Origin of the sequence: Edaphosphingomonas fennica (genome assembly GCF_003034225.1) — a bacterium.
Taxonomy (GTDB): Bacteria; Pseudomonadota; Alphaproteobacteria; order Sphingomonadales; family Sphingomonadaceae; genus Sphingomonas_E; species Sphingomonas_E fennica.
Genome location: NZ_PHHF01000071.1, coordinates 1 through 56,873 on the forward strand (window position 1 = coordinate 1; position 56,873 = coordinate 56,873).

Annotated in this window: 49 protein-coding genes and 2 tRNA genes (1 of these 51 running past the window's edge); 17 read left to right on the forward strand and 34 right to left on the reverse strand. The window is 69.1% G+C overall.

Annotated features, from left to right (window positions below):
- Window positions 1-649: 649 nt before the first annotated feature.
- The 3 genes from CV103_RS16630 to moaA all read right to left on the reverse strand — a co-directional run bounded on the left by CV103_RS16630 (window position 650) and on the right by moaA (window position 2,623).
- A tRNA-Asn gene (locus tag CV103_RS16630) sits at window positions 650-724 on the reverse strand.
- Window positions 725-812: 88 nt separating this feature from the next.
- Window positions 813-1,589: an NAD kinase gene (locus tag CV103_RS16635; protein ID WP_015458165.1), complete on the reverse strand. Its 777-nt coding sequence runs from the start codon at window positions 1,587-1,589 to the stop codon at window positions 813-815.
- Window positions 1,586-2,623: a GTP 3',8-cyclase MoaA gene (gene moaA / locus CV103_RS16640; protein WP_107395597.1), complete on the reverse strand. Its 1,038-nt coding sequence runs from the start codon at window positions 2,621-2,623 to the stop codon at window positions 1,586-1,588. The genes CV103_RS16635 and moaA overlap by 4 nt, the downstream gene beginning before the upstream one ends.
- A 145-nt stretch (window positions 2,624-2,768) precedes the next feature.
- On the opposite strand from moaA, the gene CV103_RS16645 reads away from it, so the two are divergent.
- Window positions 2,769-4,571 carry a putative bifunctional diguanylate cyclase/phosphodiesterase gene (locus CV103_RS16645; RefSeq protein WP_425443892.1) on the forward strand — a complete coding sequence of 601 codons (1,803 nt, stop codon included), beginning with the start codon at window positions 2,769-2,771 and terminating at the stop codon, window positions 4,569-4,571.
- A gap of 87 nt (window positions 4,572-4,658) precedes the next feature.
- The gene (locus CV103_RS16650; protein WP_107395598.1) at window positions 4,659-5,345 is read left to right on the forward strand and encodes a hypothetical protein; all 687 of its coding nucleotides are present in this window, start codon (window positions 4,659-4,661) and stop codon (window positions 5,343-5,345) included.
- Window positions 5,346-5,567: 222 nt separating this feature from the next.
- Here CV103_RS16650 and recN read toward each other — a convergent pair whose 3' ends face one another.
- The 7 genes from recN to CV103_RS16685 all read right to left on the reverse strand — a co-directional run bounded on the left by recN (window position 5,568) and on the right by CV103_RS16685 (window position 12,132).
- The gene (recN, locus tag CV103_RS16655) at window positions 5,568-7,229 is read right to left on the reverse strand and encodes a DNA repair protein RecN (protein ID WP_107395599.1); all 1,662 of its coding nucleotides are present in this window, start codon (window positions 7,227-7,229) and stop codon (window positions 5,568-5,570) included.
- A gap of 39 nt (window positions 7,230-7,268) precedes the next feature.
- A complete protein-coding gene (locus CV103_RS16660; protein ID WP_015458160.1) occupies window positions 7,269-8,045 on the reverse strand; it encodes an outer membrane protein assembly factor BamD in 777 nt (258 codons plus the stop codon).
- 124 nt (window positions 8,046-8,169) lie between these two features.
- Entirely contained in the window at window positions 8,170-8,556 is a 387-nt protein-coding gene (locus tag CV103_RS16665) for an Mth938-like domain-containing protein (RefSeq protein ID WP_015458159.1), read from the reverse strand.
- A 25-nt stretch (window positions 8,557-8,581) separates the two neighbouring features.
- Window positions 8,582-9,562, reverse strand: a complete 981-nt coding sequence (secF, locus tag CV103_RS16670) for a protein translocase subunit SecF (RefSeq protein ID WP_107395600.1) — start codon at window positions 9,560-9,562, stop codon at window positions 8,582-8,584.
- Between the two features lie 15 nt (window positions 9,563-9,577).
- A complete protein-coding gene (gene secD / locus CV103_RS16675; RefSeq protein ID WP_015458157.1) occupies window positions 9,578-11,176 on the reverse strand; it encodes a protein translocase subunit SecD in 1,599 nt (532 codons plus the stop codon).
- 8 nt (window positions 11,177-11,184) lie between these two features.
- On the reverse strand, window positions 11,185-11,523 hold the full coding sequence (gene yajC / locus CV103_RS16680; RefSeq protein ID WP_015458156.1) for a preprotein translocase subunit YajC: 339 nt from the start codon (window positions 11,521-11,523) through the stop codon (window positions 11,185-11,187).
- 126 nt (window positions 11,524-11,649) lie between these two features.
- A complete protein-coding gene (locus CV103_RS16685) occupies window positions 11,650-12,132 on the reverse strand; it encodes a PaaI family thioesterase (protein ID WP_107395601.1) in 483 nt (160 codons plus the stop codon).
- A 143-nt stretch (window positions 12,133-12,275) separates the two neighbouring features.
- On the opposite strand from CV103_RS16685, the gene CV103_RS16690 reads away from it, so the two are divergent.
- The 4 genes from CV103_RS16690 (at window position 12,276) to CV103_RS16705 (ending at window position 19,327) form a co-directional block, all read left to right on the forward strand.
- A tRNA-Pro gene (locus tag CV103_RS16690) sits at window positions 12,276-12,352 on the forward strand.
- 142 nt (window positions 12,353-12,494) lie between these two features.
- A complete protein-coding gene (locus CV103_RS16695; RefSeq protein WP_107395602.1) occupies window positions 12,495-14,582 on the forward strand; it encodes an autotransporter assembly complex protein TamA in 2,088 nt (695 codons plus the stop codon).
- Window positions 14,579-18,775 carry a translocation/assembly module TamB domain-containing protein gene (locus CV103_RS16700; protein ID WP_107395603.1) on the forward strand — a complete coding sequence of 1,399 codons (4,197 nt, stop codon included), beginning with the start codon at window positions 14,579-14,581 and terminating at the stop codon, window positions 18,773-18,775. Before CV103_RS16695 ends, CV103_RS16700 begins: the two co-directional genes overlap by 4 nt.
- A 72-nt stretch (window positions 18,776-18,847) precedes the next feature.
- Window positions 18,848-19,327, forward strand: a complete 480-nt coding sequence (locus tag CV103_RS16705; protein ID WP_015458152.1) for a hypothetical protein — start codon at window positions 18,848-18,850, stop codon at window positions 19,325-19,327.
- On the opposite strand, the gene CV103_RS16710 is transcribed toward CV103_RS16705, so the two are convergent.
- The 11 genes from CV103_RS16710 to crcB form a co-directional block, all read right to left on the reverse strand.
- Window positions 19,308-20,564 (reverse strand): multidrug effflux MFS transporter, encoded by a 1,257-nt coding sequence (locus CV103_RS16710; protein ID WP_425443894.1) that lies wholly within the window; start codon window positions 20,562-20,564, stop codon window positions 19,308-19,310. The genes CV103_RS16705 and CV103_RS16710 overlap by 20 nt on opposite strands.
- Before the next feature lie 150 nt (window positions 20,565-20,714).
- A complete protein-coding gene (locus CV103_RS16715; RefSeq protein WP_107395605.1) occupies window positions 20,715-22,097 on the reverse strand; it encodes an oligosaccharide flippase family protein in 1,383 nt (460 codons plus the stop codon).
- Window positions 22,098-22,142: 45 nt separating this feature from the next.
- Window positions 22,143-23,327 (reverse strand): glycosyltransferase, encoded by a 1,185-nt coding sequence (locus tag CV103_RS16720; RefSeq protein WP_107395606.1) that lies wholly within the window; start codon window positions 23,325-23,327, stop codon window positions 22,143-22,145.
- Window positions 23,327-23,905, reverse strand: coding sequence for a nucleotide exchange factor GrpE (grpE, locus tag CV103_RS16725; protein WP_015458148.1), 579 nt, complete (start codon window positions 23,903-23,905; stop codon window positions 23,327-23,329). Before grpE ends, CV103_RS16720 begins: the two co-directional genes overlap by 1 nt.
- Window positions 23,902-24,942, reverse strand: a complete 1,041-nt coding sequence (hrcA, locus tag CV103_RS16730; protein WP_107395607.1) for a heat-inducible transcriptional repressor HrcA — start codon at window positions 24,940-24,942, stop codon at window positions 23,902-23,904. Before hrcA ends, grpE begins: the two co-directional genes overlap by 4 nt.
- A gap of 393 nt (window positions 24,943-25,335) precedes the next feature.
- Window positions 25,336-25,776 carry a hypothetical protein gene (locus tag CV103_RS16735; protein WP_107395608.1) on the reverse strand — a complete coding sequence of 147 codons (441 nt, stop codon included), beginning with the start codon at window positions 25,774-25,776 and terminating at the stop codon, window positions 25,336-25,338.
- 105 nt (window positions 25,777-25,881) lie between these two features.
- The gene (locus tag CV103_RS16740; RefSeq protein ID WP_107395641.1) at window positions 25,882-26,574 is read right to left on the reverse strand and encodes an ATP12 family chaperone protein; all 693 of its coding nucleotides are present in this window, start codon (window positions 26,572-26,574) and stop codon (window positions 25,882-25,884) included.
- A complete protein-coding gene (locus tag CV103_RS16745) occupies window positions 26,571-26,801 on the reverse strand; it encodes a hypothetical protein (protein ID WP_015458144.1) in 231 nt (76 codons plus the stop codon). Before CV103_RS16745 ends, CV103_RS16740 begins: the two co-directional genes overlap by 4 nt.
- The gene (locus CV103_RS16750; protein WP_107395609.1) at window positions 26,798-27,457 is read right to left on the reverse strand and encodes an HAD-IA family hydrolase; all 660 of its coding nucleotides are present in this window, start codon (window positions 27,455-27,457) and stop codon (window positions 26,798-26,800) included. Before CV103_RS16750 ends, CV103_RS16745 begins: the two co-directional genes overlap by 4 nt.
- Complete coding sequence (locus CV103_RS16755) at window positions 27,454-28,563, reverse strand: RluA family pseudouridine synthase (protein ID WP_107395610.1); 1,110 nt, start codon at window positions 28,561-28,563, stop codon at window positions 27,454-27,456. Before CV103_RS16755 ends, CV103_RS16750 begins: the two co-directional genes overlap by 4 nt.
- The gene (gene crcB, locus CV103_RS16760) at window positions 28,560-28,940 is read right to left on the reverse strand and encodes a fluoride efflux transporter CrcB (protein WP_107395611.1); all 381 of its coding nucleotides are present in this window, start codon (window positions 28,938-28,940) and stop codon (window positions 28,560-28,562) included. Before crcB ends, CV103_RS16755 begins: the two co-directional genes overlap by 4 nt.
- A 183-nt stretch (window positions 28,941-29,123) precedes the next feature.
- On the opposite strand from crcB, the gene CV103_RS16765 reads away from it, so the two are divergent.
- On the forward strand, window positions 29,124-30,047 hold the full coding sequence (locus CV103_RS16765; RefSeq protein WP_015458140.1) for a LysR family transcriptional regulator: 924 nt from the start codon (window positions 29,124-29,126) through the stop codon (window positions 30,045-30,047).
- A gap of 21 nt (window positions 30,048-30,068) precedes the next feature.
- On the opposite strand, the gene pyrF is transcribed toward CV103_RS16765, so the two are convergent.
- The 3 genes from pyrF to CV103_RS16780 all read right to left on the reverse strand — a co-directional run bounded on the left by pyrF (window position 30,069) and on the right by CV103_RS16780 (window position 33,457).
- Window positions 30,069-30,743: an orotidine-5'-phosphate decarboxylase gene (gene pyrF / locus CV103_RS16770; RefSeq protein WP_015458139.1), complete on the reverse strand. Its 675-nt coding sequence runs from the start codon at window positions 30,741-30,743 to the stop codon at window positions 30,069-30,071.
- Window positions 30,740-31,087, reverse strand: coding sequence for a lipopolysaccharide assembly protein LapA domain-containing protein (locus tag CV103_RS16775; RefSeq protein WP_015458138.1), 348 nt, complete (start codon window positions 31,085-31,087; stop codon window positions 30,740-30,742). Before CV103_RS16775 ends, pyrF begins: the two co-directional genes overlap by 4 nt.
- 66 nt (window positions 31,088-31,153) lie before the next feature.
- Window positions 31,154-33,457 carry a patatin-like protein gene (locus CV103_RS16780; protein WP_107395612.1) on the reverse strand — a complete coding sequence of 768 codons (2,304 nt, stop codon included), beginning with the start codon at window positions 33,455-33,457 and terminating at the stop codon, window positions 31,154-31,156.
- Between the two features lie 111 nt (window positions 33,458-33,568).
- Between CV103_RS16780 and tgt the strand changes: the two genes are divergently transcribed.
- The 6 genes from tgt (at window position 33,569) to CV103_RS16810 (ending at window position 41,664) form a co-directional block, all read left to right on the forward strand.
- Entirely contained in the window at window positions 33,569-34,699 is a 1,131-nt protein-coding gene (tgt, locus tag CV103_RS16785) for a tRNA guanosine(34) transglycosylase Tgt (protein ID WP_107395613.1), read from the forward strand.
- Entirely contained in the window at window positions 34,696-35,223 is a 528-nt protein-coding gene (locus CV103_RS16790; protein ID WP_107395614.1) for a GNAT family N-acetyltransferase, read from the forward strand. Before tgt ends, CV103_RS16790 begins: the two co-directional genes overlap by 4 nt.
- Window positions 35,224-35,315: 92 nt before the next feature.
- Window positions 35,316-36,155 carry an ImuA family protein gene (locus tag CV103_RS16795; protein ID WP_107395615.1) on the forward strand — a complete coding sequence of 280 codons (840 nt, stop codon included), beginning with the start codon at window positions 35,316-35,318 and terminating at the stop codon, window positions 36,153-36,155.
- Entirely contained in the window at window positions 36,046-37,614 is a 1,569-nt protein-coding gene (locus tag CV103_RS16800; RefSeq protein ID WP_211314419.1) for a Y-family DNA polymerase, read from the forward strand. The genes CV103_RS16795 and CV103_RS16800 overlap by 110 nt, the downstream gene beginning before the upstream one ends.
- Window positions 37,611-40,937, forward strand: a complete 3,327-nt coding sequence (locus CV103_RS16805; RefSeq protein WP_107395616.1) for an error-prone DNA polymerase — start codon at window positions 37,611-37,613, stop codon at window positions 40,935-40,937. Before CV103_RS16800 ends, CV103_RS16805 begins: the two co-directional genes overlap by 4 nt.
- A gap of 91 nt (window positions 40,938-41,028) precedes the next feature.
- Window positions 41,029-41,664, forward strand: a complete 636-nt coding sequence (locus CV103_RS16810; RefSeq protein WP_107395617.1) for a YbhB/YbcL family Raf kinase inhibitor-like protein — start codon at window positions 41,029-41,031, stop codon at window positions 41,662-41,664.
- A 28-nt stretch (window positions 41,665-41,692) separates the two neighbouring features.
- On the opposite strand, the gene CV103_RS16815 is transcribed toward CV103_RS16810, so the two are convergent.
- From CV103_RS16815 to CV103_RS16825, 3 genes are all read right to left on the reverse strand, one after another.
- Window positions 41,693-42,385 carry a hotdog fold domain-containing protein gene (locus CV103_RS16815; RefSeq protein WP_107395618.1) on the reverse strand — a complete coding sequence of 231 codons (693 nt, stop codon included), beginning with the start codon at window positions 42,383-42,385 and terminating at the stop codon, window positions 41,693-41,695.
- An 89-nt stretch (window positions 42,386-42,474) separates the two neighbouring features.
- Window positions 42,475-43,317 (reverse strand): PhzF family phenazine biosynthesis protein, encoded by an 843-nt coding sequence (locus tag CV103_RS16820; protein ID WP_107395619.1) that lies wholly within the window; start codon window positions 43,315-43,317, stop codon window positions 42,475-42,477.
- On the reverse strand, window positions 43,296-44,192 hold the full coding sequence (locus CV103_RS16825) for a DMT family transporter (protein WP_107395643.1): 897 nt from the start codon (window positions 44,190-44,192) through the stop codon (window positions 43,296-43,298). The genes CV103_RS16820 and CV103_RS16825 overlap by 22 nt, the downstream gene beginning before the upstream one ends.
- A gap of 108 nt (window positions 44,193-44,300) precedes the next feature.
- Here CV103_RS16825 and CV103_RS16830 point away from each other — a divergent pair, with 108 nt between their 5' ends.
- Entirely contained in the window at window positions 44,301-45,704 is a 1,404-nt protein-coding gene (locus tag CV103_RS16830) for an aminotransferase-like domain-containing protein (protein ID WP_107395620.1), read from the forward strand.
- Window positions 45,705-45,709: 5 nt separating this feature from the next.
- Here the strand turns inward: CV103_RS16830 and CV103_RS16835 are convergent, their stop codons facing one another.
- Window positions 45,710-47,236, reverse strand: coding sequence for a hypothetical protein (locus tag CV103_RS16835; protein ID WP_146163448.1), 1,527 nt, complete (start codon window positions 47,234-47,236; stop codon window positions 45,710-45,712).
- A 560-nt stretch (window positions 47,237-47,796) separates the two neighbouring features.
- Between CV103_RS16835 and CV103_RS16840 the strand changes: the two genes are divergently transcribed.
- The 3 genes from CV103_RS16840 (at window position 47,797) to CV103_RS16850 (ending at window position 50,620) form a co-directional block, all read left to right on the forward strand.
- On the forward strand, window positions 47,797-48,714 hold the full coding sequence (locus tag CV103_RS16840) for a flagellin (RefSeq protein ID WP_107395622.1): 918 nt from the start codon (window positions 47,797-47,799) through the stop codon (window positions 48,712-48,714).
- Window positions 48,715-48,977: 263 nt separating this feature from the next.
- On the forward strand, window positions 48,978-49,868 hold the full coding sequence (locus tag CV103_RS16845; protein ID WP_015458122.1) for a flagellin: 891 nt from the start codon (window positions 48,978-48,980) through the stop codon (window positions 49,866-49,868).
- Window positions 49,869-50,215: 347 nt separating this feature from the next.
- Window positions 50,216-50,620: a hypothetical protein gene (locus CV103_RS16850; RefSeq protein ID WP_015458121.1), complete on the forward strand. Its 405-nt coding sequence runs from the start codon at window positions 50,216-50,218 to the stop codon at window positions 50,618-50,620.
- Between the two features lie 98 nt (window positions 50,621-50,718).
- Here CV103_RS16850 and CV103_RS16855 read toward each other — a convergent pair whose 3' ends face one another.
- From CV103_RS16855 to fliF, 6 genes are all read right to left on the reverse strand, one after another.
- Window positions 50,719-51,381: a flagellar hook assembly protein FlgD gene (locus CV103_RS16855; protein ID WP_015458120.1), complete on the reverse strand. Its 663-nt coding sequence runs from the start codon at window positions 51,379-51,381 to the stop codon at window positions 50,719-50,721.
- Window positions 51,382-51,395: 14 nt separating this feature from the next.
- The gene (locus tag CV103_RS16860; protein ID WP_107395623.1) at window positions 51,396-52,754 is read right to left on the reverse strand and encodes a flagellar hook-length control protein FliK; all 1,359 of its coding nucleotides are present in this window, start codon (window positions 52,752-52,754) and stop codon (window positions 51,396-51,398) included.
- 88 nt (window positions 52,755-52,842) lie between these two features.
- On the reverse strand, window positions 52,843-54,927 hold the full coding sequence (gene flhA, locus CV103_RS16865; RefSeq protein WP_107395624.1) for a flagellar biosynthesis protein FlhA: 2,085 nt from the start codon (window positions 54,925-54,927) through the stop codon (window positions 52,843-52,845).
- A 28-nt stretch (window positions 54,928-54,955) separates the two neighbouring features.
- Window positions 54,956-55,384 (reverse strand): helix-turn-helix domain-containing protein, encoded by a 429-nt coding sequence (locus CV103_RS23105; protein ID WP_015458117.1) that lies wholly within the window; start codon window positions 55,382-55,384, stop codon window positions 54,956-54,958.
- Window positions 55,384-55,767, reverse strand: a complete 384-nt coding sequence (fliN, locus tag CV103_RS16875) for a flagellar motor switch protein FliN (protein ID WP_015458116.1) — start codon at window positions 55,765-55,767, stop codon at window positions 55,384-55,386. Before fliN ends, CV103_RS23105 begins: the two co-directional genes overlap by 1 nt.
- Window positions 55,764-56,873, reverse strand: the 3' portion of a protein-coding gene (fliF, locus tag CV103_RS16880) for a flagellar basal-body MS-ring/collar protein FliF (protein WP_187294038.1). It continues 492 nt past the right edge of the window; 1,110 of the gene's 1,602 nt are visible here — the last part of the coding sequence; its start codon lies off the right edge, out of view; its stop codon occupies window positions 55,764-55,766. Before fliF ends, fliN begins: the two co-directional genes overlap by 4 nt.

Below are 56,873 nucleotides of genomic sequence, written 5' to 3' on the forward strand. Positions count from 1 at the left end.
TACGATCAGACCAGACAACCGATCCTACCGGCCATCATAGTCGCCGCTCAACCGGCCATCGTAGTTGTCGCCGCGCAGACGCACCATTCCGATGAATGAGCTGGACGAGATGGTTGTGGGCCATCTTGAGGAGCGGCTGTTGGCGCCCGATCGGCTGGAGGAACTACTCTCCGGTCTCCTGAAACGCCGGGAGGAGCATACGGAGCGTCTGCGAGGGCGGGTCGCCGAACTGAGGAAGCAGGCGGCAGATGCCGAAGCCAAGCTCACGAGGCTTTATGAGGCAATCGAGAACGGTCTCGCTGACCTAGACGACTGCAACCTGAAGGGACGAATTGTCGAGCTGAAGCGGATGCGCGATGCAGCTAGGGCAGACGCGGACCGGGCGGAAAGCCGTGCGGACGATAAGGGCAAACGGCTGACCCCCGAGCTTTTGCGCCGATTTGGGATCGAAGCGCGCAAGAAGATCCGGGCGCGTGACGGCGGTTTCCGTCGAAGCCACGTCCAGGCGCTGGTCCAGCGTATCGAGGTGGGAACAGACGAAATCAGGATTATGGGTTCGAAGCCAAGGCTCCTCCAGACGCTCGTGGCGTCCGGAGGAGGCTATGGAGTGGAAACGGCGACGCAGGGCGTTCGCAGTTTCGTTCCGAAATGGCTCCCCGGGCCTGATTCGAACAGGCGGCCGTCCGATTAACAGTCGGATGCTCTACCGCTGAGCTACCGGGGATCACCATTCGTCCCGACCAAGGCGTCGAGGCGAGGCGCGCCTATAGCAGCGGCTTGTCGCGGGTTGCAAGCCCCTCTTTTCCGCTTTTTCAGACGGCGAACTGTTCCATGGTGATGCGGTCGTCCAGCGCATGTTCGGGGTCGAACAGCAGGGTGAGCGAGCTGGCCCGGTCGATCGCGACGGATACCGTCGCCACGTCGCGCACCTCGCGCTGGTCGGCCACCGCGCTCACCGGCCGTTTCACCGGATCGAGCACGCGGAACTTGATTCGCGTGCGTTCGGGCAGGATGGCGCCGCGCCAGCGGCGGGGGCGGAAGGGGCTGATCGGGGTCAGCGCGATCATCGCCGAATCGAGCGGCAGGATCGGCCCCTGCGCGGAGAGGTTGTAGGCGGTGGAGCCGGCCGGCGTGGAGGCGAGCACGCCGTCGCACACCAGCTCGGGCAGCACGACGCGGTCGTTCACCAGCACTTCCAGCTTCGCCGTCTGCCGGGTTTCGCGCAGCAGCGACACCTCGTTGATCGCGGGATAGGATACGGTCTCGCCGTCCACCGTCTCCGCATCCATGCGCAGCGGCGTCACCGTAAAGGTCTTGGCGCGCCCGATCCGGTTTTCCAGAAGATCGGGGCTCCATTCGTTCATCAGGAAGCCCACCGTGCCCAGGTTCATGCCGAACACGGGCAGGATGCGCCGCCTGTCCAGCATGGCGTGCAGCGTCTGGAGGAGGAAGCCGTCCCCGCCCAGCGCCACCACCAGCGTCGCTTCCTCGATCGGCACCCATTCATAACGGTCGCGCAGCACCACCGCGGCCGCCTGCGCGGCTTCGGTGGGGGAGGGGACCAGCGCCAGCCTGTGCTCGGTCGTCATCCGCCGGTGACGCTCATATGGCGCGCCACGGCGGGCGCCACCCCGCGCCGGTCGATATGGAAATCATGATGTTCGGGTTTCCTCGTCATCGCTTCGTCCAGCAGGGCGTCCAGCGCCGCCGGGCCGCCCGCGCGCAGCGCGCCGCGCAGGTCGACGCGCGCATCCTGGCCCAGGCAGAGGTAGAGCATCCCGCCGACGGTGATCCGCACCCGGTTGCAGCCGGCGCAGAAATTCTCGGTCAGGGGCGTGATGAAGCCGACCCGCGCGCCCAGCTCCTCCACGCGATAATAGCGCGCCGGGCCGCCGGTGCGGTCGATCAGCGGGGTCAGGGTGAAGCGGGCGGCCATCGCCTCGCGCACCCCGGTCAGGGGCAGGTAGCGATCGGTGCGATCCTCCTCGATCCACCCCAGCGGCATCGTCTCGATCAGGGTCAGGTCGTGCCCCTCCGCCGCGCACCAGCGCAGCATGGGCTCGATCTCGTCCTCGTTGAGGCCCTTCAGCGCCACCATGTTGATCTTCACGCCCAGGCCGGCGGCCGTGGCGGCGATGATGCCGTCCAGCACCTTCTCCACCTCGCCCCGCCGGGTGATGTGGCGGAAGGTGGCGGGATCGCGGCTGTCCAGGCTCACGTTCACGCGGCGGATGCCGGCATCGAACAGGGTCTGGGCGTTGCGGGCCAGGTTGGTGCCGTTGGTGGTAAGGGTCAGTTCGTCCAGCCCGCCGGTGGCGAGATGGCGGCCGATCATCCGCGCCAGATCGGGCACGCCGCGCCGCACCAGCGGTTCGCCGCCGGTCAGCCTTATCCGGCGGACGCCGCGCGCGACGAAGGCATCGGCGATCGCGGCGATCTCCTCCAGCGAAAGGATCTCCGATCGCGGGCTGAAGGCCATCGCCTCGGGCATGCAATAGCGGCAGCGCAGGTCGCAGCGATCGGTGACCGAAATGCGCAAATAGGTGATTCGGCGCCCGAATCCGTCGATCAGGGCTTTAGCCGGGGCGATTCCGGCGGCACCCGTCTGCGCCATGCTGGTCATGGGGGTGAAGCTAGGGCCGGGGCGGGCCAGGGGCAAGCCCGGCGGGCCGGGTGCAATCATGTCGTTAACGTAACGTGGCATCATTTTCGCCCATTGGCGCGGACGGCGAGGCGGACTAGCATCGCGCGAAACCATCGATCGAAGGATGAGAGCTATCGCGCCGCGCCACGAAAGCGTTGCGGAACAGGCCAGTGGCGGGCCTGTAACCGCCATCCCGGCGATCTTCCTGGTGTCGTTCCGTCATCGTGACGAGATCGGCGGCATGGCGGAACGGGCCGGCTGGCGCGTGGTCCTGGCGGGCAGGGGCGAGGCGGCGGATGTAGAGCGCCCCTTCCTTTCCAGCGCCGCCCAGGTGGCCGTGGTCGATGCCCGCGGCGCGCTGGAGGAAGGGCTGGCCGCCGCCCGCCTGCTCGCCGATCCGGTGGAGGCCAATGCCGGCGCGCTGCTGGTGCTGCTGTCGCGCGGCGATGTCGCCGCGCTCGATTCGGTCCATGCCGCCGGCGCGACCCATTATCTGGCCAGCCCCTTCGGCGAGACGGAATTCGCGCAGATGCTCCGCTTCGCCGATCGCCATGCCGATCGGCTGGCGCGGGGGCGGCGGGACGTGGCGAAGGCGGATGCCGCGCCGGAACGCCGCCGCGATCGCCGCAGCCGCGATGCGCTGACCGGGCTTGCCGATCGCGCGGCGCTGCGGCGCTGGGTGGATCGCCATTGCGGCGCGCCGGCGGCCGCGCGCGCCGGCATGGCGGAAGGGCCGGCCTGCGTGCTGATGCTGCTTGCCGTCACCCGTTTCGATGCGATCAACGCCGCCTTCGGCAATCTGGCGGGGGACAAGGTTCTCCAGGCGGTCGCCCGCCGCATCGAACGCCAGCTCGATCCGGCGATGGCGCGGCGCGGCTGCGTGGCGCGGGTGGCCGGCGCGGAGTTCGCGGTCGCTCTGGCGCCGCCGGCCACCGTCGAGGATGCGGAGCGGCTGGCGGCGGAGCTTACCGATGCGATCGCCCGGCCCTTCGCGGTGGACCAGCATGTCGTCTCGCTTTCCTCGCGCATCGGCATCGCCGCGCCCGACGGGACGGAGGAGGGCGATGCCCTGATCCGCCGCGCCAGCCTGGCGCTGGCCGAGGCCCGCGCGGGGGACGGCGCCGCCCGCGCGCTGGATGCGGTGGACGAGGCGCAGGTGGCCCGCGCCAGCCGGCTGGAGGTGGACCTGCGCGTCGCGCTCGACCGGGACGAGATCGGCATCCTTTTCCAGCCGCAGGTTTCCGTCACCACCGGCGCCGTCGTCGGCATCGAGGCGCTTGCCCGCTGGCGCCATCCGGAACTGGGGGCGCTGGGGGCGGCCACCCTGTTCGCGACGGCCGAGCGATCGGACTATCTCGTCCAGCTTTCCGAACATGTGCAGGCCAAGGCGCTGCGCATCGCCGCCGGCTGGGGCGGGGCGCGGGCGGGGCTCCGCCTCGCCGTCAACGTCACCGCCGCCGATATCGCCCGGCCGGGCTTCGTCGCCCGCTTCCTGGCGCTGGTCGACAATGCCGGCTTTCCCCGCGCGCGGCTGACCGTGGAAGTCACCGAAAGCGGCCTGATCGACGATCTCGGCCATGCGGCGGCCATGCTGGGCGAATTGCGCGCGGCGGGACTGCGGGTGGCGATCGACGATTTCGGCACCGGCTATTCCAGCCTCGCTTATCTGAAGGCGCTGCCGCTCGATTACCTCAAGATCGATCAGCGGCTGGCGCAGGACATCACCGGATCGGCGCGCGATCGGGTGGTGGTGCGCGGCGTGATCGAAATGGCGCGATCGCTGGGCCTCGCCGTGATCGCCGAGGGGGTGGAGACGGAGGAGCAGCTTGCCCTGCTGGCGGCGGAAGGCTGCAACATCTACCAGGGCTATCTCTGCGCGCCGCCCCTTGACGAAACCGCGCTGGCGGCGCTGGTGGAGCGCGAATAAGGGGAACCGGGCGGCCGTCCCGTGCGTCCCCTGAGGAAGCCGCCGGCCGATGGTGCCGGCACCGGGGGGAGGGAGTATTTGACTGTCATGCGCGGCGTGCCGCTCGCCATCCTTGCCCCTGTCGTCATCGCGGCCGCGCCGGCCCCCGCACCGGAAACCCCGCGCGACATCCTGATCCAGGCGGCGTTCCAGGCGGCGGACAAGGCGACCGCGCTGGCGCTGATCGGCAAGGCCATCCAGCGGGCCGATGCCATCCTGATGACGGACCCGCGCAACCGCGAGGCGGCGATGCAGCGCGGCATCGCCATCGGCTACCGCGCCAAGCTCACCCGCAGCCGTTCGGACGCGCAGATGTCGCGCCGCATCTTCGAAAGCCTCGCCGCCGCCGATCCGAACGATGCGGAGGTGCAGTTGCTGATCGCCGGCTGGCACCTCGACGCGATCGACGATCTCGGCGGCCTCGTCGCGCGCACGGCGCTGGGCGCGCGCCACAATGTCGGCCAGGCCGCGCTCGATCGCGCGGTGGCGCTGGCGGGCAACCGGCCCTTCTTCGCCGGCATGGCCGCGCTGATGCGCATCCGCCACGATGACGACGATGTCGCCGCCGCCCGCCGCCTGGCCGAGGAGGCCGCGTCCGCGCCCGTCGCCACCCCGCTCGATCGGCTGATGAAGCGCAGCATCGATCAGGTGCTGCCGGCATTGCGCACCGGCAACGGCAAGGCTGCCCAGGCGATCGCCCGCAAGCTGCTGCCGTTCGGGCGGGTGGGCACGTAGGGAGGTATCGCCGGCCGCGCCTCTCCCTTTCCTGAAACGAAGGGGCGGCGCGCCGCACGGGGTTCCGGTATCCCGATACTGCTCGTTCGATCGCCCGTCTCGCCGATCGTGAAGCCGGTTGCCGGCGCCATGGGCCGGCCATCCACCAACATGCATCTGGAAAGGCGCTCCGTGTGCCCGTCCGCCCCAAGTCCCTTCCTTCCAGGGAGGGTTGATCGGGGGCTACGCGGCTTCCAGCAGCCGCGCCGCCTGCGCCCGCGCCTCGTCCGTCACCGCCGCGCCGCTCAGCATGCGGGCGATCTCCTCGCGGCGGTCGGCGGCGTCCAGCGCGGTCACGCCGATGCGGGTGACGGTGCCGTCGTGGCTCTTGGCGATCAGCCAGTGAGCGTTGGCGCGCGCCGCCACCTGCGGGCTGTGGGTGACGACCAGCAATTGCGCGCGCGCAGCCAGCCGGGCCAGCCGCTCGCCGATCGCGCTCGCCACGGCGCCGCCGACGCCGCGATCGATCTCGTCGAAGATCATCGTCCGCGCGGCGCCTTCCTCGGCCAGCGCGACCTTCAGCGCCAGGATGAAGCGGCTCAGTTCGCCGCCGCTGGCGATCTTCACCAGCGGCGCGAAGGGCGCGCCGGGATTGGTCGATATCTCGAATTCCACCCGGTCGCGTCCGGCCGGCCCCCATTGCGCCTCGGCCAGCGGCTCCACGGCGGTGCGGAAGCGGGCGGCGTCCAGCTTGAGCGGCGGCAGCTCGGCCGCCACCGCCGCGTCCAGCCGCGCGGCCGCCGTGCGGCGCGCCTCGGTGAGCGCGGTCGCGGCGTCGAGATAGGCGGTGCGCGCGGTCGCCGCCTCCGCCTCCAGCCGGGCGATGCCCTCGCCGCCCGCCTCGATCCGCCCCAGCCGCTCGCTCAGTTCGGCGGCGAGCGCGGGCAGGGCATCGGGTTCCACGCGATGCTTGCGGGCCATGGCGCGCAGCTCGAACAGCCGGGTCTCGGCTTCCTCCAGCCGGTCGGGATCGAAGGCCAGCGCCTCCTTGGCGGCGGTTAGCCGGTCCTCGGCCTCGCCCGCCTCGATCACCGCCCGGTCGAGCGCCTCGAGCGCCTCGGTCAGCAGGGGATGCTCGCCGGCGATCCGGTCCAGCCGCCGCGCCGCCTGCCGTAGCTGCGCCGCGCCGCCTTCCGATCCGTCGAGATGTCCGGTCACGGCCTCCAGATCCTCGGCCAGCCGCGCGCCCTTCTGCATGTCGGCGCGGGCGGTGGAGAGCGCTTCCTCCTCGCCCGCCTCGGCCGCAAGCGCGTTGAGCTCGGCCACGGCATGCTCCAGCCATTCCCGGTCGCGCGCCGCATTTTCGAGGTCCGCGACCGCCCCGGCCAGCCTTTCCTCAGCTGCCCGCCACGCGCGATGGGCGTTGGCCGCGGTCTGCGTGTCGATCCGTCCGAAGGCGTCGAGCAGCGCGCGGTGCCCGCGCGGGTTCAGGAGGCCGCGATCGTCATGCTGGCCGTGAATCTCGACGAGATGGGGCGCCAGTTCCTTCAGCAACGCGGCCGATGCCGGCTGGCCGTTCACCGTCGCCCGGCTGCCGCCGTCGGCCTTCACGATGCGGCGGATCACCAGCGGCTCGCCCGGCTCGGCCTGCAGCCCGTTCTCGACCAGCAGCTCGGCTGCCTCATGGTCGTCCGGCAGGTCGAAGCTCGCCGTCACCACCGCCTGCTGCGCGCCGTTGCGCACCAGCCCGCTGTCGGCGCGCGCGCCCAGCGCCAGCCCCAGCGCGTCGAGAAGGATGGATTTGCCGGCCCCGGTCTCGCCGGTCAGCGCGCCCAGGCCCGGCCCGAAATCGAGGTCCAGCGCCTCGATCAGCACGACGTCGCGGATCGAAAGCGCGCTCAGCACGGCAGGCCCGCCGGGGCGCTCATGCCGGAACGGCGGGGATCAGGCCGGGTGCTTCTGCACCAGCGCATAAGCGCGCTCGTACCATTTCGATCCGGGATAGTTGGCGCCCAGCACGGCCGCCGCCTTCTTCGCTTCCTCGGGCACGCCTAGCGAAAGATAGCATTCGGTCAGCCGCATCAGCGCCTCGGGCACGTGGGTGGTCGTCTGATATTCGTCCACCACCTTGCGGAACCGGATGGTCGCGGCCAGCCAGTCGCGCCGCCGTTCGTAGAAACGGCCGATCTCCATCTCCTTGCCGCCCAGATGGTCGCGCACCAGGTCCATCTTCAGGCGGGCGTCGGCGGCATAGGGCGTGTCGGGGTAACGGCGCACCACCTCGCCCAGCGCATCGAGCGCCTGCTGGGTGATCTTCTGGTCGCGGGTCACGTCCTGGATCTGTTCGTAATAATCCACGCCGATCAGGTAGAGCGCGTAGGGCGCATCCTTGTTACCGGGGTGGATCGAAAGGAAGCGCTGCGCCGACTGGATCGAGCTTTGATACTGGCGCGCCAGATAATAGCTGAAGGCGCTCATCAGCTGCGCGCGGCGCGCCCAGGCGGAATAGGGATGCTGGCGCTCCACCTCGTCGAACAGGGCGGCGGCGATCTTGTACTGGCCCTTGTCCAGCCGTTCCTTGGCGGCGTTGTAGAGCGTGTCGACGTCGCGGGCGACATATTTGGTGTCGGCCTTCTTGGCGCCTGAGCTCGCGCAGCCGGCAAGCGGGGCGATCAGGGCGATGGCGACGGCAAGGGCGACCGGGCGGGCAATATAGCGCATGGCGGTGGGTCTTAGACCAGCCTTTCAAAGCCGCCAAGCGGGAAGGGAAGGGTGTGCGCCCGATTGCGAAGATTGTGCGGGGAAGACGGGCAGGCGCGGCCCCGCCATCTGCAATGGCAGGAGGCTACAGGGGCAGCAGGGCGGCGGCGATCCAGCGGCCCTCGGCGCGCAGCACGCCCCAGGCGCGCGCGGCCGCGCGGCTGTCCATCGCCTCCACGCCCACGCCGCGCGCCTCGATCGCGCGGACGAAGGCCACGGGCGGGCGGATCATGTCGCGACCGGTGCCGATCAGGATGAATTCGGGCGGGGGCGCCATCGCCAGCAGATCGGCCACGTCCGCCTCGGTCAGCGTCGCGACGTCGGTTGCCGTCCAGTCGCGCGCGTCGTCAGGCGTCAGCTTCAGCCCGCCGGGGACGTAGCGATCGGAAACGAGGAAGCCGCGTTCGCGGAATCCCCGCACGATCGGCCCTTCGGGGGCCGGATCGCGCTCCATCTTCGGGCCGTTCGCCATTCCGTTCCCCTCGGGCGCCCCCCCCTCAGGGAACGGCGCCCTCGTTATTCTCGCGCTTGGTCACGCGCTCGGCGCCGGTGGCGGCGGTCTTGGGCGCGAAGCTCTTGGCCGTCACGCCCAGCGAGATCAGCAGCGAGGAGGACACGTAGATGGAGGAATAGGTGCCCACCAGGATGCCCAGCATCATCGCCGCGGTGAAGCCGCGGATCACGTCGCCGCCGAACAGCAGCAGCGATCCCAGCGCCAGCAGCAGCGTCAGCGATGTCATCACCGTGCGCGGCAGCGTCTCGTTCACCGAAAGATCGACCAGTGCGCGCATGTCCATCTGGCGATATTTGCGCAGATTCTCGCGGATGCGGTCGTCGATCACGATCTTGTCGTTGATCGAATAGCCCACGATCGTCAGCACCGCGGCAACGATGCTCAGGTCGAACTCGATCTGGGTGAGCGCGAAGAAACCCATCGTCACCAGCACGTCGTGGATGATCGCGACGGCGGTCGAAAAGCCGAACTGCCATTCGAAGCGGAACCAGGAAAACAGCGCGATGCCGATGATCGAAAGCACCACGGCGGTCACGCCCGTGCGGATCAGCTCGCCCGAAACCTTGCCCGAAACGGTGTCGGTGCGGCGGAACTGGACGCCCGGATATTTGGCCTCCAGCGCGCCTTGCACCTTCTTCACCACCTGGTTGGTGGCGCCTTCATCGGTCGATTCGGGCAGGGGCAGGCGGATCGAGACGACGTTGGTCTGGCCGAACTGCTGGAGCGAGCTTTCGCCCACGCCCAGCCGGTCGACGTCGCGGCGCAGCTCGTCGAGCGATACCGGCTTCTGGAACTCCGTCTCGACCATCAGGCCGCCGACGAAGTCCACGCCCAGGTTCAGGCCGCGGATGCCCAGCAGGGCGACCGAGGCGAGCGTCAGCAGGCCGGTCAGCGTGAAGGCGATCCACCTCAGCTTGACGAAGCCGATATTGGTGTTGTCGGGAACGAGCTTGAGCAGGCGCATGGTCCGGTCCCCGGATCAGATGGTGATGTGCTGCGGGCGCTTGGCGCGCAGCCAGCGGGCCACCAGCAGGCGGGTGAAGGTGACGGCGGTGAACACCGAGGTCGCGATGCCGATGATCAGCACCACGGCAAAGCCCTTCACCGGGCCGGTGCCCAGCGAGAACATGATGACGGCGGCGATCGTGTTGGTGATGTTGGCGTCGAAGATGGCGCGGCTCGCCTCCTTATAGCCCAGCTCCACCGATTGCACGGCGTTGCGGCCCCGGCGCTGTTCCTCGCGGATGCGCTCGTTGATCAGCACGTTGGCGTCCACCGCCGCGCCGATCGTCAGCACGAAGCCGGCGATGCCCGGCAGGGTCAGCGTCGCGCCCACCAGCGCCATCACGCCGATGATGATCAGGATGTTTATGATCAGCGCGATGTTGGCATAGACGCCGAAGCGGCCATAGGTCACCAGCATGAACACGATCACGGCGACGGTCGCGATCACGGCGGAAAGCGTGCCGGCGCGGATCGAATCGGCGCCCAGATCGGGGCCGACGGTGCGTTCCTCCACCACCTTCAGCGCCACCGGCAGCTTGCCGGATTTCAGCGCGATCGCCAGCTCGTTGGCGCCCTGCACGGTGAAATTGCCGGAAATCTGGGCCTGGCCGCCCTGGATCGGCTCGTTGATGTTGGGGGCGGAGATCACCTTGCCGTCGAGGATCATGGCAAAGGGCTTGCCGACATTCTCGGTCGTCACGCGGGCGAACTTGCGGCCGCCGGAAGCGTTGAAGCGGATGTTGGTGACGGGCCGGCCATTCTGGTCGTAGCCCTGCGAGGCGTCGATCAGCTCGTCGCCGTTCAGCATCACGCGGCGATAGACGGCGATCGCCGGCACGCCGCCGGGATTGTCGGGATAGGGCAGGATCTGGCTGCCCGCCGGCGCGCGGTTGGCGGCGATGTCGGCGGTGGTCACGGTCAGGTCCACCAGCTTGAACTCGAGCTTGGCGGTCTTGCCCAGCAGCGATTTCAGCGCCTCCGGGTCCTGCAGGCCGGGCACCTGCACCACGATGCGGTTGCTGCCCTGGCGGATGATGGTCGGCTCGCGCGTGCCCATCTCGTCGATGCGGCGGCGGACCACGTCGGTCGCCACGTCCATCGCGCTGTTCACGGCATTGTCGAGGCCGGACTTGGTCGGCGTCAGCACGATGCGCGACGAATCGACCACCGCCACGTCCCAGTCGCGCTGCCCGGTCATGCCGGCGGGCTGGGTCAGGGTGCGGATGCGCTCGACGGCGGTATCCAGCTTGGTCGTGTCGCGCACGAAGAAGCTCAGCTTGCCGCCGGCGGTGGAAATGTCGCCGATGTCGATCTTGGTGTCGCCGCGCCGCATCTCGGTGCGGACATTCTCTTCCATCAGCTGCACGCGCTGCTTGGCGACGTCGGCGGTGTCCGCCTCCAGCAGGATGTGGCTGCCGCCGGCCAGGTCGAGGCCGAGGTTGATCCGGGGCAGGCCGGAAAGCCCGGCCTGCGCCAACGTCGTCTCGGGGATCAGGCTGGGTATGGCCAGCAATATGCCGATGGCGATCGAGCCGAGGATCGACCAGACCTTCCAGCGCGGGAAATCCAGCATGGTCGGGCTCAGTCGTTGGCGGGCTTGGCGCCGCCGAGCGGCTGGACGTCGGTCAGGGTCGCCTTGACGACCTTGATCTTGACCTGGGAGGCGATCTCCACCTCCACCTCATGCTCGTCCACCTTGGTGACCTTGCCGATGATGCCGCCGCCGGTGACGACGGTGTCGCCCTTCTTGACGGAATCGATCTTGGCGCGGTGCTCCTTCAGCTTCTTCTGCTGGGGGCGGATGATGAGGAACCAGAAAATGGCGCCGAGCAGGACGAACTGGCCGACAAGCATGGCGACGCTGCCGCCCGAGGAGGATGCGGCGCCGGCGGCCTGGGCATATGCGGGGGTCACGAACATCTGGGATTGGCTTCCTGGAAAGCGCGGCCGTCAACAAGGCCCGGGAAAAGCGGGCGCCTATCACGGGAAGGGCGGCCCGCGCAACGGTGGCCGTGTTGCAGGATGTTTCCGGGGCCCGGCCGGCGATCAGCCGCCCGGCGGGAACACGATCAGGGTGGAGGTGCCGTGGGCGACGATCCGGCCCCGCGAATCGGTGATCTTGGCCTCGGTGGCGATGATCCTGCGACCGGCCGTCAGCACGCGCCCCTCCGCGCGCACCTTGCCCGTGTCGGGCGCGATCGGCCGCGCGAAATTGGCCTTGGTCTCGACGCTGGTATAGCCATATCCCGGCGCCAGCGTGGCATGGCCCGCGCAGCCGGCGGCGCTGTCGATCAGCGTCAGCGCCCAGCCGCCGTGCACCACGCCCAGCGGGTTGAGCAGATCGGGGAAGGGCGTGCCTTCGAATATGGCCAGGCCGTCGCCCACCTCGACCAGCTCGAATCCCATCAGCCGCGCGATGGGCGGGGCGGGCAGGCGGCCGGCGATCATCGCCTCCAGCGCCTCTCGCCCGCTCATTCCGGCGATCTGCTCGGGCGTCGCGACGCCATAGACCCGTTCGTTCGCGCTCATGATAAGTTTCCTTTCACAACCTAATATCTACGCGCCCGCGGGCTCTGCTGCAATATCGGGCGGACATGCGGCTTGCATGTCCGGGCGGACCCCGATAAAGCGCGCCGCCTGAGGCCCGGCAACGGGCTTCGGACAAGCAAGGTCGGGGCGTAGCGCAGCCTGGTAGCGCATCAGACTGGGGGTCTGGGGGTCGCAGGTTCGAATCCTGTCGCCCCGACCATTGCTTTCCGGGATCACCGCCCCCAGCGGACCGGCCGCCTCTTCCACCGATCATGTCCCGAAATCGCCGAACGGCCCCGAAATAGCGGGTCGCGATGCCAAGGGCTGTTCCGTGGGAAGGAAAACCGATCTAGTTAACCCCCATGCAGTGGGACGTTCGCCGGCGCACATCGCGGAATCTTGCGCTGGCCACGGCCCTGTTCGCCTGGCCGGTCCCCGCGCTTGCGCAGGTGGCCGGGACGCTGGACGCCGTGGATGCCGCGCCGCCGGTCGCGCCGCAGGGGCCGGACCTGCCGGCGCCCGGCCCGCTTTCGCCGATGGACGACCTGCCCGACATCGGCATCGCCTGGCCCGATCTCGATGCGCCGGACGAGGTGCCCGCCGCCACGGCGGAATCGCCGCCGCCCGCGTCGCCCGCCGCGCCCGGAACCGCGCCGGCCCAGATCGCCCAGCCCGCCCCGCCGGCCGAAACCCCGCCCGCGGCGTCCGTGGATGCCGATGCCCAGCGCCGCTATCGCATCGTCATCGACGGGCTCGACGGGCTTGCCGTCGCGAAGGACAGGCTGCGCGGCCAGTTCGACGCGCTCTCCGCCCTCGTCGCGGGCGAGCGCAAGGACGCTAACGTCGCCCAGATCGATCGCCGCGCCCGCAGCGACGAATCGATGCTGCGCGAATTGCTGCGCGCCCACGGCTATTATGACGCCCGCGTCCGCACCCGCGTGGAAGGGCAGGGGAGCGGTGTCGTCACCGTCACCCTCATCGCCGATGCGGGCGAGGTCTATCATTTCTCGGCGGTGGAGCTGGCCGGCCTCGAAGCCGCCGGGGACAAGGCGGAAAGCCTGCGCAACGCCTTCCCCGTCAAGCAGGACGACGTGGTCGATGCCGCCGCCGTCAACGCCGCGGTCGCGGGCCTCAAGGTGGCGCTGGGACGCGAAGGCTTCCCCTTCGGCAAGATCGAGGAACCGGATATCGTGATCGATCACGATACCCATACCGCCACCCTGAAGCTTGCGGTCGTCCCCGAACATGCCCGCCGCTTCGGCCATATCGAGATACAGGGCCGCCAGCTCTTCTCGGTCAAGCATCTCGGCCGCATCGCCCGTTTCTCCCCCGGCGATCCCTATGACAGCGCCAAGGTGGACGATTTCCGCCGCGCGCTCATCCAGACGGGCCTCGTCTCCTCGGTCACGATCACCCCGCGCGCGGGCGCCACGTCCGACACCGTGGACATGGCGGTGGCGCTGGAACGCGCGCCCCGCCGCACCATCGCGGGCGAACTGGGCTACGGCACGGGCGAAGGTCTCCGCGCGGAGGTGAGCTGGCAGCACCGCAACCTCATCAAGCCCGAGGGCGCCGTCACCTTCCGGGGCGTGGCCGGCACGCAGGAACAATTGATCGGCGCCCAGCTCCGCCGCAACAATTTCAAGGATCGCGATCGGGTGCTGACCGCGCAGGTGCTGGCCAGCCACACCAATCGCGATGCCTATGACGCCCGCACCCTCACGCTCGGCGCGGGGCTGGAACGGCAGACCAACATCATCTGGCAGAAGGACTGGACCTGGTCGCTGGGGGCGGAGCTGCTCGCCTCGGACGAAAAGGACGTGGTCGGCGCCACCAACATCCCCCGCCGCCGCACCTTCTTTATCGCCGCCGCGCCCACCAGCCTCAGCTATGACGGATCGGACGATCTGCTCAATCCGATGCGCGGCTTCCGCCTCGCTGGCCGCGTCTCGCCCGAAGTCTCCTTCCAGGGTAGCCCCTTCGCCTATGTGAAGACCCAGTTCGACGCGACCGGCTATGTGCCCCTGAGTGATCGCGCCACCATCGCCGGCCGCGTCCGCGTGGGATCGATCCTGGGCGCCAGCCGCGATCGCATCGCCCCGTCCAGGCGCTTCTATGCCGGCGGCGGCGGATCGGTGCGCGGCTATGGCTATCAGCGCATCGGTCCGCGCGATCTCAACAACGATCCGATCGGCGGCCGCAGCCTTGCCGAATTCTCGCTGGAGGCGCGCGTCCGCTTCGGCAATTTCGGGGTCGTTCCGTTCCTCGACGGCGGCAATCTCTACACCGATGCGTTCCCCGATTTCTCCGGGCTGCGCTACGGCACCGGGCTCGGCGTGCGTTATTATTCCAGCTTCGGGCCGATCCGCGTCGATGTCGGCACTCCGCTCGATCGCCGCCCCGGCGATGCGCGGGTGGCGGTCTATGTCTCGCTGGGGCAGGCGTTTTGAGCGTGGACGATCCCGCGACGGCCCCGCCGCCGGAGGAGGAGGCTCCCCCGCCGCGCCGCCGCAGGCTGTGGGCGCCGCTGCGCTGGCTGCTCTGGTCGCTGCTCGGGCTGGTGGCGCTGGCGGGCGCGGCGCTGCTCGCGATCGATACGGGGCCCGGCCACCGCTTCCTGGCGGATCGGATCGCGGCGCTCTCGCCCTCCTCGGGGCTCAAGATCCGCATCGGCCGGATCGACGGATCGATCTGGGGGCGCACCCGCCTGCGCGATCTCCGCCTCTATGATCCGCGCGGCCTGTTCCTCGAGGTGCCGGAACTCGACCTCGACTGGAAACCCCGCGCCTGGATCGCCAACACGCTGCACGTCGATCGGCTGGCCACCGATCTCGCCATCCTCCACCGCCTGCCGAAGCTCAATCCGTCGAGGAAGGCGGGGCCGATCCTGCCCGGCTTCGATATCCACCTCGGCAATCTCGATATCCGCGCCCTCCGGCTGGAACCGGGCGTCGCCGGCGATCCGCGGGTGGCGCGGATCAAGGGGCGGGCGGACATAAGGGGCGGCCGCGCGCTCGTCGATCTCGCCGCCGCCACCAATGCCGGGGACGATCTCCGCCTGCTTCTGGATGCCGAGCCCGATCGCGACCGCTTCGATCTCTCGGCCCGGCTCGATGCGCCCAAGGGCAGCGTCGTCGGCAAGCTGGCGGGCACCGACCACCCGATCGTGCTCGCCGTCGCGGGGGACGGCACGTGGAAGGTGTGGAATGGCGGCGCCCAGCTCGATATCGGCCCGCATCGCGTCGTCGATCTCAAGCTCGGCGTGCGGGAGGGCAGCTATTCGCTCTCCGGCGGCCTTGCGCCCGCGCCGCTGCTCAAGGGCAAGCTCCAGCGGCTTACCGCGCCGCGCATCCTCGTCACCGGCGAGGCGAAGCTTGCCGATCGCAAGCTCGATTCCACGCTGTCGTTGCGCTCGCCGGCGCTCACCGTCGACATGACGGGCGTGCTCGACCTGGCGAAAAGCGCCTTCCAGGGCACCCAGCTCAACCTGCGCCTGCTGAAGCCGCCGGCGCTCTTTCCCAACATGACGGGCACCAACGTCCGCCTGCGCGTGCTGCTCGACGGCCCGTTCAAGGCGGCGACCTTCGATTATCTCCTCACCGCCGATCGCGCGGCCTTCGACGATACCGGTTTCGAAGGCGTCCGCGCCCAGGGCCGGGGGCAATTGGCGGGCGTGCCGGTGAAGCTGCCGGTGCGGCTTGCCGCGCGGCGCGTGACCGGGGTGGGCGATGTCGCGGGCGGCATCCTCGCCAACCTGCTGGTGGACGGCAAGCTCGACGTCACGGCGAAGGACGTGCGCGGCCAGGGGCTGGCGCTCTCGTCGGACAAGCTCAAGGGCAAGCTCTCGCTCTATCTCGATCTCGTCACCGGGCGTTACGATGTCGGCGTCTCGGGCGGGCTCACCCGCTATCTCATCCCCGGCATCGGCCTGGTCGACGTGACCAGCGACCTCAAGGTCGTGCCCGGCGCCGGCGGGCGCGGCACGATGGTGCAGGGCACCGGCCGCGCCTGGGTGCGGCGGTTCGACAACGCCTTCTTCGCCGGGCTGGCCGGCGGCCTTCCCGATATCGAAACCGGGCTGGTGCGCGGGCCGGACGGGATATTGCTGTTCCGCAACCTCCGCCTGCGCGGGCCGGCGATCACCATCACCGGCGATGGCATGCGCCGGCGCGACGGCACCTTCCAGTTCGAAGGCAGCGGCCGGCAGGGCCAATATGGCCCGTTCACCCTGAAGCTGGACGGCGATATCAGCCGGCCGAAGGTGGATCTGGCGCTCGCCCGGCCGATGGACGCGCTGGGGCTGGATGCGGTGCGCGTCCTGCTCGATCCCAATCCGCAGGGCTTTGCCTATACCGCCGATGGCGGCTCCATTTTGGGGCCGTTCACCAGCAACGGGCAGATATTGCTGCCGCAGGGCAGCCCGGCGACGATCGGCGTCGCCGCGCTCGACGTCGCCGGCACCCGCGCCAGCGGCGCGCTGCGTTCGGAAACGGGCGGCTTCCTCGGGCGGCTGGGCCTTGCCGGCGGCGGCATCGATGGTGAGCTGCTGTTCCGCCCCGTGCTGGGCGTGCAGGAAATCGAATCGCATCTGGCGCTGCGCGATGCGCGTTTCCCCGGCCCGCCGGAAATCGGCGTGCGGCGCGGCCGGGTCGACGGCTCGATCCGCCTCGATCCCGCCGGCCTTTCCATAAACGGCCGGCTTGCGGCCTTCGGCGTGCGCCGGGGCGGCTTCACCCTTGGCCGGCTGCGCGCGGAGACGGAGCTGGCGGCCGGGCGCGGCAAGGTTTCCGCCACGCTGGCCGGCACGCGCGGCCGCGCCTTCGTCTTCAACGTCGATGCCGATGTCGCGCCCGATCGGGTGGCGCTGAACGGCAGCGGCCGGCTGGATGGACGGCCGCTCCGGCTGGTCACGCCCGCCGTCCTGACGGCGGAGGAAGAAGGCGGCTGGCGGCTGGCCTCCACCCGGCTGGAATATAATGGCGGCGGCGCCACGCTTGCCGGCCGCTATTCGCCCACCGCCGTGGAGGTCGATGCCGGGCTGGAACGGATGCCGCTCACCGCGCTCGACATCCTCGTGCCCCGGCTGGCGCTCGGCGGGCAGGCGACGGGCCGGCTCGAATATCGCTGGGCGCAAGGCGCGCTTCCCACCGGCCGGGCCGATTTCAAGGTGCGCGGGCTTACCCGTTCGGGGCTGGTGCTCTCCTCCACGCCCGTGGACATGGGGCTGGCCGCCGCGCTCACCGGCGATCGGGCGGTGGCGCGCGCGGTGGTCGCCACCGGCGGCAAGACGATCGGCCGCGCCCAGGCGCGCATCGCCCCGCTCACCGGCGAAGGCGATATCGTCAGCCGGCTGATGAATGCGCCGCTCTTCGCCCAGCTCCGCTATGTCGGCCCGGCCGATACGCTCTGGCGGCTCACCGGCATCGGCACGATCGACATTTCCGGCCCGCTCTCGGTCAGCGCCGATGCCACCGGCCGGCTCGCCGATCCGCAGATACGCGGGTCGCTGCGCACCGATGCCGGGCGGGTGGAAAGCGCGGTCAGCGGCACCGTCATCTCCAATGTGAAGGCGCAGGGGCGGTTCAACGGCTCGCGGCTGGTGATCGACAGCCTCACCGGCACCACGTCCGACGATGGCAGCATCAGCGGGCGCGGCAGCTTCGATTTCGCCTCGGCCAGCGGCTTCGCCATGGATCTGGCCGCCGATGCGAACCACGCCGTGCTCATCAACCGCGACGATATCGGCGCCACCGTCACCGGGCCGATCCGCATCACCGCCGCCAGGGGCGGGGGTATGATCGCGGGCGACGTCACGCTGGATCGCAGCCGCTTCCGCCTCGGCCGCGCCGCCGCCGCCGAGGTGCCGGTGCTGAAGGTCACCGAGGTCAACCGCCCGGTGGACGAGGATGAGGATAATTCCCCGCCCATGCCCTGGCGGCTCGATCTGAAGGCGAAGGCGCGCAATCGCCTGGCCGTCACCGGCCTCGGCCTCGATTCCGAATGGCGCGCGGATCTGGAGATTCGCGGCACGATCGACAATCCGGCGATCAAGGGCCGGGCCGATCTGGTGCGCGGCGGCTATGAATTTTCCGGCCGCCGCTTCGATCTGGAACGCGGATCGATCCGCTTCCTCGGCGAAACCCCGATCGATCCGGTGCTGGATATCGTGGCGCAGGCCGATATCAGCGATCTCAACGCCACGATCCGCGTCTCGGGCACCGGGCTCCGGCCGGAAATCAACTTCACCAGCATTCCGGCCCTGCCGGAGGATGAGCTGCTGTCGCGGCTGCTGTTCGGCACCTCGATCACCAATCTCTCGGCGCCGGAGGCCCTCCAGCTTGCCGCCGCCGTCGCCTCGCTGCAAAGCGGCGGCACCGGGCTCAACCCGATCAACGCGGTGCGCCAGGCCACCGGCCTCGATCGCCTGCGCATCCTGCCGGCCGATACCACCACCGGCCAGGGCACATCGATCGCCGCCGGCAAATATATCACCCGCAAGACCTATGTGGAGCTGATCACCGACGGCGCCGGCTATTCGGCCACGCGCGTGGAATTCCAGATCACCCGCTGGCTCTCGCTCCTCTCCAGCATCTCCACCATCGGCCGCACCAGCGCCAACGTGCGGGTGTCGAAGGATTATTGAGGCGGCATCGCTGGCCAGCGCCGCCGATCGGGTCTAGCCTCCCTCCATAATCGCAAAATTGGGAGGAAGCCTTTGTCACCCACGATGCGTGCAATCCTCGGCGGCGGCCTGATCGCCGCCATTCTCGATCTCGGCTGGGCCTTCATGCTGGCCGCGCGCGACGGCATCGGCCCCGCGCGCGTGCTGCGGGTGGTGGCGAGCGGCCCGTTCGGCGATGCGATGCGCGAAGGCGGCGCCGGCGCCTCGGCGGTGGGCGCCTGCGTCCACGTCCTGCTCGCGCTGGTCATGGCCGCGGTGTTCGTGCTCGTCGCCCGCCAGGCCCCCGCGCTCGTCCGCCGGCCGATCCTGTGGGGGCTGGCCTATGGCTTCGGCCTCTATGTGGTGATGTATTGGATCGTCCTGCCGCTGCGCTGGCCGGAACGCTTCCCCAACCGCGATCCCTATGACGTCGCCGCCGCGCTCTTCACCCACATGGTGCTGGTCGGCGTGCCGATCGCGCTGGCGGCGGCGCGCGCCTTCAGGGCCGGTGCCTTCAGGGGACGGCTTCGTTGACGACGGGGTGGGGGCGGAACAGCCGTCCCTGTTCCGTCACCAGCACGATCACCAGCGCGACGAGGCCGAGCACCAGATAGCCCAGCGTCACCGGTACGGTCGTCCCGTCGTAAAGCTGGCCGATGACGATGCCCAGCGCGGCGCCGCCGAGCGTGGAGGTGAAACCCTGGATCGAGGATGCCGTGCCGGCGATATGCCCCACCGGCTCCATCGCCATCGATCCGAAATTCGATCCGGCAAGGCCGAAGCACGCCATCGTCGCCGCCTGCAGCAGGGCGAAGCTCAGCATCGTCTCATGCCCGCTCAGCGCGATGGCGGAATGCGCGCCCGCCGATGCGATGAAGCCGATCAGCGCCCAGTGCGATACGAAGCGCGTCCCCAGCTGCTCGACGATGCGGGAGTTGAGGTAGGAGGTGAAGCCCATCGATGCCGCCATGCTGGCGAAGATCACCGGGAACAGTTTAGGCTCGTGGAAGATGTCGGTGAAGATCTGCTGCACCGAATTGATGAAGCCCATCAGGCTGCCGAACAGCATGGTGGACGCCAGCGTATAGCCCCGCGAATAACGGTTGCCGATCACCACCCGCGCCGCGCTGGCGATCTTGCCGGCGGATATCGGCCGGCGGTCCTCGGGATGCAGCGTCTCGGGCAGGCGCAGACCGGCCCACAGCACCAGCAGCGCGCCGAAGAAGGCGAGGAACAGGAATATCCCCCGCCACGGCGCGAACAGCAGGATGAACTGGCCGATGCTGGGTGCCAGGATCGGCACGGCGAGGAAGACGATGAAGGATAGCGACATCACCCGCGCCATCTGCCGGCCGGAAAAGCGATCGCGCACGATCGATACGGCCAGCACGCGCGATGCGGCGGCGAACACGCCCTGCGCCACCCGCGCGGCGATGATCGACGGGAAATCCCAGGAGAAGGCGGCCAGCACGCTCATCGCCGTGAACAGGCTCATGCTGGCGATCAGCACCGGCTTGCGGCCGAAGCGGTCGGCCAGCGGGCCGTAGACGAGTTGCATCGATCCGAAGCCGAAGACATAGGCGGCGATGATCCATTGCCGCTGGTTCTCGTTGTGGATGCCCAGCGCGTCGCCGATCGCGGGCAGTGCCGGCAGCATGGAATCGATGCCCAGCGCGTTGATCGCCATCAGCGCGGCCACCAGCGCCACGAACTCGCGGAACCCCAGGTTGAAGGCGGGCGCGCCGCCGCTGTCGCCGGTGGGTTGGGACATCATCAGGCCTCGATTGTCTAGACGCGCGCGGGATGGCGGGCAGGGCACGGAGGGGTCATCACCGGGGCCGCCATCGTCTAGAGAAGGATAAGGGCTGGCCTGTCAAGCCGTTGGGGGCGCGGCGCCCGCGCAGCGGAAACGGCTTTCCGCCTAGAATATCGCCAGTTTCTGCCCTTCGACCAGCGCCAGCCCGATCTGGCTCAGTGCCAGCGCCACGAGGCCGGCCGCCAGCGCGACGGCGAAGGCCGTCGCCCGCTCCCGCCAGTGGAAGCTCCCGACCAGCCCATGCACCCTGGCGGAAAGATAGACGTGCACCGGCACCTCCACGCAGCCCAGCGCCGCGATCATGGCGAGCTGTCCGCCCCAGTGATAGGCGGCCGGCAGGCTGATGACGATCCAGGCTGCGCGGATCAGGTTGGCATACATCTGCGCCGCATCGACCTTGTGGGCGAGGAGGAACTGCTCCATCCGCGCATTGGTGAGCCGGAGGAAGATCGAAGGCGCCAGCAGGTAGATATAGGTCGCGGCGAACCAGTAGCGGCTGTCGTAGAGGATATGGACGATCGCCTCGCCGCCGCCCACCAGCGCGCCGACGCCGGCGACGTAGAGCCAGCGGAACGGCCGGCCGAACTTCAGGAAGAAGCCGGTATCGGGGCGGTCCTGCGCTTCCCGGTGGTTGACATAGGCGATGTAGAGGAAGCGCCGGGCATAATTGTCCGAAAGCAGCGTCGGCACCGAGGTGAGGTTGGATGCGATCGTATAGATGCCGAACTGCGGCAGCGTCATGAAGCGGGACAGCAGGATCTTGTCGATCTGGCGCACGAACACGCTGGCCACGCTGGATATGAAGAATGGCCGCCCGCCCACGATCAGCTCGCGGAAAACCTCGCGGTCGAAGCTCGGCCGCCGTGCCGCGCCCGGCAGCAGGAAGCTCGCCACCGTCTTCACGCACGCGCCGGACACATAGCCCCAGACCAGCGCCCAATAGCTCGGGATCATCAGCGCCAGCAGGATGGTGAACAGCGTCTGCACCAGCGCGCCGGTCATCTCGAACAGGGTGAGCTGGGCCAGCCGCCCCTCGCGCGGGGCGGTCACGTTGAACAGCGATTGCGATCCGTCGATCAGCAGCACCAGCGCCGCCACGGCCAGCGGGGCGGCCACCTCGGACTTGGCGGAAACGCTGGCGATCGGCCCCGCCAGCACGATCATCGCTATGGTGATCACCAGCCCGCGCAACGCCCGGAACGTCCAGATCGCGTCGAGGAAGGCGGGCTCGAAGAAGCGCTTGTGCCGGGTGACGACGGCATAGACGCCGATGTCGGAGATCATCGTCAGCACGATCATCCATGACATGATGATGCCCATCACGCCGAAATCATGCGTGTCGAGCAGCCGCGTCAGGATCATCGAGCTGACGAGGCGCAGCCCGTTCTGGAAGCCCAGCGAAATCAGGATCAGCGACGACGGCCGCGTCGCCAGCCGGTGGGCGCGGCCGATCAGGCCCCGGGAATCGTTCGGGCTGGATGCGTTCAAGGCCGTGTCCGTCGGGTCAAGGGATCGGGGCCGCCGGTTGCCGCATCATCCCTGCACCACCTGGCGCAGATAGGCGCCCAGCCCGCCGCCGAACAGATAATCCCGCGCCCGGCCATAGGCGCGCGCGGCGATCGCCTGGCGCCGGTCCTCGTCCGCCAGCACGGCCCGCGTCCGTTCCTCGAAATCGGAAAGGTCCCAGGCAACGGGCACATAGGTCTCGTCCCGGTCGAACAGGTCGGGCGCGGTCACGAAGCCGTCCATGCCCTGCTTGATGACGACGCTGCCCATCGCCATCGCCTCATAATCGCGCCAGCATAATTCGCCATAGCCGAAGGGGCTGAACGTGCATTTCGACTGGCGAAGCTCGGCCATGAACGCCTTCAGCTTCAGCCCCTGGCCGCGGGCGATGGCGATGCCTTCCAGCGCGCCCGCGCGCTCGTCGGCATCGCTGCGCATCGCGGCATACCAGGGAGCGCCGCGTTTGGCGATGCGGGCGTTGAGGTCGATGGTGCGCGGCTGGCCGCCGATCTCGGCGAAGGGCCGGGCGAACAGCGGCATGATCCGCCGGTCGGTGATGAAGGCCGGCCCCACGATCAGCTTGGCCCAGAAACGGTCGGGCACGGCCATGGTCGCTTCGGGCAGCGGGCAATCGTGGCGGCGCGCGAAATAATCGGTCAGCACCGTGTCGCCCAGCACCGGCCGGGCATAAGCCGCGCGATCGGCCAGGCTGCTCTTCTTCACATAGGCGTCGATCGCGTCGACCACGCCTTCCACGCCCAGGAAGCCGCTGTGCGGCGTGCCGTCCAGCAGCACCAGCCGCGCGTCGGGATAACGATCGCGTAGCGCCGGGGCCACGATCGGCGCCGTATCGCCCAGCCGCACCAGATCGGGCTGGAAGATCACGGTATCGGCATCGGGCAGCGCCTTCAGCCCGCTGGCCGCGTGGGCCGCGAAATGGGCGGGCAGCTCGGCCGCCTTCAGCTCGATGTCCAGATCCCCGGCGCCGGCGATGCGCCGCCAGTCGAGAAAGGGGTGGACCTGGCTGAGCGCGATGGCGTTGGGATCATACAGCACCAGCACGCGCCGGCGCGTGCCGCGATATCCGCTGCCCAGGTCATGCGCTTCCAGCCGGGAAATGGCCCGGCGGGCGCGGAGATATCTGGGGCCGTGCAGCCGGTCGGCCGCGGCGCGCAGCAACGGGCGCGCCGCGCGCCGCAGCCCCGAACGCATCAGGCTTCGAGGTCCACCGAAGGCGTGGGCGAGGGGGCGCCGGCCGGGGCCTTGGCGACGCCCACCATCGCCGGGCGCAGCAGCCGATCCTTGATCATGTAGCCCGATTGCATTTCATGAACGACGGTGCCGGGCGCGGCATCCGGGCTTTCCACCTCCATGATCGCCTGGTGGCGATTGGGGTCCAGCGGCTCGCCGACCGCCGCGATCCTGGTCACGCCGTTGCGCTGGAACACGGTCTCCAGCTCGCGCGCGGTCATCTCGATGCCCGTCACCAGCGGCTTGATCCGCTCGTCGGCCGCGATCTCGGCGGGGATGGCCGCCAGCGCGCGGCCCAGATTGTCGGCGACGGAAAGCATGTCGCGGGCGAAGCCGGTCGCCGCATAGGCGATCGAATCGGCTTTCTCCTTCTCCAGCCGGCGGCGGACATTCTGGGTCTCGGCCTGGGCGTAGAGCAGGTCGTTGCGCAGCTTCTCCAGATCGGCCTCCAGGGCGGCGAGGGGGTTCTTGCCAACCTCCTCGGGGCTTTCGGCGGGGTTGGCGCCGGGGGTCTGTTCCGGGGTCGTCTCGTCACTCATGCCATCAGTCTCGTCAATGTCTGCGCGGTGAAATCCACCATGGGAACGACGCGCGCATAGTTCAACCGGGTCGGGCCGATCACGCCGACCACGCCGACCACGCGGCCGTCGCCGCCACGATAGGGGGCCGCTATCACGGATGAGCCGGAAAGGGAGAAAAGTTTGTTCTCCGATCCGATGAAGATCTTCATGCCCTGGCCGGCGCGCGCGCTATCCAGCAGGCGGGCGATCTCCTGCTTGCTCTCCAACTCGTCCAGCAGCTGGCGCACCCGTTCCAGATCGGCGGCGGCATCCGGATCGATCAGATTGGCCTGGCCGCGCACGATCAGCACCGGCCGCGCCTCCCCATCCTCGGACCATGTCGCCAGCCCGCGCGCGATCAGGTCGGCGGCGGCACTGTCCAGCATCGCCCGGCCCTGGCCGATCTCGGCTCGCAGCCGCTCCTCGGCCTCGCGCAGGGTCAGCCCGGTCAATCGCGCGCTTACGTAGCTGCTGGCCTCCACCAGCAGGTGGGCGGGCGTGCCGGGCGGCAGATCGACCACCCTGTTCTCCACCGATCCGTCCGCCCCCACCAGCACGGCCAGCGCCTGATCGTGGGAAAGGGGGACGAAGCCGAACTGGCGCAATACCGGCTCGTGACGGGGCACCAGCACGATGCCCGCGCAGGATGAAAGGCCGGAAAGCACCGCGCTCGCCTGCGTCAGCGCATCCTCCACCGGGCCGCCGGTGATTCGCGCCTCGATCGCGGCGCGCTCCTCGGGCGACGGCTCGGCCGCCTGCATCATCCCGTCCACGAACAGGCGCAGGCCGCTTTCGGTCGGCATCCGGCCGGCGGATGTATGGGGCGCCGCCAGCAGGCCCAGCTCCTCCAGGTCCTGCATCACGTTGCGGATCGACGCCGGGGAAAGGTTGAGGCCCGCCAGTCGCGCGATCGTGCGGGAGCCCACCGGCGCGCCCGTGCCCAGATAGCTTTCCACCACCACGCGGAAGATGTCGCGCGCCCGGGCGGAAAGTTCGCTGATCGGCGGGGTCGTCATCGCCGGGGAATGTAAGGGGATGGCGGGCGGAGGGGAAGGGCTTTCCCCGCCGACCATTATGGTCGGACGGGGTCTGCAGGTGTCCCGGATCGATCTCCGGGCAAGCGCTCAGAAGGTAACGACGATACCCACGGCAAGCGCCTGCGTCGCGATCGCCAGCGCAAGGCTGGTCGCGGCTTCGAACATACGCATGGTCTTCTCCATATGCGCGGGCGGGATAGCCCGCGTGGCGCGGACGCCGGCGGCGCACCCGGCTTTGCAGCCGGGCGGCGGGCCGCCGTGTCTCGTTGTGCGCTGCACAATGAATAGTCGACCGAAACGATTTTCCGCAATTGAGAAATGCAACCGCACGATTGCGCTAACTGCAATCGTGCGGTTGCTCTGCCAGACGGCTCAGGCGCGGGCCGGCTCTGCCGCGCTGGCGGCGCGCGGGCGATAGACGAATTCGAAGATGATGCCCGCCGCGATCAGCAGCACGATCGCTTCCACCACCTGCACCGCGAGCAGCGTCCAGGTCGTGCCGGCCACGCCCACGAAGAACTGCATGTTGGGCAGCACCACGAACAGCCCGCCCCACAGGCCCCACCACACCGCCTTGCCGATGCCGCGTTCGGGATAGAGCCGCACGAACAGCCACAGGAACATGGTGATCTGCACCAGATAGGTCAGGAACAGGAACGGCATCAGCGGCGCCATGTCGCCCGCCGCGCGCTGCGGGTAGCCGACATACAGATCGGGCACGAACGTGGCGTGGAAGGCGATGTCCGCCACGAAGATCAGCACGGATATGATGGCGCACGTCACCAGGAAGCGCGCGTTCAGCACATGTTTCATTCAGGTCCCCTCTCATTTCCGCTCGCTGGCGGAAATTAACGATACAACCTGAATCGTATATCGATCAATCGCCCCGATGCGGGCCGGCGTCGCCGGGCCGGACGCTTAGCCCGCCAGCGCCACGAACCGCGCCGCCGCGATGAAGTCCCGCCGCCGCGCCGCCCTGGCATCGGCCGCCAGCGCATCCTCGCCCCATTGCTCGGCCTGCCACAGCTCGTCGAGATGGGTTGCCGCGAACGCCGCGTCCGCATCGACGGCGCCTTCCGCCACCGCCAGCGCCGTCACCAGCGATCCGCCGATCGTCGTCAGCGGAGACAATCCCGCCAGCGCGAACGCATCCCGCGCCACCGTCGCTTCGGCCAGCCGCGTCACCGTCGCCGCCGGCTGGGCCTTGTGGATGATGCCGGTCGCGATCGTGAAATGGATGTCGTATCGCCGCTGCGCCCAGTCGATCAGCGGGTCCCACGCCGCCGCCTGCCGGGCCACCAGCTCCGCCGGCTCGTCGGCGCGGTAGCAGAGCAGATCGGTCTCGCCATAGACGGCGATGTCCCCGGCGAAGCGCGCCGGGTCCGGCGCCACCCGGTCGATCGCCGCATTGGCGAGGCCGGTCAGCGGCATGGATCGCGGATCGATCGTCTCGCCCTGCGCCGTCCATTCCGCCGCGATCGCCTCGGCCAGCTCCGCGCCAGGCAGCAGCAGGGGGTTGCGCGCCGGCGTCTTCACCGGCCGCCCGTCCAGCCGGATCGCGAAGCCGCCGGGCTCCGCCGCCGCCGCGACTTCCTTGTAGAACCGCTTCACGGCTTCGGCGTCCGCCACTTCCGTGCCAATATCTGCGGCACGATCAACGACTGGAGGAAGCCGATCGCGAACAGCGGCACGCCCGCGGCCGGCAGCCCGCCCGCGCGCAGGATATCGCCGACCCAGATCCACATCCCCAGCACCATCAGCAGGGCGCCGCTCGCGCGCATGGCGGAGATGATGGTGTAGCGGGTGCGCGCCAGCCGCTCCGCATCGTCCCGGTTCATTTGAGTTCCTTCAATATGGCGGAAAGGTCGGCCGGGTGGCGGGCGACATGGTCGGCGCCCTCGGCGTGCAGCTCGTCCGCGTCATGATAGCCCCAGGCCACGCCGATCGCCGTCGCGCCCGCGGCCTTGGCCATGGCGATGTCGAACCGCGTATCGCCGATCATCACGGTGGTTTCCGGCACGGCGCCGGCATCGGCCATCGCCTGGATCAGCATGGAGGGGTGCGGCTTGCTCGGATGGCGGTCGGCGGTCTGGAGCGTCACGAAGCGATCGGCGATGCCATGATGCGCCAGGCAGAGGTTGAGCCCGCGATCGGACTTGCCGGTGGCGACGCCGAGCAGCCAGCCATCGCCATCGGCCGAAGCGATCGCATCGGCAATGCCGTCGAACAGCGGCTCCGCCACCAGCCCGCGTCCGCGCAGCGCGTGGAAGCAGCCCTTATAATCCTGCGCCATGGCGTGATGCAGCTCGGGATCGCCTGCGGGATGGAGCGCGCGCACCGCCTCCACCAGGCTGAGGCCCACGATCCGCCGCACCGCATCCCGCCCCGGCAGGGGAAGGCCGGCGCGGGCGAAAGTCTCCTCCATCGCGTCGCAGATATTGGCCTGGCTATCGACCAGCGTGCCATCGCAATCGAAAACGGCGAGGCGGTTCACTTGCGCCCCCGGCCGCGCCTTTCGCCCTTGCGTTCCTTGCGGCGGGCCTTGGCGGCGGCGCTGATCGCGCGGCGCTTGCCCTCGGCCGTCTCGCTGAACTTCGGTTCGTCGAGCGGCAGCGCATCGCCATCGGCAAGGTCGAAGCCCAGCGTCTCCAGGCTTTCGGCGAAATGCGACGGCAGCTCTGCCCGCACGTCGATCTGGCCGCTGTCGGGATGATCCACCCGCAGCCGGCGGGCGTGGAGGTGCATCTTGCGGCTGATGCCGCCGGTCAGGAAGGCTTCCTGTCCGCCATATTTGCCGTCGCCCACGATCGGGTGGCCGATCGCCGCCATATGCACGCGCAGCTGGTGCGTCCGGCCGGTATAGGGTTGCAGCTCGACCCAGGCGGCGCGGTTGCCGGCGCGCTCGATCACGCGATAGCGGGTGCGCGCGGGGCTACCCTCCTTCTCGTCGACATGCATCTTCTCGCCGCCGGTGCCGGGCTGCTTGGCGATCGGCAGCTCGATCATGCCGTCGTCGATCGAAGGCACGCCGGCGATCAGCGCCCAATAGACCTTGCGCGCGGTGCGGCTGCTGAAGGCCTTGGCGAAATGGCCGGCGGCATTGGCGGAACGGGCGACCAGCAGCACGCCGGACGTATCCTTGTCCAGCCGGTGGACCAGCTTGGGCCGGCCTTCCGCCTCGAACTGCACGGCGTCCAGCAGTCCGTCGACATGGCGGTCCGTCTTGGTGCCGCCCTGGGTGGCGAGGCCGGGCGGCTTGTTGAGGACGATGGCCGCCTTGTCGCGATGGATCACCAGCGACTGGGCGAATTCCGTATCCTCGGGCGAAAGCGGCGGGCGGGCCTTCTTGGCCTTGGGCGCGGGCGCCGCCGGGGCGCTGTCCGCCGGGGGCACGCGGATGATCTGCCCGGCCTCGATCCGGTCGCCCGGCGCTATCCGCCTGCCGTCGACCCGCAACTGGCCGGTGCGCGCCCAACGCGACACGACGTTGAAGCTCGCATCCGGCAAGTGGCGCTTGAACCAGCGGTCCAGGCGGATGCCGTGATCGTCATCGCTGACGGTGAACTGGCGGACATTGTCCGCCGCGGGATCGCCGCTCATGACAGCGCCTTTCCAAGCAGGAGGCCAAGGACGAGGAGCATCACCGATCCGACGACCGAAGTGACGGCATAGACCGCCGCCAGCCCGTGCTGGCCGTTCTGGAGCATGCCGAACGTATCGAGGCTGAAGGCGGAGAAGGTGGTGAAGCCGCCCAGCACGCCGGTGGCGAGCAGCAGCCGGATCGGCGCGGTCATTTCGGGATCGCTGCCGGCCAGCGTGCCGACCAGCGTTCCCATCAGGAAACCGCCCGAAAGGTTGATGATCCAGGTGCCCCAGGGGAAATCGGGACCCCAGAGGTAAAGGGCGATGCGGGAAATCTGATAGCGCAGGCCGGCGCCCAAGGCACCGCCCACCATCACGAGAAGAAGCGGAGGCATGGCGGACGCTCTACCCTGTGGAAGATCGGGTGAACAGCCCAGAAGCGCGGTCCGGCTGCGCGCTTAAAACTGGCGGCCGGGGCAATGAAGCCCGAATCCCGTTGCATGCGGTGCAAGGATCGCGCAGCTTGATGCCGGGCAGGAGCCGCAAAGGCCCGCCTATCCACAAAGGGGTCGCAAACTATGTGGGACAATGCTCTGCACTATTTCTACGAGGCGGCGAGCCTCGGTTCCATGCGCCTGGCCAGCGACAAGATCGGTGTCGCCGTATCGTCCATCAGCCGGCAGATCGCGCAGCTTGAAAGCGAAATGGGCATTTCGCTGATCGAACGGGGGCGCCGCTCGATCCGGCTGACCGATGCCGGGCGGCTGACCTACGAATATTATCGCAGCCAGCTTGCCGATCGCGAGGCTTTGCTGAGCCAGATCCACGCACTGCGCGAGGTGCGGACCGGCCGCATCAACCTGGCCGTGGGCGAGGGGTTTTTCGGCCCCGCCTTCAACGCCGTGATCGATGGCTTCCAGCGCCGCAATCCCGGCGTGACCATCACGATCGCGACGGGCGCGGATGCCGATCTCGTCCGCATGGTGCTGGAGGACGAGGCGCATATCGGCCTGATCCTCAACGGCACCAACGAGCCCAAGATCCGCGTCCGCGCCACGATCAGCCAGCCCCTGATGCTGCTCTGCGCGCCGCGCCATCCGGCGGCGCGGCTGGAAGCGCCGACGATCGGGGATCTCGCCGGTTTCGACCTCTGCCTGCCGCCGAAGGGATTTCCCACGCGCGCCCTGCTGGACGATGCCGAGCGCCGCGCCCAGGCCTATCTGGAGCCGCGGCTGGTGACGGCATCGCTGCACATGATGCGGGAAACCGCCAAGGCCGGCCGGATGGTCACGGTGCTGCCCCGCATCTGCGCGCTTGCCGAAATCGGGGAGGGATCGCTGGTCGCCCGTCCGCTGTGCGACCCGGAATTGAAGGACAGCGCGGTCAGCCTGATCCACCGGCTCGGCCGCCAGCTCGATGGCGCGCCGATGCGGCTGCTGGGCCTGCTGGAAGCGAAGCTGAAGGCGCTGGGCGAACCCGAGCCGGTGGCCGCCGCCGCCTGATCGCGGCGCCGGCCGCCTGCTTCAAAGCGTCGCTTCGATCGCGCGGGCGGCCCGATCGGGATCGTCCGCCTGGGTGATCGGGCGGCCGATCACGAGCACGGATGCGCCGGCGTCGAGCGCGGCGCGCGGCGTCATCACCCTTTTCTGGTCGCCCGCGTCGCCATCGGCCGGGCGGACGCCGGGCACCACGAAGAAGCCTTCCGGCCAGATCGCGCGGGCGGCGGCCACCTCATTGCCCGAACAGACGATGCCGTCGATCCCGGCGTCGCGCGCCAGCGCGGCCAGCCGCTCGACCTGGGCATGCGGATCGGGCGGCAGGCCGATCGACTGCATGTCCGCCCCGTCCAGGCTGGTGAGCATCGTCACCGCCACCACCTTGGTGCCGGTGGGGGCGGCCGCCTTGGCATCCTCCATCATCGCCCGTCCGCCGGCCGCGTGCACCGTCAGGATCGCGGGATCGAGCGGGCGCAGCGCCTGCACCGCCTTGGCGACGGTGTTGGGGATGTCGTGCAGCTTCAGGTCCAGGAAGATCGGCAGGTCCAGCGCCGCCATCTCCTTCACCCCGGCCCGGCCGTTGGCGCAGAAGAATTCCAGCCCCAGCTTGATCCCGCCCACATGGTTGCGGATGCGGGTGGCGATGGCCATCGCCCGGTCGATATCGGGCGTGTCGAGGGCAACGTAGATCGGGCTCGTCATGATACCGCCGGCGGAACGGGGATGGTGGAGGGCGAAGGCGTCGCTTCGATGATGTTGGGGGCCTGGGGGGCCGGGGCCGCCGGGATCGGCGCGGGGCCGCGCGCCTCGGCCAGGGCGCGTTCCGCGCTTTCCAGGCGGCGGCGCAGCGTCCAGCGGGTGGTGCGGTGCAGGATCCATGGCGGGATCAGGCCGATGAAGAAGGCGCCGAATATCAGCATCGGCAGCTTCACGTCCGCTTGCAGGCCGCCCCACAGATTGATCGTCACCGTATTCCAGTTCCGCGTCGCGAAGATCACCGCGATCACCGCGATAACGACCCAGAACAAGGTTCGGAGGAATTGCATCGACCCTGTCTCCTTGATCGCACCTTTTAGGCAGAAAGGCGCGCCTTTGGCAAAGGGGCTGGTGGGTTAACCCACCTCCCTTTCGAGCTGGCCGAACAATTGCTGGATGGATTTGAGGCGCGGCCGCTCCTGCGCGAGGATCGCCCGGAAGGCGCGTTTCCGGAGGCCCGTTATCGTTCCGGGCGGCAGGGTGATGCCGGGCGGCAGGGCGGAAACGACGATGTCGATCAGCCGTTCGGCGCCGTGCAGCCGGCCCCACAGATAATCATTCTCGCGATAGTTGCGGCTGAAGAAGGCGCCGAAGCTGTTGAACTGTATGCCTTTCAGCGTCGCCTCCGCGCCGCCTTCGCGGATGGCGGAGCAATCGTCCGGGGAAATGCGGTCGACCAATATAGGATTGAACTCGTCCGTGCCCTCGACGTGGATCAGCGGCAGCGTCGCGATGTCGTAGAAGGGAAAGCCCAGATAGGTGAGCAGCACGATGCGGCGTTCCGCCTTGGGAAGCGCGGAAAGCGCGGTGGCCATGATGTCGTCGGCGCGCTCGTCCACCAGCCTGAGGTCGCGCGCCGCGGCGATGGCGGCCATGGCCGCGGCCGGCGCCTGCGTGGCCTTGGCGGCGGCGGCGATGGTCTCCGGTCCGAAGAAATCGTCCATCTGCCGGTCGAGATAAAGGGCGAGCGCGGCATAGGCCGCGTCGCGCGCCGCCTGAAGGGCGGGTATCTCCGTCGCGGATTGCTCCTCCACCTCGCTGATGCGGCGGATCACGCTGCGCAGGCGGCGGATGCGGAAGCCCAGATCATGATCGCGGAAGAACAGGATGGCGGCCGGGCTGGCCCCGTTCGAGGAAAGCGCCCCCGGCTCGGTGATGCCGATGCTCCGCACCTCCGCCCATATCGCCCGGCGGATATCGATGTGGCGCAGCCGGTCGCCGCCCGCCAGCGTGGCGATCTGGTCGATCATGTCCTCCACCACGCCCGAAAGCTTGAGGTGGCCGTAGGCGGCATAGGCATAGCCCGCGCGCCTGGCGGCGGCGTCCTGCGCCTTGGCGCGCCAGGCGGCGAGCCGGCCGGGCGTGGGGCTGTCGAGGAAGAAGGTGCGGCCGAACAGGCTGTCGATCGCCCCTTCCACCTCCGGCCGGATCGCCTCGACGATCCGGCGCATGCGGCGGATGCGGGCGGATCGCGCCGCGATCGCATCCAGATTGTCGCCGATCGGCTGTTCGCGCGGGATATCGGAAAGCGCGCCGAAGATGGTGGCGAAGAAGCCCGGCAGCTCGTTCTCGCCGCGGCCGATGCGGATCGAATGGGCGCCGGGCTTGGGATCGATATAGACCATGCGGCGATCGACCTCGCGCCGCGCCGGGCGATCCTTCAGCGCGTCCGTCGCCGGGCCGAAGGGGGCGTTGGCCAGCACCGATCCGTCGATCAGCACCGCATCCCCCGTCGTCCCGATCGCGGCGTGGCGGGGCAGGGCGCGCGTGAGGAAGGCCTCGCGCCCCGGCCAGGTCCGGTCGCGCGCTTCCAGCACCCCGTCCAGCTCCGCCACGGTGAAGGGCGGGAAGGCGCCGGGGAAGCTCGCCGTCGCCCGCGCGGCGAAGACGAGGTCGGGCACGTCGCCCAGCCGCCGGGGGGAAAGGCCGTGATCGCTGAAGCTGATCTTCAGCCGATGCTCGGTCTCCACGATCTCGGGCGGGGAATTGAGCGCCAACCGCTCGGGATGGCCGTGGAAATCGGTGACGGTGACGAACAGGTCGAGCGGCTGGCCCGGCGGCAGCAGCGGATCGCCGTCCCCCGTTTCCGCCATCGCATCCAGCGCATCGAGGATCAGGCCGGAGAATATTCCGCCACCGAAGGGCGGTTCGAACCAGCGCGCGCGCACGAAGCGCGACAGCTTGGTCCGTATCTCCTCGCGCGCCTCGGCATCGACGGTGCGCTCGATCGTGCCGCCGCGCTTGCCCGCCGCCCACCAGGCGATCGGCGCCGCCCACATCTTGGTGGCGCGGGAGAGCGGCCGGGCGTCGGGATCGAGCAGCACGTCGACATCGGCCTTCTCCAGCCACAGCTCGGTCAGCGGCTCCAGCGATTGCCCCCGCGCGATCGCCTGCGCCAGGAACACCCCGTTGATGCCCCCCGCGCTCGCGCCCGCGACGATATCGATCAGCACGCGCAGCCGGACGCCGGTCTCCCGCTCGATCGTCTCCAGAAGCTCGCGATAGATGGATTCGCTGCCCGCCGCGCAATCCTCGCCGGCATGAAAGGCCCGGCTCGCCCGCGCTAGCCGCCATACCTCCAGCGTGATGCCGTGCATGTAGACGGCCAGGCTGATCCCGCCATAGCAGACCAGCGCCAGCCGTAACTCCTTCTCCCGCATGGGCCGGGGTGTGGCACGGGCGGGGTGGGGATGGAAAGGGGGCATGCGGCGCAGTGGCCGTGGCGGGAGCCATCTCGACTCTCGCGCCCGCACGCGGCATGGGGCGCAGCCATGACCGATCGTCCCCGTTTCCAGTTCAGCGTGGCCGCCACCGATGGCGCCGCGCGCACCGGCACGCTCGCCATGCGGCGTGGCGATATCCGCACGCCGGCCTTCATGCCGGTGGGCACCGCCGCCACCGTCAAGGGCATGAAGCCCGAAGGCGTGCGCGCGATCGGGGCGGATATCATCCTGGGCAACACCTACCACCTCATGCTGCGCCCCGGTGCGGAGCGGATGGCCCGGCTGGGCGGCCTGCATGATTTCATGCAGTGGGACCGGCCGATCCTGACCGACAGCGGCGGCTATCAGGTGATGAGCCTCAGCGATCTCGCGAAGATCACCGAGGAAGGGGTGGCGTTCAAATCGCACCTCGATGGTTCCCGCCACATGCTGACCCCGGAACGATCGATGGAGATCCAGCGGCTGCTGGGGGCTGACATCGTGATGGCGTTCGACGAATGCACGCCCTTTCCGGCGACGCGCGACCGCGCCGAATCCTCCATGGAACGATCGATGCGCTGGGCGAAGCGATCGCGCGACGCCTTCGATGCCGGCGGCGATCATGCGGCTTCCTCCGCCTTGTTCGGCATCCAGCAGGGATCGATGGAGGAGGATCTGCGCCGCCGTTCCAGCGAGGCGCTGACCGGCATCGGCTTCGACGGCTATGCGATCGGCGGGCTCGCGGTGGGCGAAGGGCAGGCGGAGATGTTCCGCGTGCTGGATTTCGCGGTGGACATGCTGCCGGCGGATCGGCCCCGCTACCTGATGGGCGTCGGCAAGCCCGACGATATCGTCGGCGCGGTGGAACGCGGCATCGACATGTTCGATTGCGTGCTGCCCACGCGATCCGGCCGCAACGGCCAGGCCTTCACCTGGGACGGGCCGATCAACATCCGCAACGCCAAATATGCCGAGGATCTGGCCCCGATCGACCCCGAATCGCCGATCGCGCCGTGGAGCCGCGCCTATCTCCACCATCTCGTCAAATCGGGCGAGATGCTGGGCGCGATGCTGATGACCGAGCATAATCTCTGGTTCTACCAGCGGCTGATGGCGGAGCTGCGCGCGGCGATCGCCGAGGGGCGGCTGACGGCGTTCGCCGATGGCTTCCGCGCGCGATACAAGGGGAACAAGGCATGATCCGCCCGGCCCACGCCGGGGATGCGGCGGCGCTTTCCGATCTGGCGGTGACGACCTTCTTCGAGACCTTCGTCGAAGGCTTCGGCATTCCCTATCCGCCGGCGGACCGCGATGCCTATGTCGCCGAGAAGCTGGCGCCCGCCATCTTCGCGGCGCGCATCGCCGATGCCGATCATGGCGTGTGGGTGGCGGAACAAGGCGGCGTGGCGATCGGCTTCGCGGTCGCGGGGCCGTGCGGCCTGCCCCATGCCGATGTGGCGGCCGGGGACATGGAGCTGAAGCAGCTCTACCTGCTCCGGTCCGCGCAGGGGCTGGGGCTGGGCGGCCGGATGCTCGAAACCGCGCTCGGCTGGATGGAGGCCAGGCAGCCGGCGGCGATCTGGATCGGCGTCTGGTCCGGCAACCTGAAGGCGCAGCGTCTCTATACGGCGCTGGGCTTCGAAAAGGCCGGCGAATATCAGTTCCCGGTCGGCAGCTGGCGCGACGAGGAATTCATCCTGCGCCGGCCGGCTTCGCGGGGCTGAGGGGCTTTTCCCTTCCTTTTCCGATGACTGGCCGGTCCGCTTGACAGTGGCCGGATCGGGGCCTGATATGGAACATATCAGGAACATTTGTCATGCACGAGTCGCACCCCTCCCTTGCCGCCCTGCGCGGCCGGATCGCGATGCTGGCCGGCGCCGCTCCGGCGGAAGCGGGGCGGATCGTCACCGGCCATGGCGGCATCGACGGTGCGCTGGGCGGCGGGCTGGCGCGGGGGCGGCTGCATGAGATTTTCGCCGCCGATGCGGGCGAGGCGGGCAGCGCCGCCGGCTTCGCGGCGATGCTGGCGCTGCGCGCGCGGGCGGCGGAGATGGCGGATGGCGATGCCGATGTCGATGCGCATCCCGGCGAAGGGCTGCTCTGGCTGCGCTGCGACGAGGCGGAACGGCGCGGCGGCGGCCTCTATGCCCCCGGCCTCGCCGATCTGGGCGGGGCGGCGGACGGGCTGCTGCTGGCGGTCGCGCCCGATCCGGTGGCGCTGCTGCGCGGGGCCGGCGATGCCGCCCGCTGCCCCGGCCTGGCGGTGGTGGTGGTGGAATGCTGGGGCGATCCGCGGGTGCTGGACCTCACGGCCACCCGCCGGCTGACCCTGGCGGCGGAGGATTCGGGCGTGTCGGTGCTGCTGCTCAGGATCGACGCGCGGGCCTCGCCCAGCGCCGCCGACACCCGCTGGCGGGTGCGCGCCGCGCCTTCGCGGGCGCTGGCGGCCAATGCGCCGGGGCAGGCGGCCTTCGAAGTGGAATTGCTGCGGCAGCGGAGCGGGATCGCCGATCTCCGCTGGCGCGTGGAGTGGGATCGTGAACGCATTGTCTTCCGCGAAGCCATCCGGGAACCGGCGCTGCCTGGCGCTGTGGTTCCCCTTCCTTCCCGCGGATCGGCTGCGGGCGGCGCGACGGCGGACCGGCGCATCGCCTGAAGCGCAGGCGCCGCTCGCCTTCGTCGAGAAGGTGAAGGGCGCGCTGCGGCTGGCGGCGGTGGATGCGCAGGCGCTGACGCTCGGGCTGGAGCCGGGCCTGCCGCTGGCCGATGCGCGCGCCCGCGTGCCGGACCTCGCCGTGGCGGATCATGATCCCGATGCCGATCTCGCCTGGCTGGAGGCGCTGGCCGAAGGCTGCGGTCGTTACACCCCGATGGTGGCGGTGGATGCGCCGGATGGCCTGCTGCTCGATATCAGCGGCTGCGCGCATCTGTTCGGGGGCGAGGCGGGGCTGGTGGCCGATATCGAGGCGCGCCTGGCGCAAAGCGGGCTGGCGGTGCGCCATGCGCTGGCCGGCAATGCTGCCGGCGCCCGCGCGCTGGCCCGGTTCCAGACGGTGCCGGCCGCCGATGAGGCGACCGCGATCCGCCGGCTGCCGGTGGCGGCGCTGGGCCTCGATTCCGAAGCGGAGTTGGGCCTGCGCCGCGCCGGGCTGAAGCTGGTGGGCGATCTTGCCTGCCGGCCGCTGGCGGGGATCGCCGCGCGTTTCGGCGGCGATGCGGTGATGGCGCTCCGCCGCCTGCTGGGCGAGGCGGACAGCCCGATCGTCCCGCGCCGCACGCCGCCGACGATCGGCATCGAGCGCCGCTTTGCCGAGCCGATCGCCCGCACCGAATATGCGCTGGCGGTGCTGGGGGAACTGGCCGGCGAGGCGAAGCGGCTGCTGGAGGAACGCAAGGCCGGCGGCCGGCGGTTCGAAGGCATGTTCTTCCGCAGCGACGGGCTGGCGCGGTCGATCCGGGTGGAGACCAGCCGGCCGACGCGCGATCCGGCGATGGTGATGCGGCTGTTCCGCGAACGGATCGGCGCGCTCGATGATCCGATCGATCCCGGCTTCGGCTTCGATATGGTCCGGCTGTCAGTGCCCCTGGTCGAGCCGCTGGCGGCCGCCCAGCTGCGGCTGGAAGGCGGCGCCACCCATGAGGCGGAGATCGCGGCGCTGGTCGATCGGCTGAGCACGCGGCTGGGCCGGGGCCGGGTGCGGCGGCTGGTGCCGCGCGACACGCATATTCCAGAACAGGCCCAGCTCGCCTTGCCGGCGGTGGCCGCCCCGCCGCCCGCCGCCTGGGATGCGGCCGGCCCCGGCGATCCGCCGCTGCGGCCCATCCATCTGTTCGATCCGCCCCAGCCGATCGATGTGATCGCCGAGGTGCCCGATGGCCCGCCCCACCGCTTCCGCTGGCGGCGCGACGCGCATGAGGTGCGCCGCTTCGAAGGACCGGAACGGATCGCCGCCGAATGGTGGCAGCGGGCCGATGGCGCGATCGACCGGCCGGGGCTGACCCGCGATTATTATCGGGTGGAGGATGCGCGCGGCCGCCGCTTCTGGATCTTCCGCCACGGCCTTTACGAGGAGAAGGCCGATCCCGCCTGGTATCTCCACGGGGTTTTTGCATGACGGATGGGGTCACGCCTTTCCGCCGCCCCGCCGGCGATCGGCCGTCGGGGGGCGAGGAAGCCGATGCCGGCTTTGCCGAGATGGTCGCCGCCACCAATTATTCCTTCCTGCGCGGCGCATCCCATCCGGCGGACATGGTGGCGCGCGCGATCGGCCTCGGCATGGCCGGCATCGGCATCGCCGATCGCAACACCGTGGCCGGCGTGGTGCGCGCCCATGTCGCGCTGAAGGAAGCCAAGGCGGCGCTCGCGGCCGCGCAGGAGGAGAATGGGGAAGAGGCGAGGCCCCTCGATTTCCGCCTCGCCGTCGGCGCGCGGCTGGTCTTCGCCGATGGCACACCGGATATCGTCGCCTATCCCGCCACCCGCTTCGGCTGGGGGCGGCTCACCCGCCTGCTCACGCTCGGCAACCGGCGGGCGGAGAAGGGCGATTGCATCCTCCATTTCGCCGATCTGCTGGCTTATTGCCAGGATCTGCTGCTGATCGTGATGGCCGGCGACGCGGACGAATTCGTGCTCCGCCGGCTGGCCGATGCCTGCCCCGGCGCGGTCTGGCTGGGGGCGACCATGCCGCGCGAGGGCCGCGATCATCGCCGGCTGGCCGGGCTGACGGCGCTGGGCGCGCGGGCGGGCGTGCCGCTGCTCGCCACCTGCGATGCGCTTTATGCCGGGCCGGAACAGCGGCCGCTCCACGATGTCGTCACTTGCATCCGCGAAGGGGTGACGATCGCCGAGGCGGGCCGGCTCCTTCATGCCAATGCCGAACGCCATCTGAAGCCGCCCGCCGAAATGGCGCGCCTGTTCCGCGCCTGCCCGGAAGCCGTGGCGGCATCGGCGGATATCCTTGCCCGCATCCATTTCGATCTCGATCAGCTCGCCTACGAATATCCGCACGAACCCGTGCCCGAAGGCTGGACCCCGCAGGGCTGGCTGGAACATCTGGTGCTGGCGGCGGCGAATGCCCAGCATCCCGGTGGCATCCCGGCCAAGGTGCAGAAGGTGCTGGATGAGGAACTGAGCCTGATCCGCGCCCGCAACTACGCTTATTATTTCCTGACGGTGCACGATATCGTGAGGTTCGCGCGCACGCGGGATCCCCCGATCCTCTGCCAGGGGCGGGGATCGGCGGCCAATTCGCTGGTCTGCTACCTGCTGGGCGTCACCCCGATCGATCCGGTCGAAAACAACCTGCTCTTCTCGCGCTTCCTGTCCGAACAGCGGGGCGAGCCGCCCGATATCGACGTGGATTTCGAGCATGAGCGGCGCGAGGAGGTGATGCAATATGTCTATGAACGCTACGGCCGCCACCGCGCCGGCATCGCCGCCACCGTCATCCATTATCGCCCGCGCAGCACCCTGCGGGAGGTGGGCAAGGCGCTCGGCCTGTCGGAGGATGTGACCGCGCGCCTCGCCGATACGAGCTGGGGCAGCTATGGCGGCGAGGTGCCGGACGGCCGCTTCGCCGAGGCGGGCTTCGATGCCGCCAATCCCGAAATGGCGCGGCTGCGGGCGCTGGTCGGTCAGCTTCTCAAATTCCCGCGCCACCTTTCCCAGCATGTCGGCGGCTTCGTGCTGACCGAGGACCGGCTGGACGAGACCGTGCCGATCCACAATGCCGCGATGGCGGCCCGCACCTTCATCGAATGGGACAAGGACGATATCGACGCGCTGGGGCTGATGAAGGTCGATGTGCTGGCGCTCGGCATGCTCACCTGCATCCGCAAGGCCTTCGATCTGATGCGCCGGCATGGCGAGGGCGATCTCATGCTGGAAACCGTGCCGAAGGAGGACAAGGCCACCTACGACATGCTGTGCGAGGGCGACAGCATCGGCGTGTTCCAGGTGGAAAGCCGCGCCCAGATCAACATGCTGCCCCGCCTCCGGCCCAGGGAGTTCTACGATCTCGTCATCCAGGTCGCGATCGTGCGGCCGGGGCCGATCGAGGGCGACATGGTCCACCCCTATCTCCGCCGCCGCGCCGGGCAGGAGAAAGCGGACCTGCCCGGATCGCGCGACAATCCGGATGAATTGCGCGAGGTGCTCGGCAAGACCTTCGGCGTCCCCCTGTTCCAGGAACAGGCGATGAAGCTCGCCATCATCGCCGCCGGCTTCACCGCGGACGAGGCGAATGAGCTGCGCCGGGCGATGGCGACGTTCCGCAATGTCGGCACCATCCACAGGTTCCGCGAAAAGATGATCGGGGGGATGGTGGGGCGCGGTTACGAGCCCGATTTCGCCGCCCGCTGCTTCAAGCAGATCGAAGGCTTCGGCAGCTATGGCTTCCCGGAAAGCCACGCCCAGTCCTTCGCCAAGCTGGTCTATGTCTCGGCCTGGCTCAAATGCCACCAGCCGGCGGTGTTCGCCTGCGCCCTGCTCAATTCGCAGCCCATGGGCTTCTATGCGCCCGCCCAGATCGTGCGCTGCGCCCGCGATCATGGGGTGGAGGTGCGGCCGATCGATATCAATGCCAGCTTCTGGGACAGCAGCCTGGAACGGGGGGAGGATGGCCGCCTCGCCCTGCGGCTGGGGCTGCGCCAGATCGATGGCTTTCGGGAGGAGTGGGCGGTGGCGCTGGCCGATGCCCGCGCCCGCGGGCCGATCGCCAGCGTCGAGGCGCTGGCCCGCGATGCCGGCCTGCCGGCGCGCGCGCTGCGCCTGCTGGCCGATGCCGATGCCTGCCGGTCGATCGCGCTGGACCGGCGCGAGGCGCTGTGGGAGGCGCGGCGCACGCCTGCGGGCGAGCTGCCTTTGTTCGCCGCCGCCGCCGCGCGGGAACTGGGGGATGAGGCGGATGCCGCGCTTCCCGCCATGCCGCTCGCCGAACATGTGATGACCGATTATCAGGTGACGCGTCTGTCCCTGAAGGATCATCCGATGACCTTCCTGCGCGATCGCTTCCGCCGCGCGGGCGTGCTGAGCTGCGCGGAGGCGGAGCAGGCGAAGAATGGCGCGCAAATAAGGGTGGCGGGCGTGGTGCTGATCCGCCAGCGGCCGGGCAAGGGCAATGCCGTGTTCGTCACGCTGGAGGATGAGACCGGCATCACCAACGTGCTGATCTGGGCGCGGCTGTTCGAACGCTATCGCCGCGCCGTCATGGCATCCCGCCTGATGGAGGTGACGGGCGAGCTGCAGAAAAGCCGCGAGGGCGTGGCGCATCTGATCGCCACGCGGATCGTCGATCGCACCGCCGCGCTGGACGGGATCGCCGCCGATCGCCCCCGGCCCATGGCCGATCCGGGCGAAGCGGCGCTCCCGCCGCGTCCGGCCCATGCCTCGCATCCCCGCAATGTCCGCATCCTGCCGAAATCGCGCGACTTCCACTGATCGGGCGTCATCGCCCGCCGATTTCATGGAACCCAATCCACCCCTTCGCCGGTTGTGCAGGCATCAGGCCGGAGAGGGGAGGGATCGCCCGATGCTGGAACATCTGCCGCAATGGATCGGCGCGCTGATGCGCAATGTCCGCGCGGGCCATGCCAAGCTGGCGATCGTCCAGCCGGAACTGACGATAACCGGCGTGCACATCGATCTTTCCAGCCCCGCTTTCCCCGATGGCGGGCGATTGCCCGAACGCTTCACCGCCGATGGCGCCGGCGTCTCGCCGCCCCTCGTCTGGAACGGCGTGCCCCCCGGCACGCGCAGCCTGGCCCTGATCGTCGAGGACCCGGACGCCCCCGCGCCCAATCCGCTGGTGCATGCGATCGTCTGCGGCATCCCGCCGGGCGAGCGCCGGCTGGCCGAAGGCGCGATCCGGGCGGATGGCGGGGGCGATGCCAGCGGCGGCGATATCGGCCGCAACAGCGCGTTCGGCGAAGGCTGGCTGCCCCCCGATCCCCCTGCCGGCCATGGCAGCCACGATTATATCTTCCAGCTCTTCGCGCTGGCGGACGTGCCCCTGTTCCGTCGCCATCCCGGCCGCTCCGCGCTCCTCAACGCGATGGAAGGCAAGGTGCTGGCGGCGGGTCTCCTCGTCGGCACCTATTCGCGCGGCGAGGCGGCCATGACCGGCGGCGGCAAGGCCGTGCCGCGTGCCGTGGCGCGACACGGCTAGGCCGGATCGCCCGGACGACGGACTCGGATCAGGCCCGGATCGAAATCCAGGTTGCCAGCGCAGCGGCGATCAGGCGGCCGTCGCGATCGTGGATCGCGGTGCCTGCTCGATGCTTGCGGCCTTCGCTGGCGATGGGCCAGCCCGTCACCAGCAGCGGTTCGCCCGGCCGTGGCCTGCCGTGGATCATCACCCCGATCCGCCCCAGCACGGCCGGCCCCGATCGCGGCTGGACCGCGAAATAGCCGGGGCAGTCGAGCGCGGCCCACAGGAATTCGGGGCGAACATGGCCGCCCTCGTCCGCCAGATCGGCGGTGGCCACCCACAAGGCGGCGACCTGCCCGGCCGCGTCGCCGACCGGGCCGGGGAAGATGCGCAGGCCATCGCCTTCCGCCCGTTCCGGCCCGCAGACGAAGCAGCCGGGAAAGACATGCTCGTCGAAGCCCGCGAAATGGCGGGAAGCGTCCTCGGCAATGGGCAGGGCCGGCGGGGGCGGCACATCGATCGCGATCTCCGCCGGTTCCGCCAGCGCGACGAGGGCCTCGTCGTCGATCAGCCGGATGGCGTCGCCGTCCCGCGCAAGCTCCATCTCCGTCGCCAGCGGCGGCGGCAGCTTCAGCGTGACCATGCAGCCGGATCCGCCGATCGGCGCCGCCACCAGGCCGGCGACATAGCCGCCATTGCCGCTCTGCGGAGGGCCGCGAAACCGATGGTCGATGTGCAAGGGGAGCCGCCTTTCCGTCCTGATCGCCCGGCGCGCGTGCCGAGACGCCGTTGCCGGATGCTTATAGGCGGGCGCCGGCGTCCGGTCGATCAGAAGGCGGTTTCGCCGCTGAACAGCGTCGCCGTTCGCCCGCCGATCCAGATCGTCCCGGCCGCATCGCGATCGACGCGGATGCGGCCGGTGCGCCCCAGCCGGGTCCCCTGCGCGGCGCGGTAGGAACCCTGCACCCGGCCCGACGCGAACAGCCATTGCGCCACCGAAGCGTTGAGGCTGCCCGTCACCGGATCCTCGATGACACCGCCATGCTGATCGCTGAAGAAGGCGCGCAGTTCATAGCCGATGTCCTGCCCGGCGGGATGCGGGCCGACGACGCCCACCTCGATCCGGCCGCCATGGCTGCGCGCGGGTTCGACCGCCAGCACCGCCTCCGCCGATGCCAGCATCACGCCGATCCAGCCCGGCCCGTTGTCCACCCATTGCGCATCCACGATCTCGGCGCGGGATATGCGGAGAAACGCGGCAACCTCCTCCAGCCTCGCCTCGTCCACCGCGCCCGTCCGGATCAGCGGCGGCGCGGCGAAGGCCAGGCCGGCCGCGTCCTGGCGGATGGGGACGAGGCCCGCGCCGCATTCCTGCACGATCCTGCCCGATTGCTTTGGCACGCCGCCCGCGGCCAGCCAGGCGTGGCAGGTGCCCAGCGTCGGATGGCCGGCAAAGGGCAATTCGCGTTCCAGCGTGAAGATGCGCACGCGATAATCGGCCTCGGGCGTGGTGGGCGGCAGCAGGAAGGTGGTTTCCGAAAGGTTCAGCCATTGGGTGATGCGCTGCATCGTATCGGTGTCGATCCCCTCCGAATCGGCCACCACCGCCAGCGGATTGCCGGAAAAGGGGTGTTCGCCGAACACGTCGATCAGCTGGAACGGGCGGGGCATAAAGCGGGTCTCCTCTTGGCGAAGTGCCGGGCGGCGGCAACGCAGATGGCAACGACGATGGTTATGGCGACGATCGATCCGCCGATCGGCTCATCGATCAGGATGGCGGCCAGCGCCAGCCCGCAAAGCGGCTGGAGGAGCTGGAGCTGGCCGACGCTGGCGATGCCGCCCAGGGCCAGCCCGCGATACCAGAAGACGAAGCCGATTAGCATGCTGAACAGGGCGACATAGGCCAGGCCGGCCCAGGCGGCGGACGGCACCTGCGTCCATCGGGGCGCGGGCAGGGCCGTCATCAGCCCGATCATCGCCGGCAGCGCCAGCACCAGCGCCCAGCAGATCACCTGCCAGCCGCCCAGCCGCCGCGCCAGCACCGCGCCTTCGGCATAGCCTAGTCCGCAGACCAGGATCGCCGCCAGCATCAGCGCATCGCCCATTGATGCCGTGCCGGCGCCGTCGCGCAGTGCGAATCCGGTCACGGCCGCGCTGCCCAGCGCCGCGAACAGCCAGAAGGCGGGCGCCGGCCGCTCGCCGCCGCGCAGCACCGCGAAGATGGCGGTGGCCAGCGGCAGCAGGCCGGTGAACATGATCGAATGGGCGGTGTCGATATGGCGCAGCGCCATCGCGCTCAGCAGCGGAAAGCCCAGCACGGCGCCGCCGGCCACCACCAGCAGCGGCACGATATCCGAAAGGGCGGGCCGGGGCTGGCGCAGCGCGGCCAGCATGACGAGCGCGAGGCCGCCGGCGATCGCCGCGCGCGCCGCCGTCAGGTAGAGCGGATCGAAACCGCCCATCGCCAGTCGCGTCGCCGGCAGCGATCCGCTGAATATCAGCGCGCCCAGCAATCCGTTGATCCACCCGCTCGTCGTCCGGTCCATTGCGCGATCCATTCGGTGTTTTTCCTCCGATGCGGCGGCGGGGCTGGCGGCGCGAGGTACGGATCGATACAGTTCGACCAAACTGTACCGGTTCACGGAGCAATAAGGATGGATGTGCCGCTTGCCGCGCCCCAGGGCTCGCTCACCGAACGGCTGGCCGGGGCCATGCGCCAGCGCATCGCCTCGCGGGCCTTGCTGCCGGGGGCGAAGCTGCCCTCGATCCGCGCGCTCGCCGCCTCGGCGCAGGTTTCCAAGTCGACGGTGGTGGAGGTCTATGATCGCCTGGCCGCCGAAGGCGTCATCCATTCGCGGCGCGGGTCGGGCTTCTATGTGGCCGGGCATCTGCCGCCGCTATCGGTGGCCGATGTCGGCCCCCGGCTCGATCGCGCGGTCGATCCCTTCTGGGTGTCGCGCCAGTCGCTCGAGGCGGGGGAGGACGCGCTCAAGCCGGGCTGCGGCTGGCTGCCGCCCTCCTGGCTGCCGGAGGACATATTGCGCCGCGCGATGCGGGCGTTGGCCAGGGCGGATGAAGGGGCGCTGGTCGATTATGGCACGCCGCTCGGCCTGCCGGCGCTCCGGCAATTATTGTCGCGGCGGCTCGCCGAACGCGGGGTGGAGGCGGCCCCGGACCAGATCATGCTCACCGAATCCGGCACGCAGGCGATCGACCTGCTCTGCCGCATGCTGATCGGGCCCGGCGACGTCGTGCTGGTCGACGATCCCTGCTATTTCAACTTCCACGCGCTGCTGCGCGCCCATCGCGCGCGGATCGTCGGCATCCCCTTCACGCCCTCGGGGCCGGACATGGATGCCTTTGCCGAGGCGCTGGCCCAGCATCGCCCGCGCCTCTACGTCACCAATTCCGGCGTCCACAATCCCACCGGCGCGACACTGGCGCCGGCGGTGGCGCATCGCCTGCTCCGGCTGGCGGAGCAGCATGACCTCGTCATCGTCGAGGACGATATCTTCGCCGATTTCGAGGATGAGCCCGCCCCCCGTCTCGCCGCGCTCGATGGCCTGGAACGCGTCATCCAGATCGGCAGCTTCTCCAAGACGCTCTCGGCCAGCGTGCGGTGCGGCTATGTCGCCATCCGGCGCGACTGGCTGGAACGGCTGCTCGACCTCCGGATCGCCACCGCCTTCAGCGCGCCCCGCCTCTCGACCGAATTGGTGTCGCGCGCGCTTCAGGACGGCAGCTATCGCCGCCATGTCACCGCGCTTCGCGAACGCCTGCATCGCGCCCGGCAGCGGACGGCGGCGCGGCTCGCCGCGATCGGCATCCGGCCCTGGATCGAGCCGCGCGCCGGCATGTTCCTGTGGTGCCGCCTGCCCGATGGCGTCGATGCTGCCGATCTCGCCCGCACCGCGCTGGGGCAGGGCGTGGTGCTGGCGCCGGGCAACGTCTTCAGCCTTTCGCAGACGGCGGGCCAGCATATGCGCATCAACGTCGCGCAATGCGCCGATCCCAGGATCTTCGAGGTGCTGAAGCAGGCGATGCGCGAGGCCGCCTGAAGCGATCAGGCGACCGGTGACGCCTCGGCCAGCGGCGTGGCCGGCACCGCCTGGAATGCCGGGGCGGAGCGTGACTGCCGCCGCGCCATCACCAGCATCCACGCCGTAAACGGCACCAGCCAGATCACGCGGCCCTGATAACGGCTCTGCGGATCGGAAAGCGCGCCGCCCAGGAAGGCGTTGACGGCAAGCCCCACGGCGATCAGCGCGATCCACGCCCAGACGGCGCGTTCGCCGGCGGTCAACGGATCGCGCTCGTCGCGCCGCCGCCGCAGCGCCGCTATGCCCGCCGCCGCCATCGTCAGCAGGGCGATGCCCACCGTGCCGTAATGGATGATGCTGAGCGTCCTGGTCGGCCACAGGCCCCGGCCCGCCGGGGATGCCGCCATGCGCTGGCGGATCGGCTCGGGCACCGTGCGCCAGCACCGCGCCTCCGCCTTGCAGCTATAGTTCAGCCAGCGATCGTCGAACATCGCCGCCTGGAGGAGCGAGTTCTTCACGATCATGCCGGCCTGTTCGATCGGATAGGCTTTCAATACCGCCAGCGCGAAGGGAATATCCTCGGCAGACAGCGCCTTGCGCTCCGCATCGGTGGCGAAGAGGAAGACGCCGTCCCGCTTGTCCGTGGACCAGAGGAAGGCGCCGGAGGTCGGTGCGATCCGATCGGCGAACCGGCAGACCGTGAAGTCCGCGCCGGGGCAATATTCCCTGATATAGCGCGCGCCCGGCCCGTCGCCGATGAAGCGGGCGGTCAGCAGCGGCGCCATGTGCGGCGGATGGCCGAATGTCCTTTCGATCGCGAAATTGGTCAGCATCGTGCCCGCCACGGCCAGCGCCACGGCGACCGCGCCGGTGCCCAGCGCGAAGCGGGCATTGGCGCGCGGCAGCAGCCTGAACGCGGCTATGATCGCCGCTGTGACCGTCATCGCCAATATGATCAGGACATGCGTCGGATGCGACATGGTGCACAGGATCACCAGCCCCGCCAGGACGAGCCGGTCCCTCCGGCCCATCGGCCCGCGCGAGGCGGCGAGCACCGCCAGCGCCAGCATGCCGAGCCCGGCGAAGATGTCGGCCAGCAGATAGGATGTGTAGAAGGGGAGCGGCGTCAGCAGCGCGAGCAGGGCGGCGGTCAGCAGGAAGGTCCGGTCGTCCTCGATGCCGATCGCCCGCAGCGCCAGCCGGACGAGCCATAGCGACAGGATCGATCCGATCGCCACGAACAGCCAGAAATTGCTGAGCAGATAAGTGAGGTAGAGGCCGAACCCGAAATAAGGCGATCGCCCGCCCATGATGAAGCCGCTGGAAAGATCGTTGCCGCGCTTGGGGGCGGCCGCATCCTGGTCGGCGGTGGGGCTCGCCGGCCTGGCCGTGGGCGATCGATGCGCCGCCGCGTCCTCCGATCGCGTCCAGACGGTCGAGATGCGCCCGCCGGAGGCCAGATGGATCGGGAAGTCGGCCGATCGCACATAAGTGGTGGTGTCGGGGAAGAAAAAGGGCTGGCCATTTACGATGGCGGGCCATGCCATCATGGCCACCATCACTATTATCAGGAAATAATAGGATATTCCCTTGCGGTTGTGCATATCGCCTGCTGCTTCCCCCGCGCCCGGATGAATGCGTGAACCTTCCCCTTGGTCCCGAATGTGCCGTCTTGCGCCATCGCTACATGCCGAAGGACAGCGGATAAGCCGATATGCGTTAGCATGTGCACCCTATGCGCAAAAGCCATTATTGGACGATCAAGCGTTTGGGGCGGATAATTATTTTGCACGGCGGCATATTTTCTCGCGGGTCATCTTTTCGCAATGACGAAACAAGGGTGCGGGTGGACGGGATTCATGGCCGCGCGGCGCCGAATCGGGGCACGTTCTACCCTTCTTGATCCCCGCTGCTGCGGCTGCCCTGTCGGATAGCCTGGAAATTGCGGTTAATTATTTGTTAAACATGAAAAATCATCCGCCTCGCTTTGGCGGGCCGACCGTTCTTCCCAGAATGAAAGGCGGGCCGATGGGTATCGGGCCGTCGTGGGCCGGCGCTTCCGGTCCAGGTCGCAGAAGGCGGCCTCCTATCCAAGAAGGACGACAACATCATGGCACTTTCCGTTAACACCAATGTCGGTGCGATGGCCGCGCTCCAGTCGCTGACGGCGACCAATCGCAGCCTGGAAACCACGCAGAGCCGCATCACCACGGGTCTCAACGTGGCGTCGACGAAGGATGACTCGGCGAAGTTCACCGTGGCGCAGACGCTGCGCGGCGATCTCGGCAAGCTGAGCGCGGTCACCTCCTCGCTCAACAACGCCAAGAGCGTCACCGACACCGCCATCGCCGGTGCCGAGCAGGTTTCCGACCTCATCAACCAGATGAAGGCGAAGGCCCTCGAGGCTTCGGACGCGGGCCTCGATCAGGACAGCCGCGATGCGATCGCCAAGGACCTGACTGCGCTCAAGGAGCAGGTCAACACGATCATCGACGGTTCGGACTTCAACGGCACCAACATCCTGAAGAACGATCCGGCCGATGCCACCAACGACCAGATCGTTTCGGCGCTCCAGTCGATCGCTTCGGGTTCGTCGGCGCTCACCGTTTCGAACCAGGGCTATACCAGCCTGTCTGAAACCGCTTTGGGCGATGCCACCAACACCGGCACCCTGACCTGGGTGAAGACCGGCGGCAACGACATCGACCTGAGCGACAGCTCGGGCGGTGGCGGCGACACCGGTGCCCAGAAGGCCACCGATTTCGGCGCGGCGCTGGATACCTTCTTCAGCAAGGTTCAGGACAGCCTGAGCACGCTGGGCGCGGCTTCGCGCAAGATCGAGGGCCAGCTCTCGTTCAACAGCAAGCTCACCGACGTGGTGACGAGCGGCATCGGCAACCTGGTCGACGCGGATCTCGCCAAGGAATCGGCGAAGCTGCAGGCCCTGCAGGTCCAGCAGCAGCTGGGCGTCCAGGCTCTCAGCATCGCCAACCAGGCGCCGCAGACGATCCTGTCGCTGTTCCGTTAATCGGCAACGGACGATCGGCTCCGTCCTCCTCTTCCGGGGGAGGGCGGGGGTGTCGAAAGGGAAAGGCCGGGGTGGTTCGCCATCCCGGCCTTTTCTTGTGCCCGCGTCCAAGTCGTTAAGCATAAAAAAGTCGGGCGCGGATTTGGGTGGCCCCGGAATCCTTCCCAGAATGAAAGGCGGGCCGATGGGTATCGGGTCGTCGCGGATCGGCGCTTCCGGTCCAGGTCGCAGAAGGCGGCCTCCTATCCAAGAAGGACGATATCATGGCACTTTCCGTTAACACCAATGTCGGTGCGATGGCCGCGCTTCAGTCGCTGACGTCGACCAACCGCAGCCTGGAGACCACGCAGAGCCGGATCACCACCGGTCTCAACGTGGCGTCGACGAAGGACGATTCCGCCAAATATACCGTGGCGCAGACGCTGCGCGGCGATCTCGGCAAGCTGAGCGCGGTCACCTCCTCGCTCAACAACGCCAAGAGCGTCACCGACACCGCCATCGCCGGTGCCGAGCAGATCTCCGACCTGCTCAACCAGATGAAGTCCAAGGCTCTAGAAGCCTCGGATGCTGGCCTGGACGACGACAGCCGCGTCGCGATCACCAAGGATCTGCTGGCTCTCAAGCAGCAGGTCTCCACGATCATCGACGGTTCGGACTTCAACGGCACCAACATCCTGAAGGGTGATGGCTCGGCGACCGCGCAGGGCGTTTCGGCGCTCCAGTCGATCGCTTCGGGTGCCTCGGCGCTCACCGTCGACAACCAGGGCTATACGACGAAGGCGACGACCGCCCTCGGCGATCTGACCGACGACACCGATTTCGCCGGCATCGATACCAGCGATCCGACGAACATCACCGCCGCCGCGTTCAGCACCGCCACCACCGGCGTGATCGACAAGCTCGATGCCTTCTTCGGTGAAGTTCAGGACAGCCTGAGCACGCTGGGTGCGTCTTCGCGCAAGATCGAGGGCCAGCTCTCGTTCAACAGCAAGCTGACCGACGTGGTGACGAGCGGCATCGGCAACCTGGTCGATGCGGACCTCGCCAAGGAATCGGCGAAGCTGCAGGCCCTGCAGGTCCAGCAGCAGCTGGGCGTCCAGGCTCTCAGCATCGCCAACCAGGCGCCGCAGACGATCCTGTCGCTGTTCCGTTAAGGGACATGATCAGTTCCACCCCAGCCCTCACCCACGGGGTGGAACATCATGCGGAAGGCCGGGGCGGTTCGCCGTTCCGGCCTTCTTGCATGTCGGGGAAGGCGCGACGGCGCCCGATTCCGCAGGATTTTCGGGCGATGGACCGCATCCGGAACATTTCCGGCGGCATTAACCACCAATCCCCCTAGGACGAGGAGTCGCCGGGCAGATAAGGGAATTCCCTTAGTTGGTATTAACCGGTCCATCGAAGAGAGGCTGGCCTCATGTGCGCGGTACCAGACCGTGCCGTCGTCTAGTGGGGAGGACGAGACCAGAAGTCGGAACATTATCGAACGAGGTTCTTTCTGATGAACGTCAGCGTCGCTTCCGGAGGATCGGCCCATAATGCCGGCACCGGAAATTCCGAAATGAACTACCGGCTCACCCTCCAGCTATCGGTCGAGGATGCCTGTGCGCTCTGGGATGCCGCCGCGGAGCGGTGCATGAGCGTGGGCGGCCTGACGATCGAGGATGTCGAAGAAACCCTCGGCCCGCGCCAGGATCCTTCGATCGAAGATTGCCTGATAACCCTTGCGCTGCCCGCGCGCATCGCCGGCTGCACGCTCACCGATTTCAACCTGGCCGATGCCGGGGACGGCCTCCCCGTCGCCCCGGGCGCCCAGCGCAATATCCGCGCGGCGCCGGCCCATCAGGGCATTTCCTCCACGATGCGGCTCTACGCGCCCGTGCCGCACACCGCCCGCGTCGCCTGATCGATCGAGCCTCCGTTCGATCGCGGACGGGGCAGGATGCAAAGAAAACCCCGCGCCGACCGATCGGCGCGGGGTTTCTTTTCGTGGCCGTCCGGGGATCAGGCCGGGTTGGAGATCGCCACCAGCCCGTTCACCGACATGCGGATGCCGTTCACGCCCAGCATCACGTTGGTGCCGTCGGTCACGACATCCTTGACGGTGGCGACCGAATTGATGGTCACGGGTACCTTGTTGCCGCTGGCGTCGAGCGCGGCGATCGACAGCGTATAGGCGCCGTCGGCGGCGCGAGTGCCGTCGGCCAGCGTGCCGTCCCACTGGTAGCGGCCCTGCGCGTCCGCCTCGATCGTCTTCTCGCTGACGACCTTGCCCTTCGCATCCTTGACGGTGGCGACGATCGAGGCCGGCTGGCCATCGGCATAATAGGTCCAGGTCGCGGGCGCCTCGCCCAGGCCGGCCACGGGCGAATCGAACCGCGCCTCGCGGCCGATGAAGCTCGATGCCTGCGCCATGTCCTGCGAGGCGAGCTTGCCGATGATCTGCTGCAGCTTGTCGGTCTGCTGGATCGATTGCTCGACCTGCGAATATTGCACGAGCTGCTGGGTATATTCCGACGTGTCCATGGGATCGAGCGGGTCCTGATTCTGCATCTGCGCGGTCAGCAGCTTCAGGAACATGTTGAAATCGGCGCCGATCTGGCTCTTGGCCTGCTGGTTCGCCGTGTTGCTCATGGTCGATGCGTCGGTATTCGAAACGGTCGTCATCTCGGTCGTTCCCTTCAGGCCCTTACGTCCACTCGGCCGCTGGCGCGCAGCGAACGATAAGCGGGTTGATCGTCGGTCGGGCCGCTGCCCAGGGCCGGACCGCCCTGGGCCTCGCGGCCGTCGAATGCTTGCTGCCCGCGCTGCCAGGCCGTGCCGGCATCGCCGCCGCGGCTGTCGAAGCGGAAGGACTGGGCGTCCGCCCGCACGCCGGCATCGGCGAGCGCGCGGCTCAAATCGCTCGATTCCCGGCGCAGCATGTCCAGCGCCATCGGGCTGTCGGCGGCCATCACCGCGCGCAGGCTGCCGTCGCGCTCGAAGGAAAGGCGCACGTCGATCCGCCCCATCTCGGCCGGATCGAGCCGGATCAGCACCTCGCTGCGGCCGGCGGAGATGCCACGCGCGATCTCCACGCCCATCTCGCGCCCGATCCGCCCGGCCTCGGCCGTGACGACGGCCTGCGCGGGGGCATGCGGCGCGGCGGCGCCATAGGGATGGGCCACCGCGCGAGGCGCGATGCCGGGCAGCGCCTGGCTGAACAGCGGCGAAGGTAGGCCATCGGGGCCGTCCGGCGCGGCCTGCCCGGCGGCGGCGTTGGCGGCCGTCGCGGTCTCTCCGGCCGGCCTGGCGGCGGGACGCGCCTCGATGGAGACGCCGGCTGCTTCGGCATCCGCCGTGGCGAGGGGATTGTCCGGCGCGATCGGGGCGTCCGCCGTGACCGGTGCCGGGGCGGGCGCCGCCGCGAGCGCCGTTGCCGGGCGCTGCGGCTCGATTGGCTGGGCGGCGGGCCGGGTTGCGCTATCATCCCCGGCGATGTCGACCGGCGCTCCGTCCTTATCGGCACCGTCATCGTCGGCGCCAGGATCGTCTGCCGCGATATCCATGTTGCCGGCGTCCGCCGCGACGACGGGCATCTCGGCGACGTCCTTGGCCGGGACGGCCGGCGCCGCCGGCTTGTCCGACCGGGTCGAAGCCAGGGTCGCCGGTGCGACCTCGGGCTGCGCCGCGGTCTTCACCGATGCCTCGCGCGGTGCGGGCGGGATCGGGCCGGCGGCATCCGGCAGCAGGTTCTGTTCCTCGCCTTCGGCAACGGCCTCTCCGGCCGGCGCCGGATCGTCGGCCGGAGCCGGCTGTTCGGAAGGCAAGGGCAGGGAAGGGGCGGCCGTCTGGGCGATCTGGCTGGCCTGCGTATCGGGCTGGGCGGGAAGATCGGCCTGGTTTCCGGCCGTCACCGGCGTCGCGCCGCCTTCCGCCGTCGCATCGGAGCCGGCGCCGATCAGCGCGCCGAAGCCCGCCGCCGCCGCGCTGGCGCCGGCCGATCCCCCTTGCGGGCGGGTGGATGCGGCAACGGCCGGGGCAATCATCGATATGGTCATTCGGCCCTTCCTGTCGGTGCGTTTCGCACCTCACATTCCATTATAGGATGGAAAGGCGCGGTCGGGTCGCGCCCTGCGCCGATCCGGCTCATCCGATGGTGCCGATCGCGCGGATCCGGGCGCGGGCGTGGATCTCGTTCTGCGAAAGCACCACGGTCGCCGGGCGCACCCGTTCGATGATCGATCGCACGAAGGGGCGGATCGTCGGGCTGGTCAGCAGGCAGGGTATCTCGCCCTCCGAGGCCAGCCGGTCATAGGTTTCCCGCACGGAGGCGATGAAGCCCTGCAGGCTGGAAGGCGCCATGGCGAGGTGGCGCTCGTCCCCCTGGCCGACGATGCTCTCCGCGAACTCCTGGTCCCAGCGCGGCGCCAGCGTCACGATCGGGATGGTGCCCTCGCGGGTCTGCGCCGCCGATATCTGGCGGGCCAGCCGGCCGCGCGCATGCTCGGTGATCTGGGTGAGGTTCTGGGTGTAGGCGGTGGCTTCGGCGATGCCTTCCAGGATGGTCGGTATGTCGCGGATCGAAACGCCTTCGGCCAGCAGGTTCTGCAGCACACGCTGCACGCCGGAGACGGAGATCTTGGCCGGCACGATATCCGAAACCAGCTTCTCCGATTCCTTGTGCACCTCGGTCAGCAGCTTCTGCGCCTCGGTATAGGATAGCAGGTCTGCGATGTTGTCCTTGACGATCTCGGTCAGGTGGGTGGTGATGATCGTGCCGCTGGAAACGACGGTCAGCCCGCGGAAGCCGGCCTCGTCGCGCAGCGACCGGTCGATCCACAGGGCCGGCAGGTTGAACACCGGCTCGCGCGTTTCCTCGCCCGGCACGCCCGCCGATCCGCCGGCGGGGTTGATGACGAGCAGCTTGTCCAGCCGCAGCTCGCCGCGCGCCGCCTCCGTTTCCTTGACGTAGACGACATATTCGTTGGGCTGCAGCGCCATATTGTCGAGGATGCGGACGGACGGCAGCACGAAGCCGTAATCGATCGCCATCTGCCGGCGGAGCGCGCGGACCTGATCGTCCAGCCGGGGCTCGGCCTGGCTGTCGTTGATGAGCGGGAGGAGGGCATAGCCCAGCTCGATCCGCACCGCGTCGATCGCCAGCGTGCGGGCGATCGGCTCCTCGGCCTGCGCGCTTTCCTGCTCGCGCGCCATCGCCTCGGCCATTGCGGAGCGGGCGGCCTCCGCCTCGTTCCGCCGCGTCATCTTCCAGGCGAACCAGCCGCACAGGGCGGCAAGGCCGGCAAAGGGGATGAAGGGCATGCCCGGCACCAGCCCCAGCACCGCCATCAGCGCGGCCACCATGCCGAACGCCTTGGGATAGCGGCCGAGCTGGTCGCCCAGCGCCGCGCCCGTCTTGCCGGCGACGCCACCCTTGGAAACGAGCAGGCCGGCGGCGGTGGAGACGATCAGCGCGGGGATCTGGCTCACCAGCCCGTCGCCCACCGTCAGGATCGTATAGGTGCGGAAGGCATCGCCGAACGGCACGCCGTGGATCACCACGCCCACGATCAGGCCGACGACGATGTTGATGCCGGTGATGAGGAGGGCGGCGACCGCATCGCCCTTCACGAATTTGGAGGCGCCGTCCATCGCGCCGTAGAAGCCGCTCTCCGCCTCGATCTCGGCCCGGCGCTCGCGCGCCTGCGCCTCGGTTATCATGCCGGCGGAAAGATCGGCGTCGATCGCCATCTGCTTGCCGGGCATCGCATCCAGGCTGAACCGCGCCGCCACCTCGGCGATGCGGCCCGCGCCCTTGGTGATGACGACGAAGTTGATGACGATCAGGATGATGAAGATGGTGAGGCCGATCACCGTCTCGCCGCCCATCAGGAATTCGCCGAACGCCGCGATCACGCCGCCGGCCGCCTGGTGGCCTTCATGGCCGTGGCCCAGGATCAGGCGGGTGGAGGCCAGGTTCAGGCCCAGCCGCAGCATGGTGACGATCAGCAGGATCGTCGGGAAGCTGGAAAGCTGGAGCGGCTTTTCGATGAACAGCGCCGTCATCATGATGAGGACGGAGGCGGTGATCGAAAGCGCCAGGCCGAAATCGAGCATCCATCCCGGCATCGGCAGGATCAGCATCGCGATGATCGCGATGATGCCGCCGGCAAGCGCGAGGTCGCGGCCGGGGCCGAGCCGGTTCAGGAACTGTTCGAGCTGGATGGGCATGCGGGGCTCCGAGGGCGGGCGGCCGGGATCAGGCCGCCGGCGAGACGGGAATGCCGTCCTCGATGAAGGTTCTCAGCTTGTTGCGCATCGTCCGCACCGAAATGCCGAGGATGGTGGCCGCCGATGTGCGGTTGCCGCGGCAGTGGGCCAGGGTGCGCAGGATCAGGGCGCGCTCCACCTCGGCCACGGTGCGGCCGACGAGGGCGTCGATCATCCGTGCCGGCACCGGCGTCGCGGCGCCGGCCTCGCCGCGCAGGCGGGCGACGATGTCGCGCACGTCCACCGGCACGTCGATCATCACCATGTCGCCGCGGGTCCGGCCCAGCCGCTCGATCGCCTCGCCGGTGGCTTCGCACACGGCCAGGGCATCCGGGTTCGCGCGCGCCATCACGGCCGCGATCTCGGATGCGCTGGCCGGATCGCCGACCAGCAGCAGGTGGGCGCCATCGGGTGGCATCAACGATCCTGCCGGATGATTTCGGTAAGCGTCACGCCCAGCGCGCTGTCGATCAGCACCACCTCGCCACGGGCGATCAGGCGGTTGTTGACGAATATGTCCACGGGCTCGCCGACGCGGCGATCCAGCTCCACCACCGCGCCCGGCTTCAGCTTCAGAAGCTCGCCAATGTCCATGCGCGACCGGCCCAGCACCGCCTGCACCTTCACCGGCACGTCGAACACGGCCTGCAGGTCGTCGGCGGAGGGCGGCGCGGCGGATGCGGCCCGGTAATTCCACCCTTCCGCCTGGTCGTCAGCCGCCGTCTCGCCGGTTTCCGGGCCGAAATGGGTCGGCGCCAGCAGACGGGCTTCGGGGTCGTTGGTCATCTCGTCGTCCTTCATGCGTTCATCCATTGGCGGATCACCGAAGCGGATTCGGCCGGATTGGCGGCGATCGCGTCGCCGATGCGCCGCAGCGCGGATAGCTTGATGCGGCCGTCGACCTGGGCGAGCGCGATCTCCTGATCGAGCATCGGCACCTCCTCACCCTGGCGCAGCTCCTCCAGCAGGCGCATCGCCTCCTCGTCGCCGTCGGCGGCGCGGGTGGCGAGGTCCAGCATCTCGGGCTGCTGGCCGGTCAGCAGGACGGGCTCGGCATCGTTGGCGGCCGTGGGCATCAGCCTGGGGCGCAGCATGCGGATGCCGATCAGCACCACGCCCGCCAGCACCAGCACCTTCAGCAGGCTGAACAGATTGTCCGTGGTGATGCCGAAGGGCAGGGCGCCATCGGCCAGGCCGGGCTCCTCGGGCGCCACGAAGGCCATGCTTTCCACGACCACGCTGTCGCCGCGCTCGGCATCGAAGCCCACGGTATTCTCCACGAGGCGCGTCAGCCGCTGGATCTGCTGCTGCGAAAGGCCCTTCGGCCCGCCGTCGACCATCACGGCCACGGTCAGCCGGTTGATCTTGCCGGGGCTGCGCACGCTCACCGTCTGGGTGCGGCTGTTCTGGAAGGTGATGTCTTCCGAGGATTCGTTGCGGGCGGACCGGCGGGTATCCTGGCCGTTGCCGTTGATCGGGCCTTCATTCTCGGGAAGCTGGGTGGCAACCGTCACGCCTTCGGCGCCGGCCGCGCTCTCGTCATTCTGCTCGCCCGATTCCACCGTCACCTGATGCGCGATCACCTGCTTGTCGGGATCGAACATTTCGGCTTCCTCGCGCATCTGGTCGCGGTCGAGCTGGGCGGAAACCTCGGCGCGCACCTTGCCGGTGCCGACGATCGGCTCGACCATCGCCTCGATCTGCGAACGCAGCCGGGCCTCGACGGCGGCCTGCCGCTCCTCGATCTCGGAGGAACCGGCGCCGCCGCCTTCGCCCGCGCGGGCCAGCAGCGCGCCCGACTGATCGACGATCGAAACGCTTTCGGGGGCAAGTTCGGGAACGGAGGAGGAAACCAGGTAGCGGATCGACTGCACGGCCTCGCCGGTCAGCTTGCCGCTGGTCTTGAC

Excerpts from the sequence above, each read along its gene's own strand:
- CV103_RS16765 (WP_015458140.1), top strand. The coding sequence starts at position 29,124 with ATGTGGGACAATGCTCTGCACTATTTCTACGAGGCGGCGAGCCTCGGT.
- tgt (WP_107395613.1), top strand. The coding sequence starts at position 33,569 with ATGACCGATCGTCCCCGTTTCCAGTTCAGCGTGGCCGCCACCGATGGC.
- CV103_RS16860 (WP_107395623.1), bottom strand. The coding sequence starts at position 52,754 with ATGACCATATCGATGATTGCCCCGGCCGTTGCCGCATCCACCCGCCCG.
- flhA (WP_107395624.1), bottom strand. The coding sequence starts at position 54,927 with ATGCCCATCCAGCTCGAACAGTTCCTGAACCGGCTCGGCCCCGGCCGC.
- grpE (WP_015458148.1), bottom strand. The coding sequence starts at position 23,905 with ATGAGTGACGAGACGACCCCGGAACAGACCCCCGGCGCCAACCCCGCC.
- CV103_RS16795 (WP_107395615.1), top strand. The coding sequence starts at position 35,316 with ATGCACGAGTCGCACCCCTCCCTTGCCGCCCTGCGCGGCCGGATCGCG.
- yajC (WP_015458156.1), bottom strand. The coding sequence starts at position 11,523 with ATGTTCGTGACCCCCGCATATGCCCAGGCCGCCGGCGCCGCATCCTCC.
- CV103_RS16840 (WP_107395622.1), top strand. The coding sequence starts at position 47,797 with ATGGCACTTTCCGTTAACACCAATGTCGGTGCGATGGCCGCGCTCCAG.
- CV103_RS23105 (WP_015458117.1), bottom strand. The coding sequence starts at position 55,384 with ATGCCACCCGATGGCGCCCACCTGCTGCTGGTCGGCGATCCGGCCAGC.
- CV103_RS16735 (WP_107395608.1), bottom strand. The coding sequence starts at position 25,776 with ATGAAACATGTGCTGAACGCGCGCTTCCTGGTGACGTGCGCCATCATA.
- CV103_RS16685 (WP_107395601.1), bottom strand. The coding sequence starts at position 12,132 with ATGAGCGCGAACGAACGGGTCTATGGCGTCGCGACGCCCGAGCAGATC.
- CV103_RS16780 (WP_107395612.1), bottom strand. The coding sequence starts at position 33,457 with ATGCGGGAGAAGGAGTTACGGCTGGCGCTGGTCTGCTATGGCGGGATC.
- CV103_RS16835 (WP_146163448.1), bottom strand. The coding sequence starts at position 47,236 with ATGATGGCATGGCCCGCCATCGTAAATGGCCAGCCCTTTTTCTTCCCC.
- moaA (WP_107395597.1), bottom strand. The coding sequence starts at position 2,623 with ATGACCAGCATGGCGCAGACGGGTGCCGCCGGAATCGCCCCGGCTAAA.
- secD (WP_015458157.1), bottom strand. The coding sequence starts at position 11,176 with ATGCTGGATTTCCCGCGCTGGAAGGTCTGGTCGATCCTCGGCTCGATC.
- CV103_RS16660 (WP_015458160.1), bottom strand. The coding sequence starts at position 8,045 with ATGCGCTATATTGCCCGCCCGGTCGCCCTTGCCGTCGCCATCGCCCTG.
- CV103_RS16810 (WP_107395617.1), top strand. The coding sequence starts at position 41,029 with ATGCTGGAACATCTGCCGCAATGGATCGGCGCGCTGATGCGCAATGTC.
- CV103_RS16790 (WP_107395614.1), top strand. The coding sequence starts at position 34,696 with ATGATCCGCCCGGCCCACGCCGGGGATGCGGCGGCGCTTTCCGATCTG.
- secF (WP_107395600.1), bottom strand. The coding sequence starts at position 9,562 with ATGCGCCTGCTCAAGCTCGTTCCCGACAACACCAATATCGGCTTCGTC.
- CV103_RS16645 (WP_425443892.1), top strand. The coding sequence starts at position 2,769 with ATGAGAGCTATCGCGCCGCGCCACGAAAGCGTTGCGGAACAGGCCAGT.
- CV103_RS16665 (WP_015458159.1), bottom strand. The coding sequence starts at position 8,556 with ATGGCGAACGGCCCGAAGATGGAGCGCGATCCGGCCCCCGAAGGGCCG.
- CV103_RS16755 (WP_107395610.1), bottom strand. The coding sequence starts at position 28,563 with ATGAGCGGCGATCCCGCGGCGGACAATGTCCGCCAGTTCACCGTCAGC.
- CV103_RS16745 (WP_015458144.1), bottom strand. The coding sequence starts at position 26,801 with ATGAACCGGGACGATGCGGAGCGGCTGGCGCGCACCCGCTACACCATC.
- crcB (WP_107395611.1), bottom strand. The coding sequence starts at position 28,940 with ATGCCTCCGCTTCTTCTCGTGATGGTGGGCGGTGCCTTGGGCGCCGGC.
- CV103_RS16720 (WP_107395606.1), bottom strand. The coding sequence starts at position 23,327 with ATGCGTTCGGGGCTGCGGCGCGCGGCGCGCCCGTTGCTGCGCGCCGCG.
- CV103_RS16650 (WP_107395598.1), top strand. The coding sequence starts at position 4,659 with ATGCGCGGCGTGCCGCTCGCCATCCTTGCCCCTGTCGTCATCGCGGCC.
- CV103_RS16695 (WP_107395602.1), top strand. The coding sequence starts at position 12,495 with ATGCAGTGGGACGTTCGCCGGCGCACATCGCGGAATCTTGCGCTGGCC.
- CV103_RS16805 (WP_107395616.1), top strand. The coding sequence starts at position 37,611 with ATGACGGATGGGGTCACGCCTTTCCGCCGCCCCGCCGGCGATCGGCCG.
- CV103_RS16855 (WP_015458120.1), bottom strand. The coding sequence starts at position 51,381 with ATGACGACCGTTTCGAATACCGACGCATCGACCATGAGCAACACGGCG.
- CV103_RS16820 (WP_107395619.1), bottom strand. The coding sequence starts at position 43,317 with ATGCCCCGCCCGTTCCAGCTGATCGACGTGTTCGGCGAACACCCCTTT.
- hrcA (WP_107395607.1), bottom strand. The coding sequence starts at position 24,942 with ATGACGACCCCGCCGATCAGCGAACTTTCCGCCCGGGCGCGCGACATC.
- CV103_RS16775 (WP_015458138.1), bottom strand. The coding sequence starts at position 31,087 with ATGCAATTCCTCCGAACCTTGTTCTGGGTCGTTATCGCGGTGATCGCG.
- CV103_RS16710 (WP_425443894.1), bottom strand. The coding sequence starts at position 20,564 with ATGTCCCAACCCACCGGCGACAGCGGCGGCGCGCCCGCCTTCAACCTG.
- fliN (WP_015458116.1), bottom strand. The coding sequence starts at position 55,767 with ATGAAGGACGACGAGATGACCAACGACCCCGAAGCCCGTCTGCTGGCG.
- CV103_RS16830 (WP_107395620.1), top strand. The coding sequence starts at position 44,301 with ATGGATGTGCCGCTTGCCGCGCCCCAGGGCTCGCTCACCGAACGGCTG.
- CV103_RS16825 (WP_107395643.1), bottom strand. The coding sequence starts at position 44,192 with ATGGACCGGACGACGAGCGGGTGGATCAACGGATTGCTGGGCGCGCTG.
- CV103_RS16850 (WP_015458121.1), top strand. The coding sequence starts at position 50,216 with ATGAACGTCAGCGTCGCTTCCGGAGGATCGGCCCATAATGCCGGCACC.
- pyrF (WP_015458139.1), bottom strand. The coding sequence starts at position 30,743 with ATGACGAGCCCGATCTACGTTGCCCTCGACACGCCCGATATCGACCGG.
- CV103_RS16845 (WP_015458122.1), top strand. The coding sequence starts at position 48,978 with ATGGCACTTTCCGTTAACACCAATGTCGGTGCGATGGCCGCGCTTCAG.
- CV103_RS16635 (WP_015458165.1), bottom strand. The coding sequence starts at position 1,589 with ATGACGACCGAGCACAGGCTGGCGCTGGTCCCCTCCCCCACCGAAGCC.